At 46.3% G+C, this 57,671-nt stretch carries 37 protein-coding genes, 10 tRNA genes, 1 rRNA gene and 2 pseudogenes (2 of these 50 only partly in view); 47 read left to right on the plus strand and 3 right to left on the minus strand.

Annotated elements, in window-relative coordinates; all coding sequences use genetic code 11:
• The 18 genes and pseudogenes from BBD42_RS11955 to BBD42_RS12035 all read left to right on the plus strand — a co-directional run.
• A 23S ribosomal RNA gene (locus BBD42_RS11955) occupies positions 1 to 2,817 on the plus strand (it extends 118 nt beyond the left edge of the window).
• A gap of 120 nt (positions 2,818 to 2,937) precedes the next feature.
• A tRNA-Asn gene (locus BBD42_RS11960) sits at positions 2,938 to 3,013 on the plus strand.
• 3 nt (positions 3,014 to 3,016) lie between these two features.
• Positions 3,017 to 3,092, plus strand: a tRNA-Thr gene (locus tag BBD42_RS11965).
• 13 nt (positions 3,093 to 3,105) lie between these two features.
• A tRNA-Glu gene (locus BBD42_RS11970) sits at positions 3,106 to 3,180 on the plus strand.
• Positions 3,181 to 3,185: 5 nt separating this feature from the next.
• A tRNA-Gln gene (locus BBD42_RS11975) sits at positions 3,186 to 3,260 on the plus strand.
• Between the two features lie 6 nt (positions 3,261 to 3,266).
• Positions 3,267 to 3,342: transfer RNA gene (locus BBD42_RS11980), tRNA-Lys, on the plus strand.
• Between the two features lie 23 nt (positions 3,343 to 3,365).
• Positions 3,366 to 3,450: transfer RNA gene (locus BBD42_RS11985), tRNA-Leu, on the plus strand.
• Between the two features lie 189 nt (positions 3,451 to 3,639).
• Positions 3,640 to 4,653, plus strand: coding sequence for an ABC transporter substrate-binding protein (locus tag BBD42_RS11990; protein ID WP_172455463.1), 1,014 nt, complete (start codon positions 3,640 to 3,642; stop codon positions 4,651 to 4,653).
• 326 nt (positions 4,654 to 4,979) lie between these two features.
• A pseudogene (locus BBD42_RS32840) lies at positions 4,980 to 5,099 on the plus strand (AraC family ligand binding domain-containing protein); the annotation flags it as partial.
• A gap of 9 nt (positions 5,100 to 5,108) precedes the next feature.
• Entirely contained in the window at positions 5,109 to 6,494 is a 1,386-nt protein-coding gene (locus BBD42_RS11995) for a helix-turn-helix domain-containing protein (protein ID WP_237163451.1), read from the plus strand.
• Positions 6,494 to 7,267, plus strand: coding sequence for an oxygen-insensitive NADPH nitroreductase (nfsA, locus tag BBD42_RS12000; RefSeq protein ID WP_237163452.1), 774 nt, complete (start codon positions 6,494 to 6,496; stop codon positions 7,265 to 7,267). Before BBD42_RS11995 ends, nfsA begins: the two co-directional genes overlap by 1 nt.
• Positions 7,268 to 7,778: 511 nt before the next feature.
• A complete protein-coding gene (locus BBD42_RS12005; protein WP_099518304.1) occupies positions 7,779 to 8,621 on the plus strand; it encodes an ABC transporter ATP-binding protein in 843 nt (280 codons plus the stop codon).
• Positions 8,622 to 8,817: 196 nt separating this feature from the next.
• Positions 8,818 to 8,892 (plus strand) — tRNA-Gly (locus BBD42_RS12010).
• Positions 8,893 to 8,898: 6 nt separating this feature from the next.
• Positions 8,899 to 8,975, plus strand: a tRNA-Arg gene (locus tag BBD42_RS12015).
• A gap of 24 nt (positions 8,976 to 8,999) precedes the next feature.
• A tRNA-Pro gene (locus BBD42_RS12020) sits at positions 9,000 to 9,076 on the plus strand.
• A gap of 6 nt (positions 9,077 to 9,082) precedes the next feature.
• A tRNA-Gly gene (locus BBD42_RS12025) sits at positions 9,083 to 9,153 on the plus strand.
• Between the two features lie 309 nt (positions 9,154 to 9,462).
• Positions 9,463 to 9,984 (plus strand): hypothetical protein, encoded by a 522-nt coding sequence (locus BBD42_RS12030; RefSeq protein ID WP_099518305.1) that lies wholly within the window; start codon positions 9,463 to 9,465, stop codon positions 9,982 to 9,984.
• Positions 9,985 to 10,028: 44 nt separating this feature from the next.
• Complete coding sequence (locus BBD42_RS12035) at positions 10,029 to 10,763, plus strand: class I SAM-dependent methyltransferase (protein WP_099518306.1); 735 nt, start codon at positions 10,029 to 10,031, stop codon at positions 10,761 to 10,763.
• Between the two features lie 205 nt (positions 10,764 to 10,968).
• Here BBD42_RS12035 and BBD42_RS12040 read toward each other — a convergent pair whose 3' ends face one another.
• Together BBD42_RS12040 and BBD42_RS12045 are read right to left on the minus strand one after the other, a co-directional pair.
• Positions 10,969 to 12,741: a cache domain-containing sensor histidine kinase gene (locus tag BBD42_RS12040; RefSeq protein ID WP_099518307.1), complete on the minus strand. Its 1,773-nt coding sequence runs from the start codon at positions 12,739 to 12,741 to the stop codon at positions 10,969 to 10,971.
• Positions 12,738 to 13,505, minus strand: coding sequence for a response regulator transcription factor (locus BBD42_RS12045; RefSeq protein ID WP_099518308.1), 768 nt, complete (start codon positions 13,503 to 13,505; stop codon positions 12,738 to 12,740). The genes BBD42_RS12040 and BBD42_RS12045 overlap by 4 nt, the downstream gene beginning before the upstream one ends.
• A gap of 309 nt (positions 13,506 to 13,814) precedes the next feature.
• On the opposite strand from BBD42_RS12045, the gene BBD42_RS12050 reads away from it, so the two are divergent.
• From BBD42_RS12050 to BBD42_RS12085, 9 genes are all read left to right on the plus strand, one after another.
• On the plus strand, positions 13,815 to 15,230 hold the full coding sequence (locus tag BBD42_RS12050) for a M20 family metallopeptidase (protein ID WP_099518309.1): 1,416 nt from the start codon (positions 13,815 to 13,817) through the stop codon (positions 15,228 to 15,230).
• 45 nt (positions 15,231 to 15,275) lie between these two features.
• Positions 15,276 to 15,449, plus strand: coding sequence for a hypothetical protein (locus BBD42_RS31730; protein ID WP_172455465.1), 174 nt, complete (start codon positions 15,276 to 15,278; stop codon positions 15,447 to 15,449).
• Between the two features lie 26 nt (positions 15,450 to 15,475).
• Positions 15,476 to 16,951, plus strand: a complete 1,476-nt coding sequence (locus BBD42_RS12055) for an MDR family MFS transporter (protein WP_099518310.1) — start codon at positions 15,476 to 15,478, stop codon at positions 16,949 to 16,951.
• 334 nt (positions 16,952 to 17,285) lie between these two features.
• Positions 17,286 to 18,713, plus strand: coding sequence for an amidohydrolase (locus BBD42_RS12060; RefSeq protein ID WP_099518311.1), 1,428 nt, complete (start codon positions 17,286 to 17,288; stop codon positions 18,711 to 18,713).
• A gap of 48 nt (positions 18,714 to 18,761) precedes the next feature.
• The gene (locus BBD42_RS12065; protein ID WP_099518312.1) at positions 18,762 to 19,763 is read left to right on the plus strand and encodes an ABC transporter ATP-binding protein; all 1,002 of its coding nucleotides are present in this window, start codon (positions 18,762 to 18,764) and stop codon (positions 19,761 to 19,763) included.
• Entirely contained in the window at positions 19,756 to 20,745 is a 990-nt protein-coding gene (locus BBD42_RS12070; RefSeq protein ID WP_099518313.1) for an ABC transporter ATP-binding protein, read from the plus strand. Before BBD42_RS12065 ends, BBD42_RS12070 begins: the two co-directional genes overlap by 8 nt.
• A 122-nt stretch (positions 20,746 to 20,867) precedes the next feature.
• The gene (locus tag BBD42_RS12075; protein WP_099518314.1) at positions 20,868 to 21,818 is read left to right on the plus strand and encodes an ABC transporter permease; all 951 of its coding nucleotides are present in this window, start codon (positions 20,868 to 20,870) and stop codon (positions 21,816 to 21,818) included.
• A gap of 48 nt (positions 21,819 to 21,866) precedes the next feature.
• A complete protein-coding gene (gene opp4C / locus BBD42_RS12080) occupies positions 21,867 to 22,805 on the plus strand; it encodes an oligopeptide ABC transporter permease (protein WP_237163453.1) in 939 nt (312 codons plus the stop codon).
• Between the two features lie 27 nt (positions 22,806 to 22,832).
• On the plus strand, positions 22,833 to 24,476 hold the full coding sequence (locus tag BBD42_RS12085; protein WP_099518315.1) for an ABC transporter substrate-binding protein: 1,644 nt from the start codon (positions 22,833 to 22,835) through the stop codon (positions 24,474 to 24,476).
• A 125-nt stretch (positions 24,477 to 24,601) separates the two neighbouring features.
• Here BBD42_RS12085 and BBD42_RS12090 read toward each other — a convergent pair whose 3' ends face one another.
• Positions 24,602 to 24,934 carry a hypothetical protein gene (locus BBD42_RS12090; protein WP_099518316.1) on the minus strand — a complete coding sequence of 111 codons (333 nt, stop codon included), beginning with the start codon at positions 24,932 to 24,934 and terminating at the stop codon, positions 24,602 to 24,604.
• Between the two features lie 344 nt (positions 24,935 to 25,278).
• Between BBD42_RS12090 and ppc the strand changes: the two genes are divergently transcribed.
• From ppc to BBD42_RS12195, 20 genes and pseudogenes are all read left to right on the plus strand, one after another.
• The gene (gene ppc / locus BBD42_RS12095) at positions 25,279 to 28,083 is read left to right on the plus strand and encodes a phosphoenolpyruvate carboxylase (protein WP_099518317.1); all 2,805 of its coding nucleotides are present in this window, start codon (positions 25,279 to 25,281) and stop codon (positions 28,081 to 28,083) included.
• A 351-nt stretch (positions 28,084 to 28,434) separates the two neighbouring features.
• Complete coding sequence (locus BBD42_RS12100) at positions 28,435 to 29,862, plus strand: S1C family serine protease (protein WP_237163454.1); 1,428 nt, start codon at positions 28,435 to 28,437, stop codon at positions 29,860 to 29,862.
• Positions 29,863 to 30,190: 328 nt separating this feature from the next.
• Positions 30,191 to 30,757 (plus strand): RNA polymerase sigma factor SigW, encoded by a 567-nt coding sequence (sigW, locus tag BBD42_RS12105; RefSeq protein ID WP_056033156.1) that lies wholly within the window; start codon positions 30,191 to 30,193, stop codon positions 30,755 to 30,757.
• Positions 30,758 to 30,838: 81 nt separating this feature from the next.
• Complete coding sequence (locus tag BBD42_RS12110; RefSeq protein WP_237163455.1) at positions 30,839 to 31,507, plus strand: zf-HC2 domain-containing protein; 669 nt, start codon at positions 30,839 to 30,841, stop codon at positions 31,505 to 31,507.
• 228 nt (positions 31,508 to 31,735) lie between these two features.
• Positions 31,736 to 32,575, plus strand: coding sequence for a diadenylate cyclase CdaA (cdaA, locus tag BBD42_RS12115; protein ID WP_099518318.1), 840 nt, complete (start codon positions 31,736 to 31,738; stop codon positions 32,573 to 32,575).
• On the plus strand, positions 32,568 to 34,013 hold the full coding sequence (locus BBD42_RS12120) for a CdaR family protein (RefSeq protein WP_172455466.1): 1,446 nt from the start codon (positions 32,568 to 32,570) through the stop codon (positions 34,011 to 34,013). Before cdaA ends, BBD42_RS12120 begins: the two co-directional genes overlap by 8 nt.
• 76 nt (positions 34,014 to 34,089) lie before the next feature.
• Entirely contained in the window at positions 34,090 to 35,430 is a 1,341-nt protein-coding gene (gene glmM, locus BBD42_RS12125) for a phosphoglucosamine mutase (RefSeq protein ID WP_099518320.1), read from the plus strand.
• Positions 35,431 to 36,327: 897 nt separating this feature from the next.
• A complete protein-coding gene (gene glmS / locus BBD42_RS12135) occupies positions 36,328 to 38,160 on the plus strand; it encodes a glutamine--fructose-6-phosphate transaminase (isomerizing) (RefSeq protein ID WP_099518322.1) in 1,833 nt (610 codons plus the stop codon).
• Positions 38,161 to 39,047: 887 nt separating this feature from the next.
• Entirely contained in the window at positions 39,048 to 39,884 is an 837-nt protein-coding gene (locus BBD42_RS12140; protein WP_099518323.1) for a hypothetical protein, read from the plus strand.
• Positions 39,885 to 39,935: 51 nt separating this feature from the next.
• Positions 39,936 to 42,239: an AAA family ATPase gene (locus BBD42_RS12145; protein WP_099518324.1), complete on the plus strand. Its 2,304-nt coding sequence runs from the start codon at positions 39,936 to 39,938 to the stop codon at positions 42,237 to 42,239.
• The gene (locus BBD42_RS12150) at positions 42,240 to 44,129 is read left to right on the plus strand and encodes a UvrD-helicase domain-containing protein (protein WP_099518325.1); all 1,890 of its coding nucleotides are present in this window, start codon (positions 42,240 to 42,242) and stop codon (positions 44,127 to 44,129) included.
• A 53-nt stretch (positions 44,130 to 44,182) separates the two neighbouring features.
• Positions 44,183 to 46,249: a tetratricopeptide repeat protein gene (locus BBD42_RS12155; RefSeq protein WP_172455467.1), complete on the plus strand. Its 2,067-nt coding sequence runs from the start codon at positions 44,183 to 44,185 to the stop codon at positions 46,247 to 46,249.
• 1,700 nt (positions 46,250 to 47,949) lie between these two features.
• A complete protein-coding gene (locus BBD42_RS12160; RefSeq protein ID WP_099518327.1) occupies positions 47,950 to 50,364 on the plus strand; it encodes an alpha-L-arabinofuranosidase C-terminal domain-containing protein in 2,415 nt (804 codons plus the stop codon).
• A 57-nt stretch (positions 50,365 to 50,421) separates the two neighbouring features.
• Complete coding sequence (locus tag BBD42_RS31965; protein WP_216364928.1) at positions 50,422 to 50,643, plus strand: hypothetical protein; 222 nt, start codon at positions 50,422 to 50,424, stop codon at positions 50,641 to 50,643.
• Between the two features lie 180 nt (positions 50,644 to 50,823).
• Entirely contained in the window at positions 50,824 to 51,804 is a 981-nt protein-coding gene (locus BBD42_RS12170) for an ABC transporter permease (RefSeq protein ID WP_099518328.1), read from the plus strand.
• Positions 51,804 to 52,706: a carbohydrate ABC transporter permease gene (locus BBD42_RS12175; protein WP_099518329.1), complete on the plus strand. Its 903-nt coding sequence runs from the start codon at positions 51,804 to 51,806 to the stop codon at positions 52,704 to 52,706. The genes BBD42_RS12170 and BBD42_RS12175 overlap by 1 nt, the downstream gene beginning before the upstream one ends.
• 61 nt (positions 52,707 to 52,767) lie before the next feature.
• The gene (locus BBD42_RS12180; protein ID WP_099518330.1) at positions 52,768 to 54,336 is read left to right on the plus strand and encodes an extracellular solute-binding protein; all 1,569 of its coding nucleotides are present in this window, start codon (positions 52,768 to 52,770) and stop codon (positions 54,334 to 54,336) included.
• A 130-nt stretch (positions 54,337 to 54,466) separates the two neighbouring features.
• Positions 54,467 to 56,239, plus strand: coding sequence for a sensor histidine kinase (locus BBD42_RS12185; protein ID WP_172455468.1), 1,773 nt, complete (start codon positions 54,467 to 54,469; stop codon positions 56,237 to 56,239).
• Positions 56,233 to 57,033 (plus strand): response regulator transcription factor, encoded by an 801-nt coding sequence (locus BBD42_RS12190; RefSeq protein ID WP_099518332.1) that lies wholly within the window; start codon positions 56,233 to 56,235, stop codon positions 57,031 to 57,033. The genes BBD42_RS12185 and BBD42_RS12190 overlap by 7 nt, the downstream gene beginning before the upstream one ends.
• A 108-nt stretch (positions 57,034 to 57,141) precedes the next feature.
• A pseudogene (locus BBD42_RS12195) lies at positions 57,142 to 57,671 on the plus strand (alpha-L-arabinofuranosidase C-terminal domain-containing protein) (its annotated part continues 1,780 nt past the right edge of the window); the annotation flags it as partial.

Raw genomic sequence — 57,671 nt, forward strand, 5'->3', positions numbered from 1 at the left:
ATGGGGAAACCCAGCTGTCGTAATGGACAGTTACTTCTAACTGAATACATAGGTTAGAGTGAGGCATACCAGGGGAACTGAAACATCTAAGTACCCTGAGGAAGAGAAAACAAAAGTGATTCCGTCAGTAGCGGCGAGCGAACGCGGATTAGCCCAAACCAAGGAGCTTGCTCCTTGGGGTTGTAGGACGTCTCACATGGAGTTACAAAGGTGTGTGCTAGGCGAAGAGGTCTGGAAAGGCCCGCTATAAGAGGTAAAAGCCCTGTAGCCAAAAGCCCACACTCTCCGAGACGGATCCTGAGTACGGCGGGACACGAGAAACCCCGTCGGAATCCGGCAGGACCATCTGCCAAGGCTAAATACTCCCTAGTGACCGATAGTGAAGCAGTACCGTGAGGGAAAGGTGAAAAGCACCGCGGAAGCGGAGTGAAAAAGAACCTGAAACCGTGCGCTTACAAAAAGTCAGAGCCCAATTTAGGGGTGATGGCGTGCCTTTTGTAGAATGAACCGGCGAGTTACGTTCACGTGCAAGGTTAAGTCGGGAAGACGGAGCCGCAGCGAAAGCGAGTCTGAATAGGGCGAATAAGTACGTGGTCGTAGACCCGAAACCGTGTGATCTACCCCTGTCCAGGGTGAAGGTGCGGTAACACGCACTGGAGGCCCGAACCCACGCACGTTGAAAAGTGCGGGGATGAGGTGGGGGTAGCGGAGAAATTCCAATCGAACTCGGAGATAGCTGGTTCTCCCCGAAATAGCTTTAGGGCTAGCCTCGAGGTATGAACGTCGTGGAGGTAGAGCACTGATTGGGTGCGGGGCCCGCCAAGGGTTACCAAGTCTAGTCAAACTCCGAATGCCATAGACGTGCTTCTCGGGAGTCAGACAGTGAGTGCTAAGATCCATTGTCAAGAGGGAAACAGCCCAGATCATCAGCTAAGGTCCCCAAGTGTGTGTTAAGTGGGAAAGGATGTGGAGTTGCAAAGACAACCAGGATGTTGGCTTAGAAGCAGCCACCATTTAAAGAGTGCGTAATAGCTCACTGGTCGAGTGACTCTGCGCCGAAAATGTAACGGGGCTAAACACACCACCGAAGCTATGACATGTGCCTATAGGGTACTTGGGTAGGGGAGCGTTGAATATAGGTTGAAGGTATACCGTAAGGAGTGCTGGACTGTATTCAAGTGAGAATGCCGGTATGAGTAACGAAAAGACAAGTGAGAATCTTGTCCGCCGAAAGCCTAAGGGTTCCTGAGGAAGGCTCGTCCACTCAGGGTAAGTCGGGACCTAACGCGAGGCCGAAAGGCGTAGTGGAAGGACAACAGGTTCAAATTCCTGTACCACCGTAAACCGTTATGAGCAATGGGATGACGCAGAAGGGCAGTGACGCGGACTGATGGAATAGTCCGTCCAAGCAGTGAGGCTGATGAGTAGGCAAATCCGCTCATCGTTAAGGCTGGGCTGTGATGGGGAGCGAAAATTACAGTAGCGAAGGTCATGCACTCCGGCTGCCGAGAAAAGTCTCTAGCCAGGTGAAGGTGCCCGTACCGCAAACCGACACAGGTAGGCGAGCAGAGCATGCTAAGGCGCGCGGAAGAACTCTCGTTAAGGAACTCGGCAAAATGACCCCGTAACTTCGGGAGAAGGGGTACCTCGGTAGGGTGAATAGCCCGAGGGGGTCGCAGTGAAAAGGCCCAAGCGACTGTTTAGCAAAAACACAGGTCTGTGCGAAGCCGTAAGGCGAAGTATACGGGCTGACGCCTGCCCGGTGCTGGAAGGTTAAGGGGAGCGGTTAGGAGCAATCCGAAGCTGTGAACCGAAGCCCCAGTAAACGGCGGCCGTAACTATAACGGTCCTAAGGTAGCGAAATTCCTTGTCAGGTAAATTCTGACCCGCACGAATGGCGTAACGACTTGGGCGCTGTCTCAACGAGAGATCCGGTGAAATTTTAATACCTGTGAAGATGCAGGTTACCCGCGACAAGACGGAAAGACCCCATGGAGCTTTACTGTAACTTGATATTGAACTTTGGTACGATCTGTACAGGATAGGTGGGAGCCATTGAAGCATGAGCGCCAGCTTGTGTGGAGGCGACGTTGGGATACCACCCTGATCGTATCGGAGTTCTAACCTAGGACCATGAAACTGGTTCGGGGACCGTGTCAGGTGGACAGTTTGACTGGGGCGGTCGCCTCCTAAAATGTAACGGAGGCGCCCAAAGGTTCCCTCAGAATGGTTGGAAATCATTCGGAGAGTGCAAAGGCATAAGGGAGCTTGACTGCGAGACCTACAAGTCGAGCAGGGACGAAAGTCGGGCTTAGTGATCCGGTGGTACCGAATGGAAGGGCCATCGCTCAACGGATAAAAGCTACCCTGGGGATAACAGGCTTATCTCCCCCAAGAGTCCACATCGACGGGGAGGTTTGGCACCTCGATGTCGGCTCATCGCATCCTGGGGCTGAAGTAGGTCCCAAGGGTTGGGCTGTTCGCCCATTAAAGCGGTACGCGAGCTGGGTTCAGAACGTCGTGAGACAGTTCGGTCCCTATCTGTCGCGGGCGCAGGAAATTTGAGAGGAGCTGTCCTTAGTACGAGAGGACCGGGATGGACGTACCGCTGGTGTACCAGTTGTTCCGCCAGGAGCACCGCTGGGTAGCCAAGTACGGACGGGATAAGCGCTGAAAGCATCTAAGCGCGAAGCCCCCCTCAAGATGAGATTTCCCAATTAGTAAGACCCCTTGAAGACGACGAGGTTGATAGGTTCGGGGTGGAAGCGCAGCAATGCGTGCAGCTGACGAATACTAATCGGTCGAGGGCTTATCCTAATAACACGCTAACGTTTCAGACTTTGTCTTTCGCATCCAGTTTTCAAGGCGCAACTCAATCGTAGCGTCTTTACCGTTGGACCTTTTTTTACCAGGTCATTCAACGAACAGCTGAAATATTCCCTGATAGCTCAGTTGGTAGAGCACTCGACTGTTAATCGAGTTGTCACAGGTTCGAGTCCTGTTCGGGGAGCCATATGCTCTCATAGCTCAGTAGGTAGAGTGCATCCATGGTAAGGATGAGGTCACCGGTTCGATCCCGGTTGAGAGCTCCAGCTTTATTCGTAAGGCCCGTTGGTCAAGGGGTTAAGACACCTCCCTTTCACGGAGGTAACAGGGGTTCGAATCCCCTACGGGTCACCATTTATTGGGGATTAGCCAAGCGGTAAGGCAACGGACTTTGACTCCGTCATTCTCAGGTTCGATCCCTGAATCCCCAGCCATTTCATGAGTCATTAGCTCAGCTGGTAGAGCACCTGACTTTTAATCAGGGTGTCGTAGGTTCGAATCCTACATGACTCACCATTTTTTCTTATAGCTTTACCCATGCGCGTGTGGCGGAATTGGCAGACGCACCAGACTTAGGATCTGGCGTTTCACGACGTGGGGGTTCAAGTCCCTCCACGCGCACCATTTAATTAAATCCAACCCTTTTTATCTGAAAATGATAAGAAGGGTTTTTTGATGTTTTTAACATACTCGTTCCTCCAATTTATCCAGTAAAGTGCGCCCGATTTTCCATGTTGCTTGTAGGTTCGATTGTGTATAATGGCATAGCAGTGAGAATTGCTATCAATGAAGAAACAGAAAAGGGTGGGTTCAGTGGTAAATGGAACAAAGAAATACACGATTAGGTTAGCTACGTTGCTTATAGGATGTCTAATCGTTCTCGCAGGCTGCAGTACAGCGGCAAATTCGGGCTCGGAATCAACAGCATCTCCAGCACAACAGACAAATGCAACGACGGGGCAGGAGCCAGCTGCCGCTTCTAATACACGCATAGTCACTGACTCATACGGAGAGAAGGAAATTCCGGCTAATCCGCAGCGTATTTTTTCAGTGAGCGCTACTACGCCATTGCTGGCACTAGGCATTACGCCGATTGGCGGCTTGAATTATGAAATTACACCGGATTATTATTTAAACCATTATAAAGATCAAATTACGATCGCTGGAGATTATCCGATTAATTATGAGTCGGTTTTGGAATTGAAGCCTGATCTTATTATTGCTTCATCTTTTGTTGAAGCCGATGTCGTTGACCAACTGAGCAAAATTGCACCTACGGTTATCTATCCATGGGGAGTAAATTTGTATGAGCAGCTGAAGTTCATAGCTGGTATTGTAGGGAAAGAAGCAGAGGCTGAGCAGTGGATTAAGCAGCATGAGGAGAAAGCGGCGAAATACAAGGAAGAGATTAAGCAGTATGTCGGGCCAGATGAGACAGTTGCTGCGATCCAGATTGTTAAAAACTCGTTTCAGGTAGCTGGAAATCGTAACATGGGACATGTACTTTATGATTTGCTGGGGCTTAAACCGCTGCCGTCCATTCAGAAGCAAATTGATGATAGCGAAGATTATTTTGTTTATACCGATTCGCTATCGCTTGAAAAACTGCCGGATTATGATGCGGATCGGTTGATCGTGAAAGTGGATATTACGCAGCCGGGTTCAGAGCAATTTTTTGAAGAAATGCAGCAATCGGCGATTTGGAAAAGTCTTTCCGCAGTGAAAAATGGCAAAGTATATATCGTACCGCATGAAAAATGGTGGTCCTATACATTGTTTTCGACCGATGCTTTGCTGGATGAAACGATGCAGTTATTCAAAAAATAAACGAATAGCTGGCAATGAAGCTTTCCTGATTCAAGGGGAAAGCTTTTTTTTATAAGTATAGGAAAGGATATGGTTTTTCCATCCTTTCTGTATATTTCTATGCGAAACGGAAGCATAGCCGGCAAAGGACGGCTTCAGAAGTTTACGCTTGGGCATTTTTCCGCTACAATAAAATGATAGCATTTTTGAGAATGGTTATCATAATGGGAGGGGACCAAGGTCAAATGGCGGATAAGGATGAACACCTAGATGATTTGCAGCTCCGCTGGGTTCAGATTACTAAAGGTTCATGTACTGGAGGAATACCAGCACTGTCTCAAAACGCTATGGCATACACGTTATGGGCCATAACGCAAGGAACCGCAACCGTATTGTTCCAAGGACATCCTCTATTTCTTCAGCCAGGTACTTGTGTTCTGTTTGAGCCCAAAACAACTATAGAGGCCAGTGGATCGGTGGATGGACGTATTCAGTATTATTCGCTCGAATTTGAAGCCGCGTCCGCCAGTATTGTAGAAGCTGGAAAGGAGCTGCTTTCCTTTGCTACTGGCCAGCCCTTCTTCATAAAGCCGTTTGCCCCATTCATGGACGTTATGGATTCGTTGTTTGATTTACGAATGGCTGTGAGCGGAATGGAGCGATTTAAGCGCAATATTTTACTGCAGGAGGCCATTTATTTATTTGCTGCCGCCGCTTTGGCTTCTAACAATTCCAAGGATGCGGAGCATGCCGTACATCGAACGATTTTATATATGAAGGAAAACTATAAAAGCAAAATAACGCTGCCGGAGCTCGCGAATTTGGCGGGTGTGGGCATACGACAGTACACTCATTTGTTCAAGCAGGTGACGGGAGCAAGCCCGATGGATTATTTGGGCAAGCTGCGCATGGACCGGGCTAAGAAGCTGCTGCTGGTCGCTTCGAATGATATGGTCACTGTAGCCAGCCATGTGGGCTTCAAGGATGAATTTTATTTTAGCCGGAAGTTTAAGCAGCAGGTGGGCGTATCGCCCCGGGTATATATGCAGACGAGAGAGCCCCGGGTTATTGGCCTTCTCTATACGTCGCATTTGCTTGCCCTTGGTCATGTGCCTGTAGGTGCCCCCGATTACCATCTATTCGAAAATTATTATGTGCGTGAGCATGCAAAAGCAATGACACCGTTCAAATGGGAACCATGTGACATGGATGCTGTTCGTGCTATGAAGCCTGACTTAATTTTAGGTTATGAGCATATGCTTTCTGAGGAGCAGGAGCAGCTTAGCCAGTTCGCCGAGGTTATTCCTATCGATTGGCATGCCCAGGACGTATATGGGCAGCTGCGACAAATTTCAGCCATTGTAGGCAAGCGGAAACAGGAACGGGAATGGTTGGAACGGCATTTGGCTAAAGCGGATCAAGCGAGGGAACGGGTCCAGCGTCTTATTGGCGGCAAGGAGACTTGCGCCGTGCTGGTCATGGAAAGCGAAACGTTCAGAGTGGTAGGGGACCGAAATATGGGACATGTTTTTTTTCAGACACTTGGCCTCAATCCCCATCCGCTTGTGAAGCAGCATATGGAGGCGGGAGCGCCGTTTATTTTTTCCGAGCCTAAACCGTATCATGAGCTGTCAAAATACGACGCCGATCGGCTCATAATTATGGTCAATTCGAAGGATAAAGGAGCTCCAGAAGCTTTTAAGCAGTTGCAAATGTCCGAACGCTGGCAAAATCTCTCGGCAGTCCGCAGTGGCAGCATGCATATGGTTCCTTTCAACAAATGGTGGGTGTATTCTCCGCTTGCCATTGATGGGCAGCTTGATGAGGCGGTTGCCCTTTTGCACAACGAAGATGTAGGTTAATGAGTAAAACGATATATAGAAAAGGGTTGATCATGATGTGGCCTGAAACGATAGACGTGCTGCTTAATCACCGCTCCATACGGAAATTCAAATCGAACCCCATTCCACAGCCGACACTGGCAAAAATAATAGAGGCGGCGCAGCAGGCATCTACCTCAAGCAGTATGCAGTGCTTCACGGTAATCAACGTGAGCAACCAAGATAAGCGGAAACAGCTGGCCGAGCTTTCCGGCAACCAGGCGTATATTGAGGAATGCCCGGTATTTCTCGTCTGGTGCGCGGATCTGTTCCGTTATGAACAGGCAGCCAAGCTTCATTTTGAGGGCGATATGACGAGCACGGTTGAAAATTTTATCGTTGCCACAGTCGATACTGCGCTGGCAGCTCAAAATGCAGCAATCGCGGCAGAGTCGCTTGGCTACGGAATTGTCTATATTGGCGGTATCCGCAACAATCCGCAGGAGGTTTCAACGCTATTAGGGCTGCCATCGCATGTGTACCCCGTATTCGGAATGTGCATGGGGGAGCCGGATCAAGCGCCGCTGACCCGCCCAAGACTGCCGCAGCAGGCGATTTTGCATGAAGACCGCTATGACCAGGAAGCAGTGGAAAGCGGCATTCGGGAGTATGACGAGACGATTAGGCAGTATATGCTGGAGCGGTCTGAAGGTAAGCTGAATACGAGCTGGTCCGAATCAATGGCGGCCAAAATCAATCATCCGCGTCTGCATATGGGCGAGTTTCTCCGCAGCAAAGGCTTCTTGCAACAATAAGAAGCCTTTAGGCGGGGTTTGGGCTGTGCGAATTTATTTTAACCTTAACAATTGCTTTATTTTCATTGACTTTATACGTGAGAACGATTATCATTAATTATTGAATGATACTGATAATAGTTATCATGTTTAATGAATGATAAGTCGTGTGTTTTTAAAATATAAGCATTTATAAGTTTCACACTTATAGCGGGCTTATATTTCAACGCGAAACGGTAGCTTTGCCGCTATGGACGGCGACAGCCGTTTCACCTTGAAATATAGGAAAGGGTAACCTAACACTATCCTTTCTCTATATTTTTCGGAATGAAACGCGCCGCGCTGCCAGAGGATAGCGACAGCCGTTTCACCTTGAAATATAGGAAAGGGTAACCTAACACTATCCTTTCTCTATATTTTTCGGAATGAAACGCGCCGCGCCGCCAGAGGATAGAGACAGCCGTTTCACCTTATATAATAAAATAAGCAAAAAACCCGTATAAGCGGGCATCGGAAGGAGCGTGCATGTCACATGATTCGCCTCACAACATCGAATCTCGACATTGCTTATGATGAACGGTTAATCGTTCAAGATCTGAATATTGCTATCCCACAAGGAAAAATTACTGCGTTGGTAGGGTCTAACGGTTCGGGTAAATCGACGATTTTGAAAACGATGGCTCGTCTGATGAATCCATCTGCAGGCAGCGTATTGCTGGACGGGAAGTCGATTCATAAGCAAGCGACGAAGGAAGTGGCGAAGCAGCTGGCGATTTTGCCGCAAAATCCGACTGCTCCAGATGGTCTGACTGTATCTGAGCTTGTATCGTATGGACGTTTTCCTTATCAGAAGGGCTTCGGCTCTGTGAGCAAGGATGACCGTAAAATTATTCAATGGGCGATTGAAGCGACAGGAATGGTTGATTTTGCAGACCGTCCGGTTGACCAGCTGTCAGGCGGCCAACGCCAGCGTGCCTGGATCGCGATGTCTTTGGCGCAAGAAACGGATATTTTATTTTTGGATGAGCCAACCACGTTCCTTGATATGGCGCATCAGCTCGAAGTACTGCATTTGCTTGAGAAGCTTAACGAGGTTAATAACCGGACGGTCGTTATGGTTGTCCATGACTTGAACCACGCTTCGCGTTATGCGCATCACATGATTGCGATTAAAAAAGGCAGTGTCGTTGGCGAAGGCTCGCCGCAACAGGTTATGACACCGGAGATTTTGCGCGAGGTGTTTAACATTGAAGCGGATATTATGCCTGATCCGCGTACCGGTGTTCCGCTGTGCATGCCTTATGCGCTCGCAGGCGAATCCGCTGCATCCAAAGTTATCGTTGATAAGAAACCGGCATTAGCTGGAGTCGTATAGTTGGTCATCAAACCGTGCTGGAAGGAGCACGGTTTGATGTTTTTATGGCGAGACATGCAGCGAAGGAAAGCTTAACACGAGGAAAAAAGTTTTTTTTGAAAAAAAGCAAATAACAGTTGCAATTCCCTCCGCAACATGATATATTATTACTTGTCGCCGCGATGAAATACTTAAGAAACACAGGCGAAAATATAATGCGGACGTGGCTCAGTGGTAGAGCATCGCCTTGCCAAGGCGAGGGTCGCGAGTTCGAATCTCGTCGTCCGCTCCATATTGTGTGCCCTTAGCTCAGCTGGATAGAGCGTTTGACTACGAATCAAAAGGCCAGGAGTTCGAATCTCTTAGGGCACGCCATTTCTTTACAAAAGAATCGTCTGTCGGGACGTAGCTCAGCTTGGTAGAGCACCTGGTTTGGGACCAGGGGGTCGCATGTTCAAATCGTGTCGTCCCGACCATTATTTGCGGGTGTAGTTCAATGGTAGAACTTTAGCCTTCCAAGCTAATAGCGTGGGTTCGATTCCCATCACCCGCTTAACGAAGAGAAAGACTTGAAACCCTTGTGCAGCAAGGGTTTTTTTTTTTTGCCATTTTTTCGACATTCGGCAGAGTTCTTTTGAGTAAGGGGCAGATCAAGGGGCAAACTTAAGCTTTTGTGGTTTTAATGCCTCTAATTACGAAGTAAGCCTTGCGGCATGCAAGGCTTTTTTTTATGCGATATTTTCGATCCATTATTAGGTCGCAGCGTGGGATTGTCATTATTTGTAGAAAAGTGGAGGTAAAGAGCGGAGCAATGTTGTATAATTTGTTAATTACATACTTGAAGCGAAGGGAATGATTGTTAATGGTAAAAGCGATTGTAAGTTTAGTTGATGGATTGAATTTGAAGGACCCAGAGGCGCAATTGGAGATTACATTTGATAACGAATATTTAATTATCGTAGAGCATGCTTATAAAGGCTTTAAAAGAAATGTGGAAAACACATTCAAAATTCCATTGGCTAACTTTCTTGAATCAACGCTGACAACAGACAAGGACATGGGAGAGGTTCAAAAAAGTGTAATCGGCCGTGGAATTGTCGGTGGACTTATTTTTGGTCCAGCAGGGCTGGTTTTAGGCGGCATGTCGGGCATCGGTACAAAAAAAGGGAAAACGTTGCAAGTATATATCGTATCTTACGTATCCTCTTCGGGAGACATTAATAATATTACCTTCAAAATGCCGCTTCCAATGGTTAGCGTTACCCGGAAATTTGACCAGCTATTAAAAAAGAACATGCAATTGGTTCTAAGAAGCGAAGCTGCTTTGAAAATATTAGGTGATATGGCAGATCAAAAATCAGGTCCATCAGAAACGATATTATAATTTCCCCGCTCATTCCGCCCAAAGTAATGGAGGTCTGATAAATATTGAAGCAGAACAAATATGATGAGTCCTCTTTTTTCACAAATTATAGCCAGATGGCTCGTTCGATTGGGGGACTGGATGCCGCTGGAGAATGGTCGTTCTTTCGGCAAATGCTGCCGGAGCTGGCTGGCACAAGAGTGCTCGATCTAGGCTGCGGGTTTGGCTGGCATTGCCGCTATGCGCGGGAACAGCATGCCCGCTCGGTTGTGGGGATTGACCTTTCGGGGAACATGCTGGAACGGGCAAAAGAAATGACGGACGATGAGCAGATTGAATATCGCCAGCTTGCGATTGAGGACATCGATTTTCCGGCGGGGGAGTTCGATATCGTCATTAGCTCGCTTGCGCTGCACTATGTGGAGCACTCGGGCGACCTTTTTAAGAAAGTCCATCATTGCTTGACGCCAGGCGGAGCTTTTGTATTTTCGGTTGAACACCCGGTGTTCACTGCGCTTGCGGGGCAGGACTGGCATTATGGGGCAGAAGGGGAAAAGCTGCATTGGCCGCTTGATGATTATCATCGGGAGGGCCTGCGCCAGTCCAGATTTCTGGAGCATGATGTCGTTAAATACCATCGTACGGTTTCAACTTATATAAACCTTTTGCTTGAATCCGGGTTTGAGCTTAAACAGCTTTCGGAGCTTGCGCCAACGAAGGAGCTGCTGGATAGCCATCCGGCTTGGCAGGAGGAAATGCGCCGTCCGATGTTTTTATTAGTTTCAGCCGTGAAGAAATAGAAAAATATAATGAAAGGCATTTGCTGCAAATGCAAGATGCTGCCTAATCAAAAGTGACGTTTGCTCTGTGTAGAACAGAGCAGGCGTCTTTTTTTGAACTAGAGGGGGGGAAGTAGACCGTGAGGAGGGAAGGGGATGAGCAATATGGCGATGGACAGTCCATCCAGAACACCCGTCTCAAGGCTGCATGAGCTCCTGCACGCGCTTAATCAATCGGGATCGCGATGTATATGCCAGTTCCCCAGCCAAGCTTGCTGCGGATGGTTAAGCCGAAGGGTTTGCCATAGGTAAGCTTCAATCTTTTTTGCGTATTAAACATGCCGATATGTTGGGATTGCTCCAGGCTGCTTTCCAGCTGGGTTCGCAAATAAGCGAGCCTTTCAGCCGTTACGCCTATGCCGTTGTCGACGACGGAGAGCAGCAGCCGCGCACCGGACACCCGTGCTTTTACCCGGATTTGGCCAAAGCTGTCCTTTTCTTTTATGCCATGATAAAGGCTGTTTTCAATGAGCGGCTGGAAGGTCAGCTTAAGCACATGATATTTGAGCGCTTTGTCATCTACGTCCCAGCTGACATCAAATTTGTCCTTGTAGCGCGTGCGGAGAATGGCGATATAGGGCAGCGTCTGATTGATTTCTGTTTGCAGCGATACCATGCCTGAGCCGCCTTCGAGCGAATAGCGCAAAATATCGGATAAGTTCTCGATTATATCGGTCATATCATTAGGGCCACCGGTCAGCTTGCTCGCCTTCCAGTTGAGCGTCTCTAGCGTATTAAAGAGAAAATGGGGATTGATTTGCGCATGCAGCGCTTCGAATTCCAGTGTTTGCAGCAAATATTTTCGCTCGGACAGCTGTACCTTTAAGAAATTATGCTCGATGAAATGATTAAGCGTATTTTGCAAAATGTAGCCAAAAACATCCTTAGAGTAACGAGGCAGAGGCGGAAGCGGGCGGCCGCTCTTGGCGAAATCCAAAATCGTGACAATCGCCTTCAGATTGCTGTAGTTTTTACGAGTCAGCCAGTAGGCCAGCATAGTGCCGATTGCGAACGAAATGATCAGCAGCACCAATGTAGTCAGCTTGAGCCCATTCGGAATGACATATAAGGAGTCGCTAGGCACGCTAGAGAGAAAGGTCCATTGATATTTTGCGGAAGCCAGCTTGTTCAGCACCTGCGTTTCGCCATTGATCTTCATGGAGAAGAATGAGCTGTCTGTCCGGTAAATCGTCTCGGCATCTTCGGCGGTCAGCTTATAGTCCGGATGATTGCGAAAAATAACGTTATTGTCACGGTCCAAAATAAAGATGCTTTGCCCTTGCAGCGTATCCAGCTCGTTTAAGCTTTGCGTAATGTAATCAGGCTTAACATTGAGGACAATGATGCCATCGTTGTCGGCAGCTACAGAAATGCGGCGGAACATCGTAATGACATTCGTCTGCACGGTGGACTGGCCAGTTGTTGGACGGATGACGGGCCGGCTTTCTGCCCACATCAGCTCATCCAAAGGGTGGCTTTGATAGCTGCTGTACCAGTCCGAATCGTAAAAGTCATTCAGCTCGACCAGTCCGCCAGTCGTTGAGGAAATAAACCGCTTGCGGTCATTATTTAAATAAATATAAATCGAATCAATATAGGGCTTGCCGATGGACGGCGAATCGATAAAATTTTTGAGCGAGGCAAGCTGATCGTAATCGACGGGCTCGGGAAATTCTTTGGTCATCATATTTTTTAAATTCGTAAATTGAAGCGCGCTGGCGACAATATGCAGATTCAGCGTATCCAGCTCGTTAAAGATCAGCTCGATATTGCCTTTCGTCTGCTTCAGCAGATTCATATTGTTATTGTTGATTTCCTTCGTTATATATTGCGAAATGAGGAACGTGGACAATGTGCCAAGCACCAGCAGCGGTACAAGCATTGGGATAAGAAAAGTAAGCAGATTGCGGGCGAAAAATTTAAAATACACCTTGGTCATTCCAATCGCCTGCCATCCATATTGCGGTATTCTCTAGGCGTCTCTCCAAAATAGCGGCGGAACGTGCGCGTGAAGTTTTTGGCATTGCTATAGCCAACCAGCTCGCTAATTTCGTACGTTTTATAGGAGGGGTCCTTAAGCAGCTCGGCCGCTTTGTTCATACGGACCGCCGTTAAATAATCGGAGAAGTTTTCACCCGTCTTCTGCTTAAAATATTTGCTTAAATAGTAGGGGTTCATATATACGACATTAGAGGCATTTTCCAAGGAGGCTTCCTTGTAATGGCATGAAATATAATGCTTAATTTTATCAATCGCTGTTTCGGGGGCTGACGGTTCTTCGGCTCGGGCATCTTCTGACGGCTCCGATTGCTGCTCAAGCAAAGCCTTGAGGTCTAGATCCTCTTTAAGGCGTTCGAAAACTTTATTGATTTCGCTGTATTTCGTCGGCTTTAATAAATATTGCTTCACGCCATAGTTTAGCGCCTGCTGGGCCAGCTCAAATTCCCGGTGGCCGCTTAGCAGCACAACGCTTACGCTTGAACGCTGCTCAAACAGCTTGCGGGCAACTTCAATTCCTCCCATCTGCGGCATTTTAATGTCGCACAGCAGCACATCCACGGGCTGCCCCGCCATATATTCGAGCGCATGCAAGCCATTTGCCGCTTGTCCTACTACCTCGAAGCCGATATGATCCCAAGGAATGTACTGGCTTAATCCATTGCGAATTTCAATCTCATCATCAGCGATCAACAGCTTATACAAAGGGCGGCCCCCTATTCCAAAGTAAGATATTATGTTATGTTAAGTGACATTATAGCATTGCGCAAACAGATATTCTATGAAAAATGACTGGGAAATGAGCGATTTTATTCGTTTTGGACGATAGGAGAAGGAAGGTTAGTGTCAAAAATGGAGGCGGAATATTGAAAAATGATACCTTTGAGCCTTGCCAGTGCTAGAAATTCGTTAAAAAAGGAGAGTAATTCACAAATGCGGCCCCTGTTTATCCTTTAGGTTCTATTGTTACAATTATGTTATGTAATTTAACGTTGAATCTGGAGGTGCTGGGGCATGCTGAAGCAGGGTTTGGATTTAAGCGACATGATTGAGCTTAAGAAGCAATCGTTCACGGCGTTAAGCGATCAAATTTGGGAACTTGCCGAAACGCGTTTTGAAGAGCGCCAATCGGCTGAGCTGCTGTGCAAGGCGCTTGAGGAGGAAGGCTTTCGAGTGGAACGGGGCGTCGGCGGCATAGAAACGGCCTTCATAGGCAGCTACAGCTATGGTGAAGGGACGCCTGTTCTTGCGATATTGGGAGAGTTTGATGCGCTCGCAGGGCTGAGCCAGCGCAAGGGGCTGTCGGAAGAGCAGCCGGTTGAGCCGGGAGGCAATGGGCATGGCTGCGGCCATAATCTGCTCGGCACGGGCTCGCTGGCTGCGGCTGTTGCGCTGCGCCATTATATGGAGCAGAAAGGGATTTCCGGAACGGTGCGCTATTATGGCTGTCCAGGCGAGGAGGGCGGCTCGGGTAAAGCGTTTATGGCGCGAGAGGGCTTATTCGATGATGCAGATATGGCGATTTGCTGGCATCCGGGAGGCTTAAATGGCATTATGCCGGGGAACTCCCTCGCCAACTACCAAATTTATTATAAATTTAAGGGCCGCTCCTCCCATGCAGCAGGCAGTCCGCATTTGGGCAGAAGCGCGCTCGATGCAGTCGAGCTGATGAATGTGGGCGTGAACTATTTGCGCGAGCATATCATCCCGGAAGCCAGGGTGCATTATGCAGTGACGAATGCGGGCGGCATTTCACCGAATGTCGTGCAAGGGGCGGCGGAGGTGCTGTATCTCATTCGTGCGCCAGAAACGCCGCAGGTAGAGGAAATCTATCAGCGTGTATGCAATATTGCAAGAGGGGCCGCGCTGATGACAGGCACCGAGGTCGAGATTGTGTTCGACAAGGCCTGCTCTAATTTGGTGCCAAACTATACGCTTGGCCGTGCCATGCATAAGCAGTTCGAACAACTGGGGTTGCCTGTATTTTCCGAAGAGGAGCAGCGCTACGCCCGTGCGATTCGCGCTACGCTGTCGGAGGCGGACAAAGCGAGCGTTACTTATAAGGAGGTTGCAGGCAAGGATTTATGCGACATCTTGCTGCCCTTTGATGAGCGGGAGGGCGGGAGCCGAATGTCGGGCTCGACGGATGTTGGCGATGTGAGCTGGATTGTGCCAACGGTACAATGCTTCACCTCCTGCGTCGCCATCGGCACGCCCTTCCATACGTGGCAGGTCGTCGCACAGGGCGCTTCGTCCATTGGCCATAAAGGCATGCTGCACGCCGCCAAGGTGATGGCGATGACCGGACTCGAAGCGCTGCAGTCGCCTGAGCTGATTGCGGAGGCGAAGGCGGAGCTGAAGGAGCGGCTGCAGGGTGGAGCTTATGAATGCCCAATACCTGCCTATGTAAAACCATCGGCGAAAAAGTAACAACGGCAGGTACGCGTGACAACGTAACACAGGAGTAATGAAGCAATGGCAACGAAAAGCAAAGCAAAGGGCAATCAAAAAGGCTGCGAAGCTCGTGAGGATAGGGCGTGTGCAGCCTTTTTGCAATTAAGCTTTTATCATCAGGAGCATGCGGCGCTGCGGGCAAAGCCGTATTTGATGCGGCGCTTGCCTTACTGCCTTCGTGCGCTCACGGCATAGGCTGCCGCCAAAGGAGAGAAAGGGATATGTCCGCTTCGCGCAAGGAAGCAACAGGAGAATTTTCGGAAGGCTCGTTTTGGCCGATTATGACAGCGATATTTTTCGGCGCGTTTTTATCCGTATTGGCTATTTCCTCGATTAATGTGGCGATCCCTGTGCTTATGAACCATTTTCAGGCGGAGCTAAGCACCGTGAAATGGACTTTGACGGGATTTATGCTGGCGAATGGCATTATTGCTCCAGTGACGGGCTATTTAGTCGATAAGCTAAGTGCGAAATATTTATACATTTTAGCGCTTGTCGGCTTCACGGTATCGTGCGCGCTGTGCGCAGTAGCGTGGAGCATGGAGGCGCTGATCGTCTTCCGGCTGCTGCAAGGGCTGTTCAGCGGCTTGATTTTGCCTGTGACGATGACGATTATTTATCAGGTTATTCCGCGGGAGCGCCAAGCCTTCGCCAGCAGCATGTGGAGCCTTTCGACCGTACTTGCTCCTGCGCTTGGGCCGACGTTGTCAGGGTGGCTCATTCAGTCGCTGTCCTGGCAGTGGGTGTTTTGGATGAATCTGCCCTTCGGCATTGCTGCGGTGGTTGCGGCTTGGAAGCTGCTTCCGCATTACCGATTAAGCGAGCCGAAACGGTTCGACAGCTCGGGCTTTGCGCTGGTCATTACATGCAGCTCCTTCCTGCTCATTGCGTTCAGTGAAATCGATCAATGGGGCTGGGGCTCTTGGAAAACAGTCGGGCTGCTGGTTGCCGGAATGCTGCTGCTGCTTGCCTTCATATGGCGGGAGAGAAATGCTGCGGAGCCGCTGCTGGATTTGTCCGTATTCAGCAACAGGCGGTTTGCGATGTGTCTCGTCGTCAGCAGCGTGCTTGGCATGTCCCTATACAGTGGATCATATTTGACCCCTGTGTTCCTTCAAACGATTCAATCAGCTTCCGCGATGGAGGCGGGACTGGTCATGCTGCCAGCTTCCATTGCTATGGCGGTTTTTATTCCGATTGCTGGAAAGCTGTATGGGCGTGTTGGCCCGGCGAGGCTAGTTCTGACAGGCCTTTTGCTAATGGGGATTGGAACGCTTGCGATGTCGCGGTTAACGGTGGATACGCCGCATAGTTACGTGATAGGCTGGATGATTGTTCGCAACATTGGCGTGGCGCTTGGCATTGTGCCTGTCTCGAATGCGGGGATGGAGCAAATTGCCCGCCAGATGACGGCTCATGCTTCGTCGGCTAGCAATTGGGTACGTCAGGCGAGTGCCTCGCTGGCAATAGGCTTGTTTACGTCGCTGCTGTCGACGCGGCTCATGGTGCATGTGGCGGAGAAGGGCCCGCAAACACCAGATACGGGTAAAGAACTGCAGGCCTATACGATGGCGATTAATGACGTCACGCTTCTGGCTGCTCTTATTGTATTTGCGGTATTGCCGTTTTTATGGGTGCTGCGGAGGCGGAAGGAATCCGTTATTTTGCCTCCAGACCAAGCCTTCGTTTCTAAATAACATGCTTTTAGGCTCTCAAAGGAACAACCGAACAAAAAGCTTCCATGACTAGTTTTAGTCGTGGGAGCTTTTTTAAATAGCATTTGTCTCATGGAAAAGGCTGTAAAAGGATCTTCATTAGCTGTCCTAGGTGAAAAAGTATCTATTTTAGCTAGAAAAATGAAATAAAGATACCTATTGCCGTCAAGCCTCCAGCTTTATGCCAAAATATGAATCCAAATCATAAATCCAATGCCTACTAATACGGCTCAAAATCCTGTTTAATTGACGTAAGAAAAGTTCACATGCAATTCGCGCTAGTGAATAACAGAGACAGGAAAAGGAGCTGACTGCTTTGAGCCCAACGAATAAGACGCATCATGCAGAACGTTTATCCGCAATTATTGACGAGAAACGAGAGGCATTCATTCGCCTGAGCGATGAAATTTGGGCATATGCAGAAACGCGTTATACGGAGCAGAAGTCGGCGGAGCTTGTCGCTGCCACCCTTGAGCAGGAAGGTTTCGACGTAGTGAGGGAAGCGGGCGATGTGCCTCATGCGATCGTTGGCAGCTTTGGCTCAGGTGCCCCGGTCATCGCCATCTTGGGCGAATATGATGCCTTATTTAATTTGAGCCAGCGCCCGGGCTTGACGGAGAAGCAGCCGATTGAGGCAGGCGGCAATGGACATGGATGCGGACATAATTTGCTTGGTGCCGGGGCACTCGCGGCAGCGGCAGCACTGCGGATTTACATGCTGGAAAATGGCTTGGCCGGCACGGTGAAATATTATGGCTGTCCAGCGGAAGAAGGCGGAGGCGGCAAGGCGTTTATGGCAAGGGCCGGGCTATTCGACGGCGTAGATGCGGCGTTGACCTGGCATCCATCCACGCGTAACGGGGTGATGTCCTATGGCTTTCTCGCTACGTGCCAAGTGTATTACAAGTTCAAGGGACGAAGCTCCCATGCCGCTGCCAGCCCGCATCTGGGACGCAGCGCGCTAGATGCCGTGGAGCTGATGAACGTGGGCGCCAACTACTTGCGGGAGCATCTGGAGCAGGAAACGCGCCTGCATTATGCGGTTACGAATGCCGGCGGCATTTCGCCAAACGTTGTACAGGCGGAGGCTGAGGTGCTGTATAAGCTGAGAGCTCCGCTGAATGAGCAGGTGGCGCAAATGTATGAGCGTGTAACGAACATTGCCCGCGGCGCGGCACTGATGACCGAAACAGAGCTGGAAATCCGCTTTGACGCGGCTTCCTCGAATATGATTTTGAACACAGCGCTTGAAAAGGTGATGCAGCAAAATTTCGAACGGCTTGGCGTTCCGCAGTTTGATGCGGAGGAAAAGGCGTTCGCCAGCCATATTCGCCTGACGCTGTCCCCGCAGGAGCTGCAAAGCGATAGGCAGCAGGGCGACGATACGGAGCAGCCGCTGGCCGATAAGCTGGAGGCGTACAAGCCCAAAGCCGGCATCGTGCCCGGCTCGACGGATGTAGGCGATGTAAGCTGGCTTGTGCCGACAGCGCAATGCGGAACCGCATGTCTTGCGCTTGGCACGCCGCTGCATACCTGGCAGGTCGTCTCCCAAGGCGCCACGTCGATTGGACATAAAGGCATGCTGCATGCCGGCAAAGTTATGGCGGCGACGGCAGCGGAGCTTCTGCTAAATCCCGAGCTGCTTGCGTTGGCGAAGCAGGAGCATGAGGCAGAGCGCGAGGGCAAGCCTTACCAAAGCTTAATTCCGCCTGAAGCGAAGCCGCTGCCCGTTGTTGCAAGGTAAAAATCAGGTCCAGCTTCACCACATTTGCAGAGGGAGCGTGAGAAGCGCATGGAGCATTTGCTAACCGTCAATCGGCTGCAGACAACCTTTCGTACGGATCAAGGAGAAGTCATTTCGATTGATGATGTCAGCTTCCGGCTTAAACCGGGAGAGACGCTGGGCATCGTTGGCGAATCTGGCTGCGGCAAAAGTGTCACCTCCTTGTCGATTATGCGATTGCTCGGGGCGAAGGGGCGCATCAGCCGCGGGGAAATTATTTTTGAGGATAAAAGCCTTGGGGAACTGACCGAAGCTCAGATGCGCGATATTCGCGGCAATGATATTTCGATGATTTTTCAGGAGCCGATGACGTCGCTTAATCCGGTATTTACGATCGGGCATCAAATGGTTGAAGCGATTCGGCTGCATATGAGTCTGGATAAGAAGGCGGCGAGAGCCTATGCGATCGAAATGTTGAAAAGGGTAGGCATTCCCCGTCCTGAGGTTATGGTGGATGAATATCCGCATGCGCTCTCCGGGGGCATGAGACAGCGGGTCATGATTGCGATGGCGCTGTCCTGCGAGCCGCGCCTGCTCATTGCGGATGAGCCGACGACGGCGCTGGATGTGACGATTCAGGCGCAAATTTTGGAGCTGATGAAGAAGCTGAAGCAGGAGTCGGGCACCGCAATTATGCTCATTACCCATGATCTTGGCGTCATTGCGGAAATGGCGGATAAAGTCATCGTGATGTATGCAGGCCAAGTTGTAGAGGAGACGGATGTGTTTACATTGTTCGATGAGCCTAAGCATCCCTATACACAGGGGCTTATGCAGTCCATTCCGCATATTGATGCGGAGCTTGGCGAGCGGCTTGCATCCATACCGGGCTCCGTCCCGTCTTTGCAAAATATGCCGGCAGGCTGCCGCTTCCGTGCCAGATGCCCCCATGCGATGGAAAAATGCGAAGCGGAGCTTCCGCCATTAATCCCCTCCGGCAAAAATCACTTAACACGCTGTTGGCTCGCTGAGCAGCCGGCAAGCATGGCGAAGGAGGCTGCGTATGGTTAATCCGGACCTGGCAAGCAGACAGCCGCTGCTGCAAATCGAGCAGCTGAAAACCTATTATCCGATTCGCAAAGGGGTCATCTCCCGTACGGTCGGGCATGTCAAAGCGGTCGATGGCGTCAATTTGGCAATCTATCCGGGCGAGACGGTGGGGCTGGTCGGGGAATCCGGCTGCGGAAAATCCACGATTGGCCGTACGATTGTCAGGCTGGAGGAGCCGACGGAGGGGCGGATTTTGTTTCGGGGCGACGATATTGCCCATTATGGCAGCAAGGCGATGAAGCAGGTCCGCTCGGATATGCAGATGATTTTTCAAGATCCGTATTCCTCGCTCAATCCGCGCAAGCGCATTAGCGATATATTGGCGGAGCCTATGCTCGTGCATGGCATTTTTCCGAAGGAGCAGGTGGCGGGCGAGGTAGAGAAGCTGCTTGAAATAGTAGGCTTGCCAAAAAGCTACAAAAACCGCTATCCTCACGAGTTTTCGGGGGGACAGCGCCAGCGGATCGGCATTGCGCGGGCGCTCTCGCTTAAGCCGAAGCTGATCGTCTGCGATGAGCCGGTATCGGCGCTTGACGTATCGATTCAAGCACAGGTGCTTAATTTGCTGAAGGACCTGCAGAAGGAGTTTCAGCTCACTTATTTGTTTATCGGCCACGGCCTCGGCGCCGTTCGGTATATTAGCGACCGCATTGCGGTCATGTATTTGGGCAAGGTCGTTGAAATTGCGACGACGGAAAGCATTTTTCGCCAGCCGAAGCATCCTTACACGCGGGCGCTGCTCAGCGCCTACCCGGTCCCTAACCCGCATTTGCGGACGAAGGAGCGCATCGTCATTCAAGGCGATGTGCCGAGTCCGGCGAATCCGCCAAGCGGCTGCCGGTTTCATACGCGCTGCCCGCTTGCGATGGCAATCTGCCGCGAGCAGGAGCCGGAGCTGAAGGGCGCCCAGCACAGCGTCGCGTGCTTTGCGAGCGAAGCCTAACGTTGCGGCGGGATTGCAAGAACGCTGGCAAGCAAGAAAGCAAGAAAGCAAGATTGCGGGAATGCCCGCAGGGAACATTTTTCACTAGAGTCTATCGTTCATGAGAAGAGGGGGAGAGCCGCATGCTGGCCTATATCATTAGGCGTCTGTTAATTGCTGTGCCGGTGCTGCTGGGCGTGACGATCATTAATTTCATTGTCATCAATCTGGCGCCCGGAAGTCCGGTCGAAATGATGATCGACCCCAATACGCCGCCAGCCGACATTGAAGCGAAGAAGGAGGCGCTGGGGCTGAATGACCCTCTGTATTTGCAATACATTCACTGGCTGGTCGATGTGTTCAAAGGAAATTTCGGCTTCTCGCTGACGACCTACCAGCCTGTGGCGCAAATGATCGGCGAGCGCATTGGGCCGACCGTCACCCTTATGGGGCTGTCGCTCATCGTCGGCTTGGCGATTGCGGTTCCCCTCGGCATCATTAGCGCAACCCGGCAAAATTCCAAGCTGGATTATTTGGCGACTGGCGGTTCCTTTCTCGGCATATCCATTCCGAACTTTTTCCTCGCGCTGGGCTTAATCTACGTATTTTCACTGGAATTAAAGCTGCTGCCCTCAGGTGGCATGATTACGCTTGGCGGGGACGGCGGGTTCGTTGACCGGCTGAAGCATCTTATCCTTCCCGTACTCGTACTGGGGACAGGCATTGCGGGGAAAAAGATTCGTTATGTGCGGTCGAGCGTCATTGATATTTTAGGCCAGGATTATTTGCGGACCGCACGCGCCAAGGGCGTACGCGAGTTTATGGTCGTGAACAAGCATGCGTTGCGCAATGCGCTGATTCCCATTGTCACGGTCATCGGGCTTGAAGTGCCGATTTTGCTGGGCGGTGCTGTTGTAACTGAGCAAATTTTCTCTTGGCCGGGGATCGGCCAGCTGACGATGGGCTCCATTATGAACAGGGATTATCCAACCTTAATGGCATTAAACCTGCTTGCGGCTTTCATGGTGCTTGCGGCAAACCTGCTGACGGACATTATTTATTCCGTTGCAGATCCGCGCATCAAATATAAGTAAGAACGTAACGAAAACGATAGTCTTGCAACAAGGAGAGGGGGAAGCGCTATGGCTATGCTGCAGATAAGCACGAACAAGGCAGCGGGCTCTGGAGGTGGAAGCGGCCAGCTCGCAGAGACGCCAGTGAAAAGCAGCTATAAAGAAGAGAGCTATGCGAGGATGGTCGTTCGCAGGTTTAAGAAGCACAAGCTTGCGGTAGCGGGGCTTGTCCTCATGACGCTGCTTTCGCTGGGAGCAATTATGGCTCCTTGGATCGTTCCGCATGATCCTTACCAGGTGACGGAGGCTTTCGAAGCCGAGCCTTCCGCCGAGCATTTGCTTGGCACCGACCAGGTAGGGCGCGATGTGTTGAGCCGGTTAATATACGCGGCGAGAGTGTCGCTTATGGTCGGCTTGGGCTCCGTCTTAATCAGCGTCACGATAGGGACGGTGCTGGGCCTCGTTTCGGGGTATTTTGGCGGCATTGTGGATATGGCGGTTATGAGGGTGACGGATATATTTATGTCCTTTCCCCAGCTGATGCTTATTCTCGTTGTGGTCAGCGTAGTCGGTCCCAGCTTGACGAATGTCATTTTGATTCTTGGCTTCCTTGGCTGGACGGGTGTAGCGCGGCTTGTGAGAGGAAGCGTGCTGTCGATTAAGCAGATGGATTATGTCAAAGCGGGAGTCGCTTTGGGACTCGGCACGCCGCGTATTTTGTTCAAGCACATTTTGCCAAATGCATTGGCTCCGATACTCGTAAATGCAACCTTCGGCATTGCGGGCGCTATCGTCTCCGAGGCTTCGCTTAGCTTCCTGGGCCTTGGCGTTCAGCCGCCAACAGCAAGCTGGGGCAATATGCTTACCGATGCCCAATCGCTTACGGTGCTCACCTCGCAGCCATGGCTGTGGCTGCCGCCGGGCATCATGATCGTCGTCAGCGTATTGTCGGTAAATTTTATCGGCGATGGGCTGCGCGATGCAATGGATCCAAAAAGCTTGAAATAACGACCATTTTAAGGGGGACAATCATCGATGAAGACAAAAAACAGTTGGAAAATGGTTTGTGCGCTTGTTGGAATTATATCTATGCTGACACTAAGCGCATGCTCCAGCAGCGGACCGGCAACAGCAGGAGCAAGCGGCGGCAGCGAAGCGAAGCCAGCAGGGGAAAGCAAGGTCGTAAACATCGGGATTACGAATGCGCCGCTCATGTTTAATCCCATTGACCAGACGGACAATACGTCGATTATTGTGACGTCGATTTTGTTCCAGCCGCTCATGGAGCTGGATGAAAATTTGAAGTTCGTTCCGATGCTGGCCGACAGCATTGAAACCGAAGATAATCAGGTTTACACCGTAAAGCTGAATGAAAAGGCCAAATGGAGCGACGGTGAGCCCGTTACAGCGGAGGATGTCGTATTTACGGTGAAGCTGATTGGCAATCCGAAGTCGATTGTATCGCTGTCCACTCGTTATGCGCTGCTGGAAGGCTTCGATGAGCTAGGCAAGCTGCCGGAAGGGGCAAGCGATGTAGCGGGCGTGAAAAAAATCGACGACCACACCGTCGAATTCCGCACGAAGCAGCCAGTGGACCCTAATCTGTTCATGGAAAGCTTCGGCAAAAACCTTAAGCCGCTGCCGGAGCATGTATTGAAAGACGCGAGTCCAGAGACGCTGGCGCAAAATCCATTTTTCCAAAAGCCGACCGTCGTCAATGGACCGTTCACCTTCGTTACTTACGCTAAGGACCAGTATATTGAGCTGCAGGCCAATACAGATTATTTCAAAGGCGCGCCAAAGCTGGACAAGCTGAATTTTAAAATTATGCCTTCGAGCAATTTGGTTGCCCAGCTGCAAAGCGGCGAAATCGATATGAACTTCCCGGGTATCGGCACGATTTCGGTACAGGATTTTGAGAAAGTGAAAAACATGTCCAACGTTAATGCGGTGTCCGGCAAGCCGTTCAACTACCAAAATCTTTATTTTAATAATGAGACGATAACCGATGTTCGTGTGCGCCACGCCATTGCCTACGCCATTAATCGCGAGATGATGATCGAGAATTTGCTCAAGGGCGAAGGCGAGAGCATGGATGTGCAATATACGCCGATTCACCCGTACTACAACAAAAACCTGACGCCAATTACGTATAATCCGGACAAAGCGAAGGAGCTGCTCAAGGAAGCAGGCTGGGATTCGAGCAAGACGCTGAGGCTGGTCGTGCCATCGGGCAATAAGACGAGGGAGCAGGCTGCCGACATTATTGTCGAAAATTTGAAGGCGGTAGGCATCAACGCCCAGGTGCAAAAATTTGACCTTGCCACGTCGGTGCAGAAGCTGATTAAGGGAGAATACGATTTGGATATTTTGGGCCTCATCTTTATTCTTGATCCCGATTTGACGACCGTATTTGGTACGGGAAGCAAGACGAACTATGCCCGCTATTCCAGTCCCGAAATGGACAAGCTGCTGCTGGAAGGGACGAAGGAGACGGATTCGGATAAACGCCGCGTCATCTACGACAAGGTGCAGGAGCTGATTATGGAGGACCTGCCGCAAATTGCTCTGTTTGCCGACTACCGCCTGCTGGCAACGAACAAACGCGTGCTGGTCGGTGGACCGAAGGACTTGGGCGCGTTCATCCATGTGTATGAGTGGGATGTGGAGTCGAAATAAGCGGCTTGAAAAGCAGCAAGCAGATTTAGTAATTCTTTAGCCAAATAAAAGCCAACCAACTAGCGAGCGCTGTTTGGTTGGCTTTTGTTATTTTCTATAAATTTCGGTTTCTGAAAAATTTTCAGCTAATATATTTTCAAAAGGACGGATACGATTCCCGACGCGCACGCGGCAGCAAGGGCGAGGCAGGCCCAACTATTTTTTCTGAAATAGATGAGGAAAATTGCGGACAGGGACAAGGCGGTGGACAGCAGCGAGGATGCGAATGCGCCGCCCCTAAACGTAACATTCTGGTAAGGGATAAATGACTGCACGAGCAAAAGCAGCAAGCTGAAGGCGATAACGGCGATTTGATAAGGGGCAAGCTTCTGGTAGCTGCCCTTTTTGTCTGTAAGTTTAACTGTCACATAAACAATAGCTGTGATAAACAAAAGCAATGGCACGTATAGCTGGAGCATGGAAGTTCCCTCCTTTTCACCTTCAATTCCTTTTTATACCATACCTGATGATTTACGAGAATCGCAACTACTCTTTTTTCTGGATAAAAAAACGATTACATTTAATTAAAAATAGTGATTTAGATAGAAATGAAGCAGATAGGGGTAATGTAGGGAGTTGGCGGAAATGCAGAAGATCATCGCCTTATTTAATGATAAATCCCCCCTTTTTAGTTGCGGGCATGATAGACATCCTCCCATACATCTTGGTAAATGGCGGGGCTTCAACCATGAAGGATTTTGTAGTATGATGTATGATAGTTAAAATGAGTCCGTTAACGGGCACGCTACAGGAGGATTTCAGTATGTCGGAACAAGCTGCAACGAATTTATCGGCAAGCCGCCAGCAAGCGAACAATTTGCTGCGTAGGGATGTTCGGTTTCTAGGCAACATACTCGGCGAAGTGCTCGTCCACCAGGGCGGCAAGGAATTGCTTGAAATTGTGGAGCAAATCCGCGAAACAAGCAAATCGTTGCGAGCGGAATATATTCCGGAGCTATTCGCGCAATTCAAGACGACCGTGTCGTCATTGAGCCCGGAAATTAGGCACCAGGTTATTCGTGCCTTCGCGATTTATTTTCAACTGGTTAACATTGCTGAACAAAATCACCGTATTCGCCGCAAGCGCGATTATGAGCGTTCTACTGGGGAAGGCGTTCAACGCGGCTCCATTGAGAGCGCTGTAGCGGATCTGAAGGAACGTCAAATCGCAGTAGAAGATGTCCAGCAAATGCTGAGCGGCATTTCGCTGGAGCTTGTCATGACTGCCCATCCTACGGAAGCGACACGCAGAGCGGTACTGGATATCCACAAGCGGATTGCCGAAGATGTGATGGAGCTTGATAATCCGACGCTGACTTACCGTGAGCGCGAGAAGCTTCGCGAGAAGCTGCTGAATGAAGTGCTTATTTTGTGGCAAAGCGATGAGCTTCGCGACCGTAAGCCTACGGTTATCGACGAAGTTCGCAACGGCTTGTATTATTTTGATGAAACGTTGTTCGAGGTGCTGCCTGCTGTTTACGAGGAGCTGGAGCGCTGCCTTGAGAAATATTATCCAGGTGAAAAATGGCATGCGCCAGACTTTCTCCGTTTTGGCTCGTGGATCGGCGGCGACCGTGACGGCAACCCTTCCGTAACCGCGAAGGTGACATGGGAAGCGCTGACGATGCACCGCCTGCTGGCGATTCGCAAGTATGAAGAAACGCTGAATGAGCTGATGGGCCAACTGAGCTTCAGCACGAACATTGTGGAAGTGTCGGATGAATTGATCGAATCGATTCGCCGCGACCGCGAGCAGGTTGAGCTGAAATGCGTAGAGCTGTGGCGCAATACGAAGGAGCCTTACCGCATCAAGCTTGGCTTTATGCTGGAGAAGCTCGCAAATACGCGCAATGAGGCGCTTAAAGGCTCCGCTATGCGCTATAACAACCCGGAAGAGCTGCTGGAGGATTTGAAAATTATTGACCGCAGCCTGCGCAATCACTTCGCGGATTATGTCGCAGATACGCATATCGGCAAGCTGGTTCGCCAGGTTGAGCTGTTCGGCTTCCACCTGATGACGCTCGATATTCGCCAGCACAGCAAAGAGCATGAAAATGCGATGGCTGAAATTTTGGCGAAAATGAACATTACGCCGGATTATGCGGCTTTGAATGAGGATGAAAAGGTTGAGCTGCTGCATCGCCTGCTGAATGACCCGCGTCCTCTCACATCGAGCCATTTGGATTATACAGATGCAACGCGTGAATGCCTCGATGTTTATCATACGGCTTACCGTGCGAAGCAAGAGTTTGGCCCGAACTGCATTTCCAGCTACCTGATCAGTATGACGCAGGGCGCCAGCGACATGCTGGAAGTCATGGTCTTCTCGAAGGAAGTCGGCTTGTTCCGCCAAGATCGCGACGGTACCGTTCACTGCTCCGTTCAATCGGTGCCGCTGTTCGAGACGATCGACGACCTTCATGCGGCTCCGGCTATTATGAAGCAGCTGTTCGAGCTGCCGATTTACCGTCAAGCCATTGCGGCTCGCGGCGATCTGCATGAAATTATGCTGGGCTACTCCGACAGCAATAAAGATGGCGGAGCGGTTACAGCTAACTGGGAGCTGCGCGTAGCGCTTAAGGAAATTACAGCAGCGGCGAACGAATACGACGTTAAGCTGAAATTTTTCCACGGACGCGGCGGCGCGCTTGGTCGCGGCGGCATGCCGCTGAACCGCAGCATTTTGGCACAGCCTCCGCATACAGTAGGCGGCGGCATCAAAATTACCGAGCAAGGCGAAGTGCTTTCCTCGCGTTATTCGATGCAGGGTATCGCATACCGCAGCTTGGAGCAGGCCACTTGGGCGCTGATTACAGCTGCGCGCTTGGCCAAATATCCGGAGCAAGGCCAGACGGCCGAGCCGGAGTGGGAAGAAATCGCCCGCTCGATTTCCGAGACGGCGCTGGAGAAATACCAGGATTTGATTTTCCGCGATCCGGATTTCCTCACGTACTTCAAGGAATCGACACCGCTGCCTGAGGTTGGCGAGCTGAACATTGGCTCCCGTCCATCCAAACGGAAAAACAGCGACCGCTTTGAAGATTTGCGTGCGATTCCATGGGTATTCGCATGGACGCAAAGCCGTTATTTGCTGCCAGCTTGGTATGCAGCCGGCACAGCGCTCCAGCAATATGTGGATGGAAGCGAGGAGCGTCTGCATACGCTAAAAACGATGTATGAGCATTTCCCGTTCTTCCGCTCCTTAATCGACAACCTGCAGATGGCACTGGCGAAAGCCGATCTGATTATTGCGAAGGAATACGCGGGCATGATTTCCGACGAGGCGATCCGCGACCGTATTTTCCAGCAAATTGAGTCGGAATACGCGCTGACATCGCAAATGATTTTGAGCATTACGGGCCAAACGGAAATTTTGGATAACGTACCGGTTATTCAAGAATCGATTCGCCTCCGTAATCCGTACGTCGATCCGCTCAGCTACATGCAGGTACAGCTTCTGACTGAGCTTCGCGGACTGCGGGCGAAGGACGAGGATGATCCAGAGCTGCTTCGTGAAGTATTGCTCACGATTAACGGAATTGCCGCCGGCCTGAGAAACACGGGCTAATAAGGCGCTTGAACAAATAAATAAACGCCAGAAATCGCTGGCGTGAACAGGAAAGCCAAGCAGGGCAGCCATTGCCCCGCTTGGCTTTTTTTTGCGTTGAAAAGGTGGGTTTAGCGGCAGCAAGGGGACTTGTTATGCGCTTGTACAGCTTTTTAGTACGAAAATAGGGCGGCCCCGAAAGGTTTTATGTTGCTTTAAATATCGCTTAAGTTTGGTTTAAGGTGCATCCTGCATGATGTATACATAGAAGGCAAACGAAATGACCGAATACACACTGACTAATTCTTAAGATCTCAATACTTAGCTTACGTGAAGAAATTTACTCGGTAAAACTTGAAGGAGGCAATCAAGATGAGCGAGGACAACCAATATAGAGGAACAAATAACAGCATGAATGGACAGGGAGATGATCGTATGGCGGATCAAGTAAATGGCGGCGAACAAGGGAAACAGGCGGAGATGAACGCAGCAGGGGCAAGCGATAGCCCAATCGAGCAAACGAGTGCAGCAAGCAAGCCGGAGGGCGAGCAAGTTTTCAAAACCGTTTATGGTTATGAAGATGCGGGCGAACCGGGGAATGAGGCTTCGGCGTCAGCGGATGGGGATAGCAGCCAGGCAACGCCGCAGCAAGAAGATCCATCCGCAGCGCAGCAGGAAACAGCTGCCGGGCAAGAAGCTGAAAAACAGACGGCTCCGCTTGTTGCTTCCTACATCTACGAGTCGGAGCGTTCTCCCTCGAGCTTGCGCCATTCGTATGAAAAGCAGCTGGGCGAGCTGCGGTCGTTGACAGACAGAGGACAGAGCGGCGCAGGCAGAGGCGGCGATGACGGTTCACAGAAGCCAGCGAAGCGTACGCCGTTGAAGTCCATCTTCGCAGCCTTTTTAGCAGGGGCTGTCGTCATTGGCGGCTTTATGTATACAGCGGACCGCAGCAATTTGTTCACAGGCGGCGTGGCTACGGTAAATACGACCAACGGCAGTGTAGTTAGCAATGGCAGCGAGAACAGCGCGGGCGTGACAACAGCAGCGAATTCGGTGGACAGCCAAATTTCCAACATATATGCGGCAGCGTCCCCGGCCGTCGTCAAAATTGAAAATTACGGCCAAGCGACACGCGCAAGCGGACGCGGTTCAGACTACTGGCAGTTTTTCGGGCAGCTGGCACCACAGAGCGGCCAGCAGCAGCCGAATGCAGGCTCTAATGGCCAGAGCAGCGGAACAGACGATTCCAATTTGCAGCTTACAGGCTCGGGAACGGGATTCATATTCCAGTCCGATGGCTACATTTTAACGAATGAACATGTCATTAGCGGAGCTTCCCAAGTGAAGGTAACCGTAGAAGGTTATGAAGAGCCGTTTGTCGCTAAGGTGGTAGGCTCCAGCGCCGATCTGGATTTGGCGGTTCTGAAAATTACCGGAACGACGGCATTCCCGACGCTGTCGCTTGGCGACTCGGACAGCACAGCGATCGGCGACTGGGTTATCGCAATAGGCAATCCGTATGGCTTTGACCACACGATGACAGTGGGTGTGCTAAGCGCGAAAGAACGTCCGATTTCCGTCCAAGACGAGGATGGCGGCACGAAGGATTACAAGCATTTGCTGCAAACCGATGCCTCCATTAACCCGGGCAACTCGGGCGGTCCGCTGCTCAATACGAGCGGTCAGGTCATTGGCATTAATACGGCGGTAAGCACCGAGGCGCAGGGCATTGGTTTTGCCATTCCATCAAGCGAAATTCAAAGCGTGCTTCAAAAACTGATGACCAATTCCTTATAATATCTTTCATAAAAGAAGGCTGGGAACGAAGTGCGGCACGCAGCGCATCCGTAAATGGCCCGGCAAGAGCAGCATCAAGCGAAAAGCTTGATAGCTGCTTTTTTGCCATAAAGAGTGGAAAACGTATATAATAGTTCAAATAAGGCGACGATAGCCGTTTCACCTTGCGTATTTATCTTGCTTTTTAAGTCCATGTGGATTACGATTTTCTATAGAGTTTAAGGGCAGAGGACGCGGCAGGAGTTATAATTGTTTTAGTAGGCATTGCTGATTCATAATAGCACTCGCGGCAACAATCCGTTCAAACGGAAAGTTTGGAGGAGTAGAAGTGAATGTATTGGAAGCCCGCCTTGCAAAATTATCTTTAAAAGGCGACCAGCGGGCATTTGCTGAGCTCGTAGGGCTCTATCAGGACAAGCTTTTTCACATGGCGTACCGCATGCTGAGCAACCGTCAAGAGGCGGAAGATGTCGTGCAGGAAGCGTTCATGCGAGTGTATAGAAATTTAGAGCGTTACGATGAAACCTTGAAATTTTCCACCTGGATTTATCGGATCGCGACGAATCTTTGCATCGACAAGCTGCGCAAGCGCAAGCCTGTATATTCGCTAGATGCGGAATCGACGGATCATGAAGGTTTGGATGGATATTCGATGATTCCAAGCGACAATCGAACGCCCGAGTCGGAGACGCTGCTGTCTGAGACGCAGCGGATTATCCATCAGGCGATTGCCTCGCTTCCGCCGAAATACAAGACGGTGATGATGCTGCGCTATATTGAGGATTTGTCTCTTCAAGAAATTAGCGAGGTCATGGATATCCCGGTCACGACGATTAAGACGAGGGTTCACCGGGGACGGGAATTTCTGCGCAAGAAGCTGGAGTACAAGCTGTAAAAATTGGCCGAAAGCTTGTCGTGTAATTTTGAAACACTTTCGGATTTGATACGTATCCTATAGTTGTAGTAGGGCGTTAACGTGAGCAAAAGAAAGAAAGGACTGGCTGCTATGGAATGCAAAGTCGCCATCGGAATGATGCACGACTATTTTGACGGTGATCTGACCAGGCAAGGTACGATGGATTTGAAAGGGCATATGAGTACTTGTCCCGCTTGCCTCGCTCGGTTCGAACAGCTGGAGAAGACGGAAGCGATGACTTTTTCCGCCTTAGAGCATGCCGCAGTGGTCCCGCATTACGATATACAGGCTTCCGAGAAGCTGACGCAGCTTATTTTGGACCAAATACCGAAACCGCAGGCGAAGACTCGTCCGCAGTATTTGCGTTTGCTCTACAAGTACCCAGGCGTAACGGTCGCAGCGATTTTTGTATTGGTTATGCTGGGCAGTTTTGTCTCCATGTGGGGACATGATACGAAGCTGGTGGTATCGGGCGAGGATCTGCATCAGGTCGTTATTGACGGCAACACGGTTACAATTCCAGAAGGTGTGCATATTAAAGGAAATTTGATCGTTGAAAATGGCATGGCCGACGTTAGAGGCGAAATCGATGGCAATGTAACGGTCATTGACGGTTCCCTCAATTTGGCCTCGACCGGTTTTATTGCCGGCCAAAGCCGGACCATTGATCAGGCACTGGATTGGTTCTGGTATAAGGTGACGACAACTTTCAGCGGATTGGCTTCTTAGGTGAGCTGCCTTCCTGACGGGAAGGCAGCTTTTTTTTCGAAAATATAGGGAAGGATATGATTGTTTCATCCTTTCTCTATATTTCTCGGAATGAAACGCGCTGCACCGCCAAAGAATGGCGACAGCCGTTTCACCTTGAATAAAGGAGTTTCCACACCAAATATAGAAAATAATAAGTTGAAATTCAAAATACATGCGATACGTGCTCGGTTGTTTGGGGGTTCATACATGAGTTACTTTGCAGATTTGACTTGGCAGAACGGCATCAAGGATGTCATTGATATCGGGATCGTCAGCTATATTATTTACAAAATCATTTTGCTTGTACAAGGAACCAGAGCGGTTCAGCTCTTGAAGGGAATCCTTGTGCTTATTGCTGTATGGGCGATTAGCACATGGTTTAATTTATATACGCTCAAATGGGTAATGAACCAAATGTTCACCTTTGGCGTCGTGTCTGTCCTCATCATTTTTCAGCCGGAGCTGAGGCGGGTGCTGGAGCAGGTGGGACGGGGAAAGCTGTTCGTCAGCTCCTCCTTCATGGACAAAGATGTCGTCAATGAGCAGATTGATGAAGTGATGAAGGCTGTCCAGTTTATGGCGAAACGGAAAATTGGCGCGCTAATCGTATTTGAACGGACAACCGGCGTTAATGAACTGATTGAATCAGGTGTACAGATGGAGTCGAGGATTACCTCCGAGCTGCTGAACAATATTTTTACGCCAAATACGCCGCTGCATGATGGAGCGGTCATTATTCGGGGTAATCAAATTATGGCGGCGGGCTGTTATTTGCCGCTGTCTGAAAATCCTTTTATAAGCAAGGAGCTTGGAACGCGCCATCGTGCGGCCATCGGCGTCAGCGAAGTTAGTGACGCGGTGTCGGTCGTCGTATCGGAAGAAACGGGACAAGTTTCATTGGCGCTCAACGGCATGATTGTCCGTGATATTAAAGAAGAATCGCTAATCTCGAAGCTGTTCGAGGAGCTGACTCCGAAGACGAATGGACGCACAAAGGAACGCCAGTCGTTCGCGTTCTGGAAGCGGAAAGGAGGCCGGGATGGATAAATGGCTTAGTCATCCGACAGCGATCAAAATCATTTCTATCGTTATTGCGCTGCTGCTGTGGGCAGTCGTGCATTTCGATCCGGAATCGACTCCTGCTGCGGTGACCTCCAATACAGATAAAAAAATTATCGAGGCCGCACAAATTATTCCAACCGGGCTGGATGAAGCTAAATATTCGCTCGTGCAGATGGAGCCGACCGTAGTAAGGATTATGGTAGAAGGCCGCCGTTCCAAGCTGCTCACTGCCAAAGACGAGGATTATATTATTACTGCTGATTTAACCGGACTTGGGGAAGGCGAGCATGTTGTGCCGTTAACGTATACGATGCCGAGCGGCGTCAACCTGCTGGAAATTTCACAGCGTACGATAAAGGTGGATATCGAAGAAATTCAGACGAAGTCCTTTGATTTGGGGCTGAAGACGTCTGGTACGCCTTCAAGCGGCTATATTGTTGGAACGCCATCACTGGTCGGCAAGGAGACAGCTCCGTCCGTTAAAGTGACGCTTCCGAAGGATGAAATGGAATATGTCGGTTCGGTAAGCGCGACCGTTAGTGTGGAAGGCGCGAAATCGACAGTTGAGGATAAAAAAGCAAGTGTTGTCGTTTATGATACGGAAGGCAAAGTGATGGAGCATGCGATTACCGATCCGAAAATCGTCGATGTGGAGGTTCCTGTCACGCCGCCAATCAAGATGGTACCGCTCCAGATCAGCTATACGGGCAGCTTGCCGGAAGGTTTAAGCATCGCTTCGATTAAACCGGAAATCGACAAAGTTGCTGTTTATGCGGATCAAAAAACGCTTGATGCTCTCGAAGTATATAATGGGGTGACGATTGATCTCGGAGCAGTCGAGCAGTCGGGCACGGTGAAGGCGAAGGTTACGAAGCTGGACGGCATAGTGATGGTTGAGCCTGCTGAAATTAATGTTGAGGTGAATGTCGTTTCATGGGAAGCGCTGACCTTGACGAGAGCGATTCAATTAACGAATGTCGGCGAAGGGCTTTTTGCTGAGATCAGCAAGCCGCAGACCGGCGAGGCGAGCCTCACTATTCACGGCGCACCAGATGTGCTATCGGCTATTAGCGACAAGGATTTGCAGCTGACAGCTGATTTGCAGGGACTTAAGGCGGGTACGCATACGATTAAGCTGTCGACAACGGTGCCGCGTTTCGTGACCGTGACGAACGAAGAAGCAGCATTGACCGCTACGGTAATTATTGGCGAGAAGTCTGATCCGGTGACGGCAGATCCGGAAACAAGCGGCGGTACGACCAAGCCGGACCCGACTCCAACGCCTGAGCCATCGGCAACGCCGGATGAGGAAGAAAGTACGCCTAGTCCTGGCTCGGGAAACGATGGCGGCAATGATGGCAATGGAGCTACGAATGCGGGCGGCGAGCCTAGCAGCGGCAGCTCCGCAAACGCAAATGGTTAATTGATTAATGAGCAACAGCATAGGATTGGCGTGTTTTTCAGCCAATATCGATATAATAAAAGGGGCTAGAACGACAATGGGGAAATATTTTGGTACAGATGGCGTGCGCGGTGTCGCGAATCAGGAATTGACACCGGAGCTTGCTTATAAAATTGGCCGCTGCGGCGGATTTGTATTAACGGGAGAGGCAGATAAGCCGGTAGTCGTCATCGGACGGGATACGCGTATCTCCGGTCCAATGCTGGAATCAGCGCTTATCGCCGGCTTGCTGTCTATCGGCGCAAGCGTTGTGCGCCTAGGTGTCGTATCGACGCCGGCAGTCGCTTATATTACACGCGAGCTGAAGGCGGATGCGGGCGTTATGATTTCCGCTTCGCATAATCCGGTTGAGGATAATGGCATTAAGTTTTTCGCTGGCGACGGCTTCAAGCTGTCGGATGAGACTGAAATTCGCATTGAGCAGCTGATTGATGCGGAGCAGGATGATTTGCCGCGCCCTGTAGGCGGCGATATTGGCACTGTAACCGATGACGATTCCGCGAAGAAGCGTTATCTGGACTTTTTGAAAACGACGATTAGAGGCGGGTTCAGCGGCCTTAAAATCGTGCTCGACTGCGCGAACGGCTCTGCTTATGAGCTGGCGCCAGCTGTATTCCGCGAGCTTGGCGCGGAAATTATTACGGTAGGAGCGGAGCCGGATGGCCGCAACATCAATGCGGGCGTCGGATCGACGCATCCTGAATATTTGCGTGAGCAGGTGCTGGCGCATAAAGCGGATCTGGGACTATCCTTTGACGGCGACGCCGATCGCCTGATTGCGATTGATGACCAGGGCGAAGAGGTCGATGGCGATTATATTTTGTGCATCATTGGCGACGCTATGAAACAGGCTGGAAAGCTGAAGCATGATACCGTCGTTACAACGGTTATGGCGAACATTGGTTTCTTCAAGGCGGCGGGGCAGCTTGGCCTGCAAACCGCACAAACCGCTGTTGGCGATCGCTACGTGATGGAAGAAATGCGTCGCGGCGGCTTCAACTTGGGCGGCGAGCAGTCCGGCCATGTTATTTTTCTGGATTATATTACGACGGGTGACGGCATTCTGACCGCTTTGCAGCTGGTCGATACGATCAAAGCTTCCGGCCGCAAGCTTAGCGAGCTGAAAACCATTATGCGCAAGTTCCCGCAAGTGCTCGTCAACGTGCGCGTGGAAGACAAGAGCAAATACCTGGGCAACCAGGCGATTGAAGCAGCAGCGGAAGAAGTGTCTCGTGAGCTTGGCGACAATGGCCGCGTGCTCGTTCGTCCTTCCGGTACGGAATCGCTCATTCGCGTGATGGCAGAAGGGCCAGACAAGGCTCAGGTTGAAGCATACGTGGCAAAAATCGTTGATGTGGTGAAAAAAGAACTCGGTTAATGATTAATGGGCTGAGTATTCAGCGGCGATAATCGTTAACGATCGGAATCTTCAACCATAATTTTCAATGTCCGTGAGGGTTAACGGCTATATACTTTAAGGGCAGTAATAGTATACGGGACTTATTTTTAATGGGAGCAATAGTAAACGATAGTAATGTTAAGCGGCATAAATGACATTAATCAGTGCCTTTAATGATTAAGGCCGCTTGTCCTCCGGCGATTGAACCGAAGCATACGCGTTGAAGCTTGAGCGCATGCTAAGGTGATTTGCGGGAGGCAGGCGGCTAGGCACCGATACGTTTATGGAGACATAGAATGAAGGAGGCAATGGAGGCAATCGGTGGGTATAGCTGCTTATAATGGGCACGAGCCCGATGCTGTTGCATATTTGCCTGAAAATGAATACAATAAAGAGTATGATTTCATTCCAGAAGGAAAGCGAGGATCGAGGTTACACTGCAATATAAGCGCCAGAGCTTGCGTGATGATTTGTTTTGATGCTCTACGTGACCGATGAATGGGCTGCATGATGGATATGCGGACAGCGGTTATGGAGATGCAGTCGGGGCAATCATACGGGAAGCTGACGAGGTGGAGGTGTTCGAAATGTTCGGCGGGGGCCTCCCGGTTATAGCATGCCAACCGAAAGCTGAGACGCAAAATGTTTGGGCGACCATTCATACAAACGTTCAGCAGGCATCAACAGACGAAATAATTGAACTTTTATTCCCGTATGTCTATGGTGCCGCCTGTGGGGCTGGTACGGGCAGAGGGTTACACAACTTCTTTGGACAAAAGCAGAACTGAATTTGTGACAACCGAATAGCGCCTGTGCCGCATATAGGCAGGCATCCGTCATAAGGGCATTATACCTATAACGGAGGTCTATTAAATTATGTGTGGAATTGTAGGATATATTGGTAAACGTGACTCGCAGGCGATTTTGATCGAAGGGCTGAAAAAGCTGGAGTACCGCGGCTATGACTCGGCAGGTATTGCTGTATTCACAGACAACGGTCTTGAAGTTTCGAAAGCAAAAGGACGTCTTGCTAATCTTGAAGGCAAGCTGCAAGGCGAGCCATTGCACGGTTCCGTCGGCATTGGGCATACGCGCTGGGCAACACACGGCAAGCCATCCGATGTGAACTCTCATCCGCATACGGACAATTCCGCTAAATTTTCGGTCGTTCACAATGGCATCATTGAGAATTACCTGGATTTGAAAGACGAGCTGACTGCGAAAGGCCATGTATTCGTATCGGAGACGGATACAGAAGTGATCTCGCATCTCGTAGCTGATGAGTATGATGGCAACATCATTGAAGCAGTGCAGCGTGCGGTAAAACGTATGCGCGGAGCGTTCGCGCTTGGCGTATTGACGGAATTTGAACCGGAGAAGCTGGTAGCGGTTCGTTTTGCAAGCCCGCTCGTCATCGGCGTAGGCGAAGGCGAAAACTTCATCGGCTCGGATATTCCGGCGATTTTGGAGCATACGCGTGACGTTTATATTTTAGACGACGGCGAAATGGCTATTTTGACACGTGATGGTGTCGAATTGATGACGACAGAAGGCGCGGCTATTTCCAAGGAAATATTCCATGTCGATTGGGATCTGGTAACCGCAGAAAAAGCCGGATTTGATCATTTTATGCTGAAAGAAATTTATGAGCAGCCGAAAGCATACCGCGACACGATGCTGGGCCGCGTTGCTGACGATGGCAAATCGGTACAGCTGTCTGAGCTGACAATGACGAAGGATTATATTAAGACAATTCGTAAAGTGCATATCGTAGCTTGCGGAACAGCTTACCATGCTGGCCTTGTTGGTAAAACGGTTATTGAGTCCATTGCCCGCATTCCGGTTGAAACGGATGTCGCTTCGGAATATCGTTACCGCTCGCCGATTATTACGCCAGACACGCTCGTAATTGTAGTCAGCCAATCCGGTGAAACAGCGGATACGCTTGCTGCACTTCGTGAAGCGAAGCGCAATGGCGCTCGCGTATTGGCGATTACGAACGTAGTGGGCAGCTCGATTGCCCGCGAAGCGGATGATGTGCTGGTAACGTTGGCAGGACCGGAAATTGCGGTTGCTTCGACAAAAGCTTACACATCGCAGCTCGTAGTATTCTACCTGCTCAGCTTATATTTCGCAGATACGGTGGGAACGAAAAATACAGCTGAGGTAAGCGAAATTCTTGCTGCTATGCAAGAGCTTCCTGAGCAAGTGGAAAGCATTTTGGAGCAAGCGCCGGTATTGCGCGATATTGCTGAATCGATCTCCTCGCATCCAAGCCTGTTCTTTATCGGCCGCGGCATTGACTATCCAGTAGCGCTGGAAGGCTCGCTGAAGCTGAAAGAAATTTCGTATATTCACTCGGAAGCTTACCCGGCTGGCGAGCTGAAGCACGGTACGCTGGCATTGATCGAAGAGGGCGTTCCCGTTATCGCATTGGTGACGCAGGAAGAGCTGTACGAGAAAACACTGAGCAATATTAAAGAAGTGAAAGCGCGCGGCGCGAATGTGCTCGGTATTGGCAATGTTGGCTATGAAGAGGAAGCGAACAAGTCGGTTGATACACTGTTCTCGATTCCTCGCACACTGCCGATCCTGACTCCAGCACTGTCCGTTGTGCCACTGCAATTGATCTCCTACTATGCTTCGCTTGCGCTCGGGCATGATGTTGATAAACCGAGAAATTTGGCGAAGAGTGTTACGGTGGAGTAGGGGAGAGTAATAAATTCCCCCTGTATAGAAAACAATTTTAGTCTCCACTTATCACAGAAAGTCCAACACTGATCACTTAAAGTTTGCCATTAAGCCGACGAACTCAGGTATTCACTCCTGAATTCCGTACGGCTTTTTCTTATTATTTCCCTTGTTTCCTAGCAGACAAGTGTTCTATAACTTTTGCTGAATCAAGTTTTTTGAGTTTCTACTTTGATTTTATACCTAAATTCCAGTAGTTCTACAATGATTCCTCTGCTTTTACGTCTAATTTATTTTGCTTTATTCACCTCGGCCTTTAATCTCTCAATGGAACAAACGCAATTAATAACTATCAAAATTGGGTAGTTTTGAAATTCTATTCCCTCACCACAGTAGTTGCTAATTTTAAATTGGTCTACAATAAGTAGATAGTTTAAATATTTTCCTTTTCGTGCTTTTATAGTTGTATGGTCCTAATTTTTTGAAGTATTTTTTTAAAAAAAGAAGGATATTCTTGGTAATTGTCGAATTTCTACAGCTATCGTATAGTTCATTTTGCTTATGAAATAGTTTAGGGTTAGGTATAGATAGATTAGATTTATGAGTTAATCGAAGATGGTTATGAGTCTGATTATCTGGATTTCAAAGAAAGACATTACAATAAAGACAAGAGTATGATTGAGGATATTATGGAAATGGCCAATTCCCGTCACTATGGAGATAAATATAATAAAGTGACATTTGAGGTGAGATTTCTGGAACAGAGTAAAGATGTAGTTCAAAAGTTAGTTCAACAAAAGTAGTAGTTACACAGATATATTTGTATAGAATTTATTGTGAAAATAAAAGACTGTAAATAGTTTTTTATTTTATTTGCAGTATAAAGTGAAAGGCAGTCGATTGATATGGAAATAATCTCAAACCCAGTGTTAATGGCAGCTATTGTGAGTAGTTCTATTGCTTTGGTTAGTGGTCTAGCACAATCAATCATTTCGAATTCGAAAAAACAGAGAGAAGAAAAAATTTACTATGAGAAGACTCTTGCGGACAAAATGATAAGAGTCTACTCACCTTTATTAATGTTACTTAATAATAGAAAACGAGATGATTTAATGATAGATGCTGAAGTGGAATTAATTATACGACAAGATGGGCATCTGTTATCAATTAGCAGATTAGAAGAGTTTCAAGAAATTATTGAAATCGAAAGTCGGTTTAATAGCTTGAATAATCAAGAAAAATCTGAATATCAGTTTTTGCGAGAAAAGCTTGTCTTCGAATTTCGCAGTGAATATGCTGTATTGCATGATGCATATAACCGTGGTTTTCAAGCTTATCAAAAAAAATATTCATTACCCTTCAAAGAATGGCTGGCTTCAAGGGCTATAAGAACATTTGGTTTTAGTACGATTGCATTCTGGGTTTTATTTTTTGCTAGCGATACATATTCAAGTAGATTGGTTCAGGGCGCAATGTTCATCTGGACAACTATCTCAATAGCAGTTACTTATATTTTTTTGACAGCAGCACTATCCTTCTTTGTTCAGATAAACAGAAAATCAGCATCGAATCTGTTTGTGAGCAAAAATTATGCGACTGAAAAAGCAGAATACAAGTGTATAGCATGTGGGATAAGGGCTGAAAGACTAAAAAACCAAAGGCTTGGAGAATGCTTTAATACGCATAGATGGCCCCATAGGTTGAAGGGACATCTAGCTAGATTTGATTGGAAAAAGATGTAGAGAAATGAGAAGCCTTCAAATAATAAATTGATTGAAAAGGTGGTTATTGAAATGCATATTAAGTATGTAGAAATTCAGAATTTCAGAAAATTAGTATCTTGCCGAGTAGAGTTTTCCGAAGATACCACTCTATTCGTAGGCGCAAATAATAGTGGGAAAACCTCCGCTATGGATGCTTTAAGAAAATTTTTAATCCGAAAGAACAAATTTACCGCAAATGATTTTACACTATCACATTGGGAAAAAATCAATGAAATTGGGCGTATGTGGGAGGAGGGGGATGATGATTTTGAACTTCCCTTGTCAGAGAGATGGTCGGAGTGCTTGCCCTCTTTAGATGTTTGGTTGCAAGTTAATGATACAGAAATACATCACGTATCGCATCTAATACCAACATTGGATTGGGAAGGTGGATTGCTTGGAGTACGTTTGAGACTAGAGCCAGGAAACTTTGAACAGTTATATAAAGAGTACCGTATCTCTAGAATAGCTGCCATTGAAACTATTAAGTCAGCTAATATATCTCAAATTAATGAAAGACCACTAAAATTATGGCCTAAAGATATGCATGACTTTCTTTCTAGGAAACTGGAGTCTCATTTTACTATCCAAGCATATATTTTGGATCCTTCAAAGTGTATAGAACCAACTAAGGGAATAGCTAATGCTCAAATAATACCTGAGGACCGTGGGCAAATTGATGGAGACCCGTTTAAAGGTCTTATTCTGATAAATATCATAAATGCGCAGCGAGGTTTTACTGATGTAGATACTGGAAAAGCTTCGGTGGAGTCGGGAGATTTTACTAATACAAACGGAAATCTTTCATCTCAACTCAGAAGTTATTATAACCATCATTTAAACCCATCCGAGTATCCTGATTCATCAGATATTCAGGCGCTACAAGCAATAGAAAATGCTCAGTATTCATTTGATGAGAAACTGCTTAAGGGGTTTGAGAACGCAAAAAAAGAATTGGAAAGCTTAGGTTATCCAGGTTTTAATGATCCTAAAATAACTATTTCTACTAAGATACAGCCAATGGATGGGTTAAATCATAATTCTGCGGTTCGGTTCGAGCTTTTAGGAGGAAATGCTGAATCAATTAATATTCCATTAAGTCTACCTGAACAATACAATGGATTAGGCTATCAAAACCTTATTTCAATGGTATTCAAATTAATGAGTTTTCGTGATGACTGGATGCAAGTTGGCAAAGTAGGTAAAAGAAAGTCTATCGATAAAGAGGACGTTATTCTTCCTCCAATACATTTGGTATTAATAGAGGAACCTGAAGCACATCTTCATGCACAGGTCCAACAAGTATTTATTAGAAAAGCTTATGACATACTAAATAAGCATGAAAATCTACGTAATCAAAAGTTGTTAAAGACTCAAATGGTTGTAAGTACCCATTCAAGCCACATTGCTCATGAAATGAAATTCTCCAGTCTGCGCTATTTTAGAAGAAAACCAGCAGGAAGTCTTAATGAGGTGCCTACGTCAACGGTTGTGAATCTTTCAGAAGTATTTGGTCCTGAGGAAGAAACAGACAAGTTTGTAACTCGATATTTAAAAACAACACATTGTGATTTGTTTTTCGCAGATGCGGCTATCTTGGTAGAAGGACCTGCAGAGCGTATGTTAGTTCCTCATTTTATTAGACGTAACTTTAAAAAGCTTAATGAAAGCTATGTATCATTACTTGAGATTGGTGGAAGCCATGCACATAGATTAAGGCCACTTATTGAACACTTAGGTTTAACGAGTCTTATAATTACTGATTTGGATTCAATTAAGCCAAAGGGTAAGGGCACTAATGCAATTCATCCTCGTAGGAGGCAAAAATTTCGAACTGGTAATAACACTTTGAAAACATGGGTGCCAGAGAAAGAAGAGATCGATTTATTATTAGACATGGATGATGCAGGAAAAACAAAGTATTACGATGACTTTTTCTCTATTAGAGTTGCTTACCAATGCCCGGTTTTAGTTGAATTAAATGCGATATGCGGAAAAGAAGAAGCGCTGTCAAATACATTTGAAGATGCAATTGTATTCAATAATATATCACTTTTCAAAACTATCGAGGGCGATGGAATAATTAATAGCTTTAAAAATACAGTTAATAGAGCTTCTACTGCAACAGAGTTAGGACTTAGTATCTTTAACTTGTTAAAAAGTGTAAAAAAAGCTGAGTTTGCCCTAGATCTCTTATTATTAAAAGAGAATGATTCACTTAATGTTCCTACTTATATTAATGAAGGACTTGTTTGGTTGCAAAACGAACTGCAAAAAAAACATCAAGATTTTGTGGTTCAAACAGTTGAGCAAAAAAATGAGGTGTTGATTTAAATGTCAATCGTAGATAAAAATAATGTTGATGATTATGTGGATGATGAGATATGCAGCTGTATGAATTTGGATAGACCGAAGAGCTTTTTTTTGTTTGCAGGGGCTGGTTCCGGTAAAACTAAATCTTTGGTTACATCGCTTAATAGATTTCAGGAGAAAAATTTTAATCGAATGAAATTAAGTGGCCAGCGTATTGCAATAATTACATTCACTAATGTAGCAAGTGAGGAGATTGAAAGACGTTTAGATTATAATCCATTATTTATTGTCTCGACAATCCACAGTTTTATTTGGGAACTAATCAAGGATCACCAGCTTGACATAAAAAAATGGTTACATGATAATCTCAAAATACAAATTGAAGAACTACAAGAAAAACAAAGGAAAGGGAGTAAGGGAACAAAAACTGCGAATGATCGTATAAGTAACATTGAATATAAAACAAAGAGAATTCAAAAGCTAAATAGTATAACTAAATTCTCGTATAGTCCTAATGGGGAAAATAAGGGAGTAGATTCCTTAAACCACTCGGAAGTAATAAACATAGGAGTGTATTTTTTAACTCAGAAACCATTATTGCAAAAAATCCTAATAAGAAAATTTCCTTTTTTATTGATTGATGAAAGCCAAGACACAAATACAAAACTAATGGATGCCTTTTTTAAAGTACAAAGCGATTACTCATCTGAGTTTGCTCTTGGGCTATTTGGTGATACTATGCAGAGGATTTACCTTGATGGGAAAGCGGATCTGGGAATGAACTTACCAACAGATTGGGCGAAACCCATAAAAAAAATGAATCATCGTTCTCCTAATAGAATCATTAAATTAATTAATAAGATTCGTTCGGTAGTAGATGATCAAGAGCAGTTACCTAGAACTGATGCCAGAGAAGGTTGTGTACGCTTGTTTATTTTTCCTAATGAAATTGATAAGAAAACTGCTGAAAATAAAGTAGTAAAACAAATGTTTGAAATTACAAAAGACTTGTCATGGGGTGAGAATTCAGATTATATTTCATTAATTCTTGAACATCATATGGCAGCAAGCAGAATAGGTTTTGAAAATATATTCAGTGCTTTAAACCCAGTCGATAAATTAAAAACAGGATTATGGGAAGGCTCGCTACCAGAACTAAAGTTCTTCACACAAATCATATTACCAATAGCGATTGCAAGAGATAATAATGATCAATTTATAATAACCAGCATAGTGAAAAAATATTCACCGTTACTCATTAAAAAGACAATGCGTTCAAGTACTAATCAACTTAAACAATTGAAACTAGCAAATGCTGCTATGAAAAAGTTGTTATCGTTGTGGGATGATAGAAAAGAACCAACGGGAAATGATATATTGCAATGTGTTGCACAATCTAAATTGTTTGATATACCAGGGAGTTTAACTCCATTAATTATTCCAGAAACAATCCAGAAATGCAACGAGACTAATGAGTCTGTATCTAATTCTGAAAAAGGTGCTGGTGATCCGGAACTGGATGCCTGGAGATTATGCTTAAGTTCTAATTTCAGTCAATTTAAAGCGTACGAATCGTATATATCCGAACAAACAAATTTTAGAACACATCAAGGAGTAAAGGGTCTTGAATTTCCTAACGTTATGGTAATTATAGATGATCATGATTCACGGGGGAAAACGTTTAACTATGAAAAATTGTTTGGAGCTAAGGAGAGAACAGTCGATGAGATAAAAAATGAAAAAGAAGGTAGGGATAGTAGTATTAGCAGAACTCGTCGTCTCTTTTATGTCACATGTAGCAGAGCTGAAAAAAGCTTGGCTATTGTTGCTTACACAGCAGAACCAGAAAAGGTAAAGAAGCACGTATTACAAGAGGGGTGGTTTGGAGAGGATGAAATAGAGATTCTTTAAATGACATAGTTATTTTTTGCATATTCAAAATGGTGGAGGTACAATTTTCTTTATTGAAAAGTGAAGGTGATAATATGCAGATGCCGTCGTATTTTGGTCCACAATTAATGGGAGGAATTCATAATTCAGCGGGCCTATCCTATCAAGATACATGTGCCTTATACAATTTCTTCACTTACTTAAATAAGGACGATGAGCTACTGAGCCTTGGAGTTGAAATGGTAAATGACTTTTCTATTCACAAAGAAGGGAATATAATAACTGCACAGGTAAAAAAACAAACATTATCCCTTAAAGATATGCTCAAAATTCTAGAGAAAACTCCCCTGAAGAGAAATGATACAATCCTGGTTGTTTGTGCCCAATTTGATGATGAATTGCGCCAAATTATAAAGAAGAGAGAAAGATTCAGGTATGCCATGCAATCTGACTTAGATTCTGATTGGAAAGAAACGATAATTTCTGATTTTGAAGCGGAGTTGGTAAAAAAAGAAATTGATCCTAAAAGTAATTTATTCGTTAAAAGCGAATATGTTGAACTACCCGCAGATATGGCGCATATGGCTTTGTTCTTTGTAATAATGAAATGGCTTGAGAGAGAAAAACGTACAGTGGATATATCAGGCTTTATGAATAGCTTATCAGTATATATTCAGAAATTGCGAGAAACAAGCGGTTCACTTTCGTTAAAACAATTGAAAGAATTTGCAGAAGAACATTCTACAAAATCCTTGGTCACAGAAATTATAGAAACAGCGTATAAGTCCCAATTCATTCAACCTACTGAGTTAATGTCTGTTTTAGGCGAAACAAAAGACGAGATTTATAGGCAATTAGAGAAAAGGATTCAAGAAGCGCAAGAGCATTTTAATAATCAGGAATTTAGTGAATCTTTGGAAATATACTCAAGTTTAGAAACGATATTCCGAAAAAAACTATTGAAATTTCAATGTGCTATACTTCATGAGTTATTAAATAATTATGACTGCGCAATAAAGTATTGCGATGAAATTATAAAAATGGATCCCACCCACTATGAAGCATATTTAATTAGAGGTTTGAGTTTGAAAGCTTTAAAGAGATTTGAAGAAGCTATGGAACAGTTTGAGTATTCACTATCATTAAAGGCTTCTGTTCTGGCACATTATAATTTGGGTTATATCTATTTCACATCTCAAAGTGTTGACTCTACTAAGAAAGCGATTGAGCACTTCAAATCGTGCCTTGAGATAGATAGTATGTTTAAATACGCGCATCTCAACCTAAGTATTGCCTATTTTCAAATGGGTATATATGGCGACTCTTTAAAGCATATAAACAAAGCTCTCGATATTGATCCAGAATCCTATGAAGCCCTAGCCCATAAAGGCGAACTTTACCGATTCTTTGGTTTATATGATGATGCAATAGATTATTTTGAACAATGCTTGACTAAACAAAAAGAAAATCAGCAGGCACTTTTTGGCTTAGCTCTTTGCTTTACGGAGAAAGGCTATCTCTCGGAAGCCGCTATCTATTATAAACGATTTTTCAAATTTCATTCAGATAAATTCTTTAAAAATGGTATTTCTAATTCAATTGGAAGAAAGGCCATAATTGTTGATTTAGGCTGGAAAAGAACCGTTTATGGACATTTTGAAGTCATTAAGGAAAATTTAATTTATGTTGATATAGCTGGAGTGCAGTTAAAGGTTTCTCTCAGTGTAGCAAAGGATTATATTTTTATAGGCTGTGTTCAATTTAATGTTGAAACTAATACTATTATATACCCAACGGTTGGAAAGTTTATGGAGACGAAAGAAGACTTCCAGGCCTTGATATATAAAATTCAGGAAACCGCTCAACTCGAACAGTTTTTTGATAAACCACTTTTCGTAGACTTTAATCATAGTATTGAGATAAATATTGAAGAACGCGAAAAGTATGTACTAATAGAGATGTTTTTTTTCGATCAACCTCTAGTTGTTGGTATTACAGACCAAAAGGGCGATGGTTTTAAGTCGTTTAAAGATTATTTTGAATTATACGGACAATGTCGTATACATTTTGAATGTGTTAAAACATCTGAAGTCTTTGTTATTGATGGCATTTCGAAAGTTATTATAAAGCCTCTTGTTTGAAGTAACAAAAATGGAAAAACAGTCTTCAAATTAACACTAGAGACATGCTTATATTTTATAGGTAGTTTGAATTTTAATGTTATCCAACATTCAGGAGATCAGGGGTTCAAAATTTGAGCTGTTTGTGACATTGAAATCAAGATAACTGGTTTCCAACTTTCTTTACATGGTATTTTTTAGCGGTTTCAGACTTTCTTTTTTTCGTATTTATCAAGAGCCGCTGCAAACCCAGTAGTATCAATAATTTTGGTTCCAGACTTTTTTATCACCCGACACTTGTGTGAAAACCTCAAAAAGTTGACCTAAGAATTACAAAGTCGCATCAAAGCTTATAAAGTCGTATCGAAAAGCCGAGCGAAACTCAGGTATCCACTCCTGTTTTCCTCGGCTCTTTTCATAAATCAGGGAAGCGGGTCTAGGGAGAAGGGGGGATCTTAAACGCCTCAAATCCCTTGTTCTATCAAGCTTTACCTCAATTTCTTTCTCCAATTTTCACTCCGATGCCGTTGCCCTAATCCCTTTCTTTCCCTTGCTCTACCCTGCCTTTACTCCTGCTTTTTCAACTCGAATTTATTTACTTTTTTATCACGTTTTTTCTCCGATTTGTAGGACGACTTTATTTGCTCAGGGTGAAATAGGTGAGAAGAGAAAAGGGGCGTTAAAGGCAGGTGCGGCAAGGCTTTGAGGTGATTTGGTGGGGGAGGGGGCGTAACACGACTTTTTAACGATTGCACACATTGTGATTCATTACAATAAAGTGTTGTTCTGAACAATAAAGTTTTGTTTTCTTTAAAATTAACACAATAAAGTCTTGTTTTCTTTCTAAATAGGGAGTTGCAAAACGGAAATTAAAATTTATGAATCAACAAGGGTAGTCCTAAGTTATTTTACAGGGCTACCCTTGTTTTTTTTGTGATTTTTAAATCGCTGTACTATTGAATCCTTTAGACTAGCTTTAAAAAGCTCAAATAAATGAATAAATGGTGATTGATATTAGTAAACAAGCGGGTCTACAAATGGCTTGAGAAAGATAAAATCAAATTTAATAGCAACTTAGAGGAAAGTCGTGATATTTGTATCCCAAAGAAACCATTCGAAAAAATTAATAACCCTTCTAAAGAATTTTTGAATAGAAGGCAAGATATGATGAGAAATGGTTTCCTCAAATTGACTGATCCTAAAGATGTTTTCCGCTAGGGTAGAGGTGTAGAATGACAGCTGTAAATACCGAATAAGAAGCTTGATTTCGATAGCATGGAAGTGTATCTGTCAGTTGCTCCACCGTACAGGGGCGATAATAGCTGTCCTCATCCATAGGAGTAGACCACAATCATGCAAGCTCCATATGTGTCTGTTTTCGCCAAGGTCGCAGATTATCTGATTGAACGTCGGCTAATGAGCGGTAGATTACAATATAAAAGACTGTTCCCAAATTACGTTAGTATTTGTGCATGTCATGATCTAAAAATCGGACAGTATTCGTATAAAGAATGGTCAGTATCTCCCTCGATTGATGGCGAAGTATGATGGTTTCATCATTTGTACGACTATAGGTATAGGCGAAGACAGGAATCACTAGATAGCATGCAAACGCTTACTGTTTCAATAGCCAATTAACTTAATATAGTGGGGCTCACATTAATTCGAAACGCAGAACATGCTACTACTGGTTCTATTGCCTAACGAAGGAGAGGTAAGAATTGACTGTTAAAGGTACTTTGACTATCCATGCCAATGAACGCGGGGCAGCAATGGGTGACTTGTTCGGTATTTTCTTTGAGGATCTGAATCATGCTGCAGACGGAGGACTGTATGCTGAACTTGTCCGCAACCGCTCCTTTGAGTTTGATCCGATTGATCATCCTGATTTTCATGCACTGACGGCTTGGGCCAAGGTAGAGCATGGAGGCGGCAAGTGTGAGGTTAGGGTTGAACGAGATATCCCTTTGAACAGCCGAAATGTCAATTACGCGGTCATTGATATTGAGGTTGAGGGTGACGGCGTCGGAATTCAGAATGAGGGTTTTAATAGCGGCATCCCAGTTAAATCAGGGGAAAACTATCTGTTCTCGATGTATGCACGTAGAAATAGTAGCTTCGACGCGCCTGTTAAGGTTGAACTGCAAGGGTTAGATGGCAGTATCTATGCTGAAGCCTTTATCATGGTGGAGTCGGACAAGTGGACGAAATACGAGGCGCGTCTAACGTCTTCAGCTACTGATTATAGTGGAAGGCTCGTTGTCAAGACCAAGGGTACAGGAAAGCTTTATCTCGACATGATTTCTCTGTTCCCTGCACTAACATTCCACAATCGAACGAATGGCATGCGTGAAGATATCGCCAAGATGATCGCTGATTTGAAGCCTAAGTTTATGAGATTCCCAGGCGGCTGCCTCGTTCATGATGGATCACTAAACGCAGATGACCGTGATTCGATGTATCGCTGGAAAAACACGATCGGTGCTGTTGAGCAGCGGCCAGCACGTCGCAGCAACTGGCGATACAATCAGACGCTGGGTCTTGGTTATTATGAATACTTCTTGTTCTGCGAGGATATTGCTGCCAAGCCAATCCCGATTTTACCAGCAGGTTATGATCCACATCATAAGAGAATTGTACCAATAGATGAGCTTCAGCCATGGATAGAGGATGCGCTCGACCTTATTGAATTTGCGAATGGGGATGTGACAAGCAAGTGGGGTTCGATTCGTGCCGGACTTGGCCATCCAGAGCCGTTCGATTTGGAATATATCGGAATCGGGAATGAAGAGGTAGGTGAGCCTTTCTTCGAGCGATATGCTTACTTCCATCGTGCAATTAAGGCGAAATATCCAGCCATCAAAATAATTAATTCCAGCGGTCCATTCTCGGCAGGCAGCGAATATGAGCGCGGCTGGCGATCTGCGCGCGAGAATAGGTCTGACCTTGTGGATGAGCATTATTACCAATCACCGGAGTGGATGCTGACGAATCACCGCCGCTACGACGGATTTAAGGCGGAAGATCCACATGTATTTCTGGGCGAATACGCTTCAGGGGGCAGTACCTACTACAATGCGCTAGCGGAAGCGGCTTACATGACCGGACTGGAGCGCAATGCACATGCCGTCGACCTTGCCTGCTATGCGCCTATGCTCTGCAACGTTGATTATATGAACTGGAGTCCAAATTTAATTTGGTTCAATAATCATCAAGTTTATGGCTCGGCCAATTATTATGTGCAGAAGCTATTCATGCATCATCAAGGCGATTATGTGCTTCCGGTTGAAGCGGAAGGTTTCAAGCCGCTCGTTCAGCTGGAAATCAGACCGATTGAAGGGATCATTGCGATTGGGGCTGATCAAGGCTCGGTCGAGTTTTCACGGATTCGTCTTGTCAATCACGTAACCGGGGATATCCAAGAGTTTAGCGGTGATCGAATCCTTCTGTCCGACACGCAGGAAGCACGTGTGAATGGCACGGCACGTCGCATGTTGGAGATTGAGTCAATTGCGAGTGAGCATTACACGTTGTCGATGACGGCAAGGAGGATAGAAGGACGCAAAGGGTTATTCATCCACTTCGGCAGAAGCGATGACCGGAATCAGATTTTATGGGAAATTGGAGGGTGGCAGAATCAGGACTCGATGATTAACGTCTTCGTGAACGGAAGAAGCTCTATCCTAACCCAAAGCTTGTTTACGGTAGAAACAGATGTCGATTACCATCTTGTACTGGAGGTTCAGGGGAGGACGATTCGAGCCTTTATCGACGGCACCCTAGTTGCTGATACAGAAGATCGACTACCCGTCATTGAACCGCTCTACTATTCCTCTAGCATAGACGAGGTAAATGGCGATGTCATTTTGAAGGTTGTCAATGTTCAAAATGAGGTTGCGCCTGTTCGCATCAATCTGGAAGGGCTCGATAATGTGTCATTGAATATTGAAATATCGGAACTGTCAGGATATGCCCTTGAGGACGAGAACAGCTTCGGAGATCCGAAACGAATTGTACCGTCATATACCGTGCTCCATTCGCAAGGTAACGGCTTCGACTATACGTTCTCAGGTCAATCGTTCACCGTATTGCGGATGAAGAAATTATCGAATGTCCACATTCGGGAGGAGAAGTAGAAGAGCGCCTACTTATTCGTTCATTTTAACGAGAAGAAGACGCCAGATGAGGAGCAGGTGTATTTCGGTGTCAGCCTTGATGGATTTAACTGGGAGCAGGTGAACGGCAGACAGCCGGTCTTGTGGAGCAATCAAGACGATCAAGGGGGACGTGGTCATACGATTGTGCGAACAAAGTCTGGCCGAATTTATACTCTAGCTATCGGCACTTATCGTGGCAATAACACAACGATTTTCCTGGACCATGCCTTCAACTTATTTACTGAAAAGCTGGACTAAGTGTTTCTAACTATAGCAATACAATGGGCTGCGGATCTATTGGCAGCCCTTTTATGTTTGAAAAACGATGTGGATAAGTTTATAGATATCACAAAAACGGACAGTATGTTTTGAAAAAATGGTCCGTATCTTGGATTAAAAACGGAAATTATAATAAAGGTAAGGAGGGGGAAAACAGAGATGAAAACGGATTCAAGTGTGATTGGGAACAAAGGCGCTCCAATTAATCGCATTACATGGATACAGTTTAAACGGCAATTATATCCGCAGACCTTTGTACTTTTAGGGGTTTTATTCCTATTAATCTTTTCTTACATTCCAATGATTGGGATCATAATGGCGTTCAAGGATTACAAAATTTCTACAGGTGTTCAGGGGATTTTCACGAGCGATTGGGTTGGACTCAAATATTTTTATGAGTTTGTGAACGATTACAGGTTTTATGACCTGGTTAGAAATACATTGGTAATCAGTATTCTGAAAATTATTTTTGCTTTTCCAATCCCGATCTTGTTCGCCATTATGTTGAATGAGCTGCGAGGAATGGCATTCAAGCGAATTGTACAAACCGTCAGTTACTTCCCGCACTTTATCTCTTGGGTTGTTGTGTTGGGATTGGCATATGTATTTCTTTCCGCTCAAGATGGTATCGTCAATACGTTATTGATGAATCTGCATATTATCGACAAGCCATTAAACATATTAACCGATCCAAGCAAGTTTTGGGGATTGGCAGTCGGAAGTGCTGTTTGGAAAGAAGCTGGTTGGTGGACGATCATTTTCTTGGCAGCGATTGCAGGAATCAACCCTTCCCTATATGAAGCAGCTCAGATGGATGGCGCTGGTCGTCTAAAACGAATCTGGCATATAACATTGCCTGGTATGCAAGGTGCGGTTATTGTTGTAATGGTTATGTCAATCGGTAGTCTACTGGGCGGCGGTTTGGTTGGTTCAAACTTTGAACAAGCTTTCTTGCTCGGAAATTCTGTAAACAGTGATACGTCTGAAATTGTCCAAACTTATGCCTTTAAGGTTGGTCTTGCAGAGGGACGGTTTGCATATGCGACAGCGATTGATTTTGTACAATCAATGATTTCGGTATTTTTAATTTTCACAAGCAACTATTTGGCTAAGAAATTTTCAGGACAGGGGTTATTCTAATGGATAGCATACTCAAACATTGGCGACGAAGAACCTTTGAGGATTGGGTTGTTGACACGTTAAATACGCTCTTGATGCTAGTTGTTTTAATCGCTACTTTATATCCATTTTATTATGTTCTCATCATTTCATTTAATGAAGGCGTTGATGCATCAAGAGGAGGGATTTACTTCTGGCCGAGGAAATTTACTTTAGAAAATTATACGACCTTCATTAATGATTATAAATGGAGAGCTGGTTTTCTTGTATCTTCTGCACGAACGATCGTTGGAACAGTGTTAGGTGTGTTATTTACAAGCCTTGTTGCTTACGGCCTGTCGTACAAGAATCTGATTTTTAAGAAGATATACTTTCCAATCATTATCGTAGCCATGTACTTCTCAGGTGGCTTAATTCCTTATTATGTTGTCCTTCGAGAATTGCATCTGTTGAATCACTTTGGTGTGTATGTCATTCCGACGATGTTAAATTTATTTTTCCTGCTCATTGCGATTTCATTCTTTAGAGAAATTCCGGAAGATTTGCAAGAGTCAGCGCGAATTGATGGAGCAAGTGATCTGAAGATTTTCTATACCATTATTCTTCCTGTATCACGGCCGCTTCTGGCTACGATGTCGCTATTTCTAGGTGTTGGCCAATGGAATTCATGGATGGATTCAGCCTATTTCGTCCAGAATGAGAACCTTCGTACATTGACATACCGGATGATTGAAATAACGAATCAAAGTACGATGCCGCTTGATGCAGCGAGCTCTGCTTACGCGAGCACAATGACCACGGTTACGACGTTTTCGATTCAAATTACAGCGATGGTTGTCGCGATATTGCCGATCGTCTGCGTCTATCCTTTCTTACAGAAGCATTTCGTAAAAGGTGTAATGCTCGGCGCAGTGAAAGGCTAATAATCTGCTATTAAAATCGAATGGTTTTAATATAAAAAAACAATTTATTGGGGGAATATCGATGCAACAAATGGGCAGAAAGAAACGGGTCAACTCATTCATCGTCATCGGCATGATGGTTTCATTACTCTCGGCTTGCTCAGGGAACAGCAGTTCCGAAAGCCCGGCAGCTAATGCCGGAGGACAAGTAACTCCATCAGAATCGACAAGCAGTAAAGAACCTGTTGAGTTGAGTGTATTCGTCAACCATCCGTGGTTCCCTGTTAAAGATTGGTCTGGTTCCATTCCTGAAATGATTACCGAGAAAACAGGCGTTAAACTTAAAGTGACTGTAGCAGCAGATGATAAGCAGCTGCCATTGATGATTGCATCTGGCGACTTGCCTGACTTGGTCTTCACATCTACTAATCTAGATCGACTGGCGGATCCTGCAGTATCTTACTCCTGGAATGAACTGATTGAGAAATACGCACCTGACTTTAAGCCAGACCAGGATCGAATTGCAATTAATACGGAAACTGATGGTAATTTCTATACGATCCGAAATAACTTCGCTACGCAAGCGGAATGGGATGCCAATCCTAATGCGTCGGTTTCACCTGGCGCACTTGGGATTCGCCAAGATATTATGGATGCATTGGGCAAACCTGCTCTCAACAATTTGCAAGATCTTGAAAACATTCTCGGGCAAGTGAAAGCGAAATACCCGGATATGATTCCACTTATGCTCGATAAAAACTGGGGCTATTATTATTTAAAGCAGCAATTCGGTATCCCGACGATAACGACGGATCTGTATGAGAAGGATGGTAAAGTGTCATACTATATTAACCATCCGAAGAGTCTTGACTACTACAAATATATAAACAGTCTTTATCGTAACGAATATATTACCGGTGAGAACTTTGCTTTCAAAGACACGCTTCGAGATAATGATTATGTCTTGAAAGGCAAAGTATTTGCTGAGGCAGATAATACGAATGATATTGATAACATGAACAGCCAAATTAAGCTGGACAATAACGCTAAACTTACCCAGTTGGTAAAACCTTTGGGCAGCGATGCTAAATATTATAATGCCAGTGTCGGTTGGTCTGGTGTATATATAACCAAAGAAAACAAAAACCCAGAAGCCTCCATCAAGTTTATGCAATACATGTTCTCTGAAGAAGGCCAGAAACTGGGATTGTGGGGTATTGAAGGCAAACACTATAAATGGAATAACGAAGGCAAATATCCTGAGCTGCTTTATAAGCAAGGTGACAGCGATTACATTAATAAAGAAGGAATAGGGTTCTGGGGATTGATGTCGAATAGCGCTGCTATTGATATTGCAGATCCGAATATCGAGTCTTCACATGTAAAGAAAGCTGCAAAGGATACAATGGTACTTGTTCCTGCATTAGGGCTACTCGTGCCTAAATCCGATTCCGAAGAAGGAGTGATCCTATCCAAGTTGAAAGAAATGATAAGTACAGAGGAAGTTAGGATTTTCATGTCTGACTCCGAAGAATCTGCGGTTAAAGCTTATAACGATATGCTGGCGAAAGCTGAGCAAATTGGCCTGAGTAAATATGAGGCATGGCTCAACAAAAAGTATGAGGAAGTAAAACCGTTATTTCAGAAATAATAAAAAATAAATGAAGTAGGAGGAGTCAGAGCTAATGCACTGACTTTCCTGCTTTTTATTACGAAACGATACTCTGAAAAGTAAAGAAGTGATGATCCTGTTAGAGTTACTAGCTAAAAGAATGATTTTCATGCTGCCGAAGACAAAAATCGTACAAAAATTGTTCGTGGGTTATTTGCTGATGGTCCTAATTCCATTTTTGATTTTTGGATATTTTGTTTACAACCAGGCGCAAAGTCGTTTTCTTGAACAATATTTGCGAAATAGGCAGGAGCTTATCGAACAGGCGAGTAATAGTCTGCAGGTTGATTTGACACAAGTCGAATCAGTATATCAGTTATTTCAATACAATGAGTACATGCTTGAATACTTGAGCGGAAATTATCGTTCTGAATCTCAGTACGTCTATAATTTACTGAAAAATATTCGGCCCTTATACTCGTTTGTAAGTGTCGGGAATAAGCAAATACAAGGAATTCGGATGTATAGCATCAATCCGGAGGTTGAAACTTTAGAGCCAGAGTTTGGGGAAACGAATGAGTTAATTCATAAACCGGAATATGGAGAAATTCAAGCGCTGCCTCCGGGCAAAGGTTTATGGGTTATGAAACAATCAACCTCTCAACAATATCCGAGCTTAATTTACTATCAGAAGATTTATAATTCACAATTTTCCAAGCAAATTGGGATTATGGAAATTAAAGTATCTGACGACGTAATTAATATGCTAATGGAGAAGATCAAGACAAAGAAAGATGATCGGGTATTGATTATCTCGCCTGATAGCAAGCTGTTATTTGGTGATCTTGATCACACAGAGGAAGTACAACTAGTACAAAAATCGGCTTCAGCTATTATTCAAGAGTCCAAGTCCGGTCATTATATTGTTAGGGGTAAGAGGCTTCTCAGTAATATGGTAACCGTCGAGTCATTAGACGTTGTCGTGATATCTTATACAAACGAGAAAGGTGTGTTTGAAAATCTCAAGAAGGAATTACAATTTGTCGCACTTGGCGGGGTAATATGTTTGTTTATGCTTTCCGCTGTTTATTATTGGATAGTCAGCTCTCTAACTAAACGGATTGTCAAGCTTTCTAGGCATATGCGTAGGGTCGGCTTTGATAATTTATCCATGTATACTGAGCGTACGAATGATAGGGATGAAATCGACTATTTGACATCCTCATACAACGCGATGCTTCAGCGGATCGATGACTTGGTAAACAAGGTGCACCGTGAAGAATTGCTGCGTAAAGAAGCTGATTATAAAGTGTTGCAAGCCCAAATAAAACCGCACTTTTTATATAACACATTGGAGTCTATTCGGATGATGGCTGAAGTGAATGAAGCGCCAGAAGTCGCCAATTTTACACATACGTTTGGCAAACTCATTCGTTACAGTCTATCGAATGACAAATTTGAAACGACACTTCATGACGAGCTCGAGCATGTTAGAAATTTTTTGCAGATTCATAAAATCCGAGTCGGTGAGCGACTAGATTACGCAATTGAGGTAGATGCTCGAATTAATCGTTTCGTGTGTCCACGGTTTATTTTGCAGCCATTAGTAGAGAACAGTATTATTCATGGTCTAAGCAGACTGCGGAAGCAATGGATGATTCGATTACGGATTTATGAAGAGAATGGCTACCTTAAAGTGGAGATTAAGGATAACGGAGTTGGAATAGAAGCGGATCGACTTCGAATGATTCAAGGTGTATTGCATGGAGAACTGGACTTGGAGCGACTGCAGACCGAATCGGGAGGGCTTGGCGTATACAATGTTCATGAGCGCATAAAAAGCTTCTATGGTAACCAATCTGGTTTGTCGCTAAATAGTAACGATCCGAACGGTATGATTTGCATCATTCAAATGTATAAAGGAGAGCTTGAATCATGCTAAATCTACTGGTAGTAGATGATGAACCACTAATTCTAGCCGGGCTCCATTCTATTATTACGAAAGCAGATACTGGATTTCTTAGGGTGGAGACGGCTAACGATGGAATAGAAGCGCTCGAGAAGCTTCAGTCGTATGAAGCACATTTAATTCTAACAGATATTCAGATGCCCGAGATGACGGGTTTGGAATTGATTCATGAAGTGAAACGGAACAATCTTTGCGAGCGCTTCATTATTTTAACCGGCTATAATGATTTTGATTTTGTTAGACAGGCATTACGTTACCAAGTACTTGATTATCTCTTGAAACCGATCGATAAAGAAGAGCTCGTGTCCGCCCTGCAGAACGCAGCTCAATTAATTCATGAAGATCTGCAGCTTCGCGAGGTGAAGGGGGCGACGGAGTACAAGGAAACGATAACGGAATTCACGAGTCTCTTAGACAACAAGCTGCTATCAGAACCGATGAGTAAAATACTAGATTATATCCATCAACATTATGCAAAGTTTGATCTGTCATTAGAACAAGTGGCAGAGTTTATTGAATTGAATCCAAGCTACGTAAGTGCATTGTTCAAGAAAGAAGCCGGAATTAATTTCATTCCATATTTGCATACGTGCCGTGTATTTAAGGCTCAGCAACTTATGAATGAACACCCTAAGATGGCAATAGACAAGATTTCATTTCAGGTAGGGTATGAGAATCCGCGTTACTTCTTCAAAGTATTTAAGAAATATGCAGGGCTAACTCCCGGTCAGTATCGGGATATTGATGTTGATGAAGATTTGAAATGATTATATCGTTATCCATTCATAGATTGGGCAGCCAAGGAGGCGCATTTGGAAATGAGTCAACCTAAGATTGTTGTATCTGTTGATCAGAAAGAAAAAGAATTAGGAGATTTGTTCGGTATTTTTTTCGAGGATCTTAACCATGCAGCGGATGGTGGTCTGTATGCGGAAATGGTGCAGAATCGCTCGTTCGAGTTCGACTATACAGATAATAAGGACTATAACTCACTTACAGCATGGAATAAGGTAGCGAGAGGGCCGGCACATGTTGAAATTCATGTAGAGACGGACTCCCCTCTTAACGCTAACAATTTGCATTATTTGGTTATGGAAGTAATGCTGCCAGGTAAAGGTGCTGGGGTTCAAAATGCAGGATTCAACACAGGCATGTCTGTTGTTAAGGGCGAAACATACCATTTCTCCTGTTATTATCGGAGAAATAGCTCTAACTCTGCTCCAATGCGAATCCGTCTGGAGAATGAGGAGGGGACCCTATGTTATGGAGAGACTACTTTTGACCCCGATCAGATGGAATGGACGCAAGTGGAATTGGAGATTGTTGCGGATATGACGGACAACTATGCTCGTTTAACGCTGCTAGCTGAAGATAAAATATCAATATCGTTAGATATGGTTTCATT

This window comes from Paenibacillus sp. BIHB 4019 (assembly GCF_002741035.1).
In the GTDB taxonomy this organism is placed as follows: Bacteria; Bacillota; Bacilli; order Paenibacillales; family Paenibacillaceae; genus Pristimantibacillus.

What these genes read in the sequence shown, in the direction of transcription:
- BBD42_RS12180 (WP_099518330.1), top strand. Translation starts at nt 52,768, where the DNA reads ATGCAACAAATGGGCAGAAAGAAACGGGTCAACTCATTCATCGTCATC.
- nfsA (WP_237163452.1), top strand. Translation starts at nt 6,494, where the DNA reads ATGAGTAAAACGATATATAGAAAAGGGTTGATCATGATGTGGCCTGAA.
- ppc (WP_099518317.1), top strand. Translation starts at nt 25,279, where the DNA reads ATGTCGGAACAAGCTGCAACGAATTTATCGGCAAGCCGCCAGCAAGCG.
- opp4C (WP_237163453.1), top strand. Translation starts at nt 21,867, where the DNA reads ATGGCTATGCTGCAGATAAGCACGAACAAGGCAGCGGGCTCTGGAGGT.
- glmM (WP_099518320.1), top strand. Translation starts at nt 34,090, where the DNA reads ATGGGGAAATATTTTGGTACAGATGGCGTGCGCGGTGTCGCGAATCAG.
- BBD42_RS12185 (WP_172455468.1), top strand. Translation starts at nt 54,467, where the DNA reads ATGCTGCCGAAGACAAAAATCGTACAAAAATTGTTCGTGGGTTATTTG.
- BBD42_RS12005 (WP_099518304.1), top strand. Translation starts at nt 7,779, where the DNA reads ATGATTCGCCTCACAACATCGAATCTCGACATTGCTTATGATGAACGG.
- BBD42_RS12050 (WP_099518309.1), top strand. Translation starts at nt 13,815, where the DNA reads ATGCTGAAGCAGGGTTTGGATTTAAGCGACATGATTGAGCTTAAGAAG.
- BBD42_RS12150 (WP_099518325.1), top strand. Translation starts at nt 42,240, where the DNA reads ATGTCAATCGTAGATAAAAATAATGTTGATGATTATGTGGATGATGAG.
- glmS (WP_099518322.1), top strand. Translation starts at nt 36,328, where the DNA reads ATGTGTGGAATTGTAGGATATATTGGTAAACGTGACTCGCAGGCGATT.
- BBD42_RS12055 (WP_099518310.1), top strand. Translation starts at nt 15,476, where the DNA reads ATGTCCGCTTCGCGCAAGGAAGCAACAGGAGAATTTTCGGAAGGCTCG.
- BBD42_RS31730 (WP_172455465.1), top strand. Translation starts at nt 15,276, where the DNA reads ATGGCAACGAAAAGCAAAGCAAAGGGCAATCAAAAAGGCTGCGAAGCT.
- BBD42_RS12030 (WP_099518305.1), top strand. Translation starts at nt 9,463, where the DNA reads ATGGTAAAAGCGATTGTAAGTTTAGTTGATGGATTGAATTTGAAGGAC.
- cdaA (WP_099518318.1), top strand. Translation starts at nt 31,736, where the DNA reads ATGAGTTACTTTGCAGATTTGACTTGGCAGAACGGCATCAAGGATGTC.
- BBD42_RS12145 (WP_099518324.1), top strand. Translation starts at nt 39,936, where the DNA reads ATGCATATTAAGTATGTAGAAATTCAGAATTTCAGAAAATTAGTATCT.
- BBD42_RS12070 (WP_099518313.1), top strand. Translation starts at nt 19,756, where the DNA reads ATGGTTAATCCGGACCTGGCAAGCAGACAGCCGCTGCTGCAAATCGAG.
- BBD42_RS12040 (WP_099518307.1), bottom strand. Translation starts at nt 12,741, where the DNA reads ATGACCAAGGTGTATTTTAAATTTTTCGCCCGCAATCTGCTTACTTTT.
- BBD42_RS12140 (WP_099518323.1), top strand. Translation starts at nt 39,048, where the DNA reads ATGGAAATAATCTCAAACCCAGTGTTAATGGCAGCTATTGTGAGTAGT.
- BBD42_RS12170 (WP_099518328.1), top strand. Translation starts at nt 50,824, where the DNA reads ATGAAAACGGATTCAAGTGTGATTGGGAACAAAGGCGCTCCAATTAAT.
- BBD42_RS12085 (WP_099518315.1), top strand. Translation starts at nt 22,833, where the DNA reads ATGAAGACAAAAAACAGTTGGAAAATGGTTTGTGCGCTTGTTGGAATT.
- BBD42_RS12065 (WP_099518312.1), top strand. Translation starts at nt 18,762, where the DNA reads ATGGAGCATTTGCTAACCGTCAATCGGCTGCAGACAACCTTTCGTACG.
- BBD42_RS12175 (WP_099518329.1), top strand. Translation starts at nt 51,804, where the DNA reads ATGGATAGCATACTCAAACATTGGCGACGAAGAACCTTTGAGGATTGG.
- BBD42_RS12090 (WP_099518316.1), bottom strand. Translation starts at nt 24,934, where the DNA reads ATGCTCCAGCTATACGTGCCATTGCTTTTGTTTATCACAGCTATTGTT.
- BBD42_RS12120 (WP_172455466.1), top strand. Translation starts at nt 32,568, where the DNA reads ATGGATAAATGGCTTAGTCATCCGACAGCGATCAAAATCATTTCTATC.
- BBD42_RS12100 (WP_237163454.1), top strand. Translation starts at nt 28,435, where the DNA reads ATGAGCGAGGACAACCAATATAGAGGAACAAATAACAGCATGAATGGA.
- BBD42_RS12075 (WP_099518314.1), top strand. Translation starts at nt 20,868, where the DNA reads ATGCTGGCCTATATCATTAGGCGTCTGTTAATTGCTGTGCCGGTGCTG.
- BBD42_RS12190 (WP_099518332.1), top strand. Translation starts at nt 56,233, where the DNA reads ATGCTAAATCTACTGGTAGTAGATGATGAACCACTAATTCTAGCCGGG.